Origin of the sequence: [Mycobacterium] fortunisiensis (genome assembly GCF_019050325.1) — a bacterium.
Lineage (GTDB): Bacteria > Actinomycetota > Actinomycetes > Mycobacteriales > Mycobacteriaceae > Mycobacterium > Mycobacterium fortunisiensis.
Window position 1 is genome coordinate 169,793 of the sequence record NZ_VOMB01000016.1, and the last position, 56,773, is coordinate 226,565.

At 67.6% G+C, this 56,773-nt stretch carries 56 protein-coding genes and 2 tRNA genes (2 of these 58 cut by a window edge); 36 read left to right on the plus strand and 22 right to left on the minus strand.

Annotation, left to right across the window (positions count from 1 at the left end; genetic code table 11):
* The 4 genes from FR943_RS11075 to FR943_RS11090 all read right to left on the minus strand — a co-directional run.
* Nucleotides 1–299: the 5' portion of a DUF4247 domain-containing protein gene (locus FR943_RS11075; protein ID WP_217156900.1), read on the minus strand. It extends 133 nt beyond the left edge of the window; the window shows 299 of its 432 coding nt (coding positions 1–299); its start codon is at nt 297–299; the stop codon falls past the left edge of the window.
* Nucleotides 296–799 carry a DUF2617 family protein gene (locus FR943_RS11080; protein WP_217156901.1) on the minus strand — a complete coding sequence of 168 codons (504 nt, stop codon included), beginning with the start codon at nt 797–799 and terminating at the stop codon, nt 296–298. The genes FR943_RS11075 and FR943_RS11080 overlap by 4 nt, the downstream gene beginning before the upstream one ends.
* Before the next feature lie 8 nt (nt 800–807).
* Nucleotides 808–1,428, minus strand: coding sequence for a DUF4178 domain-containing protein (locus FR943_RS11085; protein WP_217156903.1), 621 nt, complete (start codon nt 1,426–1,428; stop codon nt 808–810).
* 78 nt (nt 1,429–1,506) lie between these two features.
* Complete coding sequence (locus tag FR943_RS11090) at nt 1,507–2,172, minus strand: ACT domain-containing protein (protein WP_218045546.1); 666 nt, start codon at nt 2,170–2,172, stop codon at nt 1,507–1,509.
* 85 nt (nt 2,173–2,257) lie between these two features.
* On the opposite strand from FR943_RS11090, the gene gatC reads away from it, so the two are divergent.
* The 4 genes from gatC to gatB all read left to right on the plus strand — a co-directional run bounded on the left by gatC (nt 2,258) and on the right by gatB (nt 6,776).
* Nucleotides 2,258–2,596, plus strand: a complete 339-nt coding sequence (gene gatC, locus FR943_RS11095) for an Asp-tRNA(Asn)/Glu-tRNA(Gln) amidotransferase subunit GatC (RefSeq protein ID WP_217156906.1) — start codon at nt 2,258–2,260, stop codon at nt 2,594–2,596.
* 5 nt (nt 2,597–2,601) lie between these two features.
* Nucleotides 2,602–4,083 (plus strand): Asp-tRNA(Asn)/Glu-tRNA(Gln) amidotransferase subunit GatA, encoded by a 1,482-nt coding sequence (gatA, locus tag FR943_RS11100; RefSeq protein ID WP_217156908.1) that lies wholly within the window; start codon nt 2,602–2,604, stop codon nt 4,081–4,083.
* Between the two features lie 46 nt (nt 4,084–4,129).
* Nucleotides 4,130–5,161, plus strand: a complete 1,032-nt coding sequence (locus tag FR943_RS11105; RefSeq protein WP_217156910.1) for an ATP-dependent 6-phosphofructokinase — start codon at nt 4,130–4,132, stop codon at nt 5,159–5,161.
* Nucleotides 5,162–5,264: 103 nt separating this feature from the next.
* Entirely contained in the window at nt 5,265–6,776 is a 1,512-nt protein-coding gene (gatB, locus tag FR943_RS11110) for an Asp-tRNA(Asn)/Glu-tRNA(Gln) amidotransferase subunit GatB (RefSeq protein ID WP_217156912.1), read from the plus strand.
* A gap of 9 nt (nt 6,777–6,785) precedes the next feature.
* Here the strand turns inward: gatB and FR943_RS11115 are convergent, their stop codons facing one another.
* Nucleotides 6,786–7,415: a TetR/AcrR family transcriptional regulator gene (locus FR943_RS11115; protein WP_217156914.1), complete on the minus strand. Its 630-nt coding sequence runs from the start codon at nt 7,413–7,415 to the stop codon at nt 6,786–6,788.
* 131 nt (nt 7,416–7,546) lie between these two features.
* Nucleotides 7,547–8,668, minus strand: coding sequence for a PQQ-dependent sugar dehydrogenase (locus tag FR943_RS11120; protein WP_217156916.1), 1,122 nt, complete (start codon nt 8,666–8,668; stop codon nt 7,547–7,549).
* 136 nt (nt 8,669–8,804) lie between these two features.
* Here FR943_RS11120 and FR943_RS11125 point away from each other — a divergent pair, with 136 nt between their 5' ends.
* Nucleotides 8,805–9,650 carry a DoxX family protein gene (locus FR943_RS11125; RefSeq protein ID WP_217156918.1) on the plus strand — a complete coding sequence of 282 codons (846 nt, stop codon included), beginning with the start codon at nt 8,805–8,807 and terminating at the stop codon, nt 9,648–9,650.
* Between the two features lie 23 nt (nt 9,651–9,673).
* Here FR943_RS11125 and FR943_RS11130 read toward each other — a convergent pair whose 3' ends face one another.
* The gene (locus FR943_RS11130; protein ID WP_217158150.1) at nt 9,674–10,015 is read right to left on the minus strand and encodes a PH domain-containing protein; all 342 of its coding nucleotides are present in this window, start codon (nt 10,013–10,015) and stop codon (nt 9,674–9,676) included.
* Nucleotides 10,016–10,387: 372 nt separating this feature from the next.
* On the opposite strand from FR943_RS11130, the gene FR943_RS11135 reads away from it, so the two are divergent.
* From FR943_RS11135 to ilvC, 3 genes are read left to right on the plus strand one after another with little or no spacing between them, the layout of a single operon-like run.
* Nucleotides 10,388–12,250 carry an acetolactate synthase large subunit gene (locus tag FR943_RS11135; protein WP_217158152.1) on the plus strand — a complete coding sequence of 621 codons (1,863 nt, stop codon included), beginning with the start codon at nt 10,388–10,390 and terminating at the stop codon, nt 12,248–12,250.
* Complete coding sequence (ilvN, locus tag FR943_RS11140) at nt 12,250–12,765, plus strand: acetolactate synthase small subunit (protein ID WP_217156927.1); 516 nt, start codon at nt 12,250–12,252, stop codon at nt 12,763–12,765. Before FR943_RS11135 ends, ilvN begins: the two co-directional genes overlap by 1 nt.
* A 42-nt stretch (nt 12,766–12,807) precedes the next feature.
* Nucleotides 12,808–13,821 carry a ketol-acid reductoisomerase gene (gene ilvC, locus FR943_RS11145; RefSeq protein WP_036439400.1) on the plus strand — a complete coding sequence of 338 codons (1,014 nt, stop codon included), beginning with the start codon at nt 12,808–12,810 and terminating at the stop codon, nt 13,819–13,821.
* Nucleotides 13,822–13,918: 97 nt separating this feature from the next.
* Here the strand turns inward: ilvC and wrbA are convergent, their stop codons facing one another.
* Together wrbA and FR943_RS11155 are read right to left on the minus strand one after the other, a co-directional pair.
* A complete protein-coding gene (gene wrbA / locus FR943_RS11150) occupies nt 13,919–14,521 on the minus strand; it encodes an NAD(P)H:quinone oxidoreductase (RefSeq protein ID WP_217156929.1) in 603 nt (200 codons plus the stop codon).
* A complete protein-coding gene (locus FR943_RS11155; protein ID WP_217156931.1) occupies nt 14,518–15,948 on the minus strand; it encodes a phytoene desaturase family protein in 1,431 nt (476 codons plus the stop codon). Before FR943_RS11155 ends, wrbA begins: the two co-directional genes overlap by 4 nt.
* Nucleotides 15,949–16,007: 59 nt before the next feature.
* Between FR943_RS11155 and serA the strand changes: the two genes are divergently transcribed.
* The 4 genes from serA to FR943_RS11175 all read left to right on the plus strand — a co-directional run bounded on the left by serA (nt 16,008) and on the right by FR943_RS11175 (nt 20,045).
* A complete protein-coding gene (gene serA, locus FR943_RS11160; protein ID WP_217156933.1) occupies nt 16,008–17,594 on the plus strand; it encodes a phosphoglycerate dehydrogenase in 1,587 nt (528 codons plus the stop codon).
* Complete coding sequence (locus tag FR943_RS11165) at nt 17,591–18,601, plus strand: 3-isopropylmalate dehydrogenase (protein ID WP_217156935.1); 1,011 nt, start codon at nt 17,591–17,593, stop codon at nt 18,599–18,601. The genes serA and FR943_RS11165 overlap by 4 nt, the downstream gene beginning before the upstream one ends.
* Before the next feature lie 99 nt (nt 18,602–18,700).
* Complete coding sequence (locus tag FR943_RS11170) at nt 18,701–19,327, plus strand: dihydrofolate reductase family protein (protein ID WP_217156936.1); 627 nt, start codon at nt 18,701–18,703, stop codon at nt 19,325–19,327.
* A 58-nt stretch (nt 19,328–19,385) separates the two neighbouring features.
* A complete protein-coding gene (locus FR943_RS11175) occupies nt 19,386–20,045 on the plus strand; it encodes a DUF2220 domain-containing protein (RefSeq protein ID WP_217156938.1) in 660 nt (219 codons plus the stop codon).
* On the opposite strand, the gene FR943_RS11180 is transcribed toward FR943_RS11175, so the two are convergent.
* Together FR943_RS11180 and FR943_RS11185 are read right to left on the minus strand one after the other, a co-directional pair.
* Nucleotides 20,042–20,476 (minus strand): type II toxin-antitoxin system VapC family toxin, encoded by a 435-nt coding sequence (locus FR943_RS11180; protein WP_217158154.1) that lies wholly within the window; start codon nt 20,474–20,476, stop codon nt 20,042–20,044. The genes FR943_RS11175 and FR943_RS11180 overlap by 4 nt on opposite strands.
* Nucleotides 20,473–20,712 carry an AbrB/MazE/SpoVT family DNA-binding domain-containing protein gene (locus FR943_RS11185; protein WP_217156939.1) on the minus strand — a complete coding sequence of 80 codons (240 nt, stop codon included), beginning with the start codon at nt 20,710–20,712 and terminating at the stop codon, nt 20,473–20,475. The genes FR943_RS11180 and FR943_RS11185 overlap by 4 nt, the downstream gene beginning before the upstream one ends.
* Nucleotides 20,713–20,947: 235 nt before the next feature.
* Between FR943_RS11185 and FR943_RS26390 the strand changes: the two genes are divergently transcribed.
* The 3 genes from FR943_RS26390 (at nt 20,948) to FR943_RS11200 (ending at nt 23,889) form a co-directional block, all read left to right on the plus strand.
* Nucleotides 20,948–21,082, plus strand: coding sequence for a DUF433 domain-containing protein (locus FR943_RS26390; RefSeq protein ID WP_246584969.1), 135 nt, complete (start codon nt 20,948–20,950; stop codon nt 21,080–21,082).
* Between the two features lie 25 nt (nt 21,083–21,107).
* Nucleotides 21,108–21,326, plus strand: coding sequence for a helix-turn-helix domain-containing protein (locus FR943_RS11195; RefSeq protein ID WP_217156940.1), 219 nt, complete (start codon nt 21,108–21,110; stop codon nt 21,324–21,326).
* 274 nt (nt 21,327–21,600) lie between these two features.
* Complete coding sequence (locus tag FR943_RS11200; RefSeq protein ID WP_217156942.1) at nt 21,601–23,889, plus strand: hypothetical protein; 2,289 nt, start codon at nt 21,601–21,603, stop codon at nt 23,887–23,889.
* 149 nt (nt 23,890–24,038) lie between these two features.
* On the opposite strand, the gene FR943_RS11205 is transcribed toward FR943_RS11200, so the two are convergent.
* Nucleotides 24,039–25,220 (minus strand): MFS transporter, encoded by a 1,182-nt coding sequence (locus FR943_RS11205; RefSeq protein WP_217156944.1) that lies wholly within the window; start codon nt 25,218–25,220, stop codon nt 24,039–24,041.
* An 85-nt stretch (nt 25,221–25,305) separates the two neighbouring features.
* Between FR943_RS11205 and FR943_RS11210 the strand changes: the two genes are divergently transcribed.
* The 5 genes from FR943_RS11210 (at nt 25,306) to FR943_RS11230 (ending at nt 29,129) form a co-directional block, all read left to right on the plus strand.
* Complete coding sequence (locus FR943_RS11210) at nt 25,306–26,484, plus strand: alpha/beta hydrolase family protein (protein ID WP_217156946.1); 1,179 nt, start codon at nt 25,306–25,308, stop codon at nt 26,482–26,484.
* A 37-nt stretch (nt 26,485–26,521) separates the two neighbouring features.
* On the plus strand, nt 26,522–27,322 hold the full coding sequence (locus tag FR943_RS11215) for a fumarylacetoacetate hydrolase family protein (protein ID WP_217156948.1): 801 nt from the start codon (nt 26,522–26,524) through the stop codon (nt 27,320–27,322).
* Nucleotides 27,323–28,783 carry a glutamate--tRNA ligase gene (gene gltX / locus FR943_RS11220; RefSeq protein WP_217156950.1) on the plus strand — a complete coding sequence of 487 codons (1,461 nt, stop codon included), beginning with the start codon at nt 27,323–27,325 and terminating at the stop codon, nt 28,781–28,783.
* Nucleotides 28,784–28,924: 141 nt separating this feature from the next.
* Nucleotides 28,925–28,999 (plus strand) — tRNA-Gln (locus FR943_RS11225).
* Nucleotides 29,000–29,056: 57 nt separating this feature from the next.
* Nucleotides 29,057–29,129 (plus strand) — tRNA-Glu (locus tag FR943_RS11230).
* Nucleotides 29,130–29,381: 252 nt separating this feature from the next.
* Here FR943_RS11230 and FR943_RS11235 read toward each other — a convergent pair.
* Complete coding sequence (locus FR943_RS11235) at nt 29,382–30,083, minus strand: IclR family transcriptional regulator (RefSeq protein ID WP_217156951.1); 702 nt, start codon at nt 30,081–30,083, stop codon at nt 29,382–29,384.
* A 119-nt stretch (nt 30,084–30,202) separates the two neighbouring features.
* Between FR943_RS11235 and leuC the strand changes: the two genes are divergently transcribed.
* The 3 genes from leuC (at nt 30,203) to FR943_RS11250 (ending at nt 33,133) form a co-directional block, all read left to right on the plus strand.
* Nucleotides 30,203–31,657, plus strand: a complete 1,455-nt coding sequence (leuC, locus tag FR943_RS11240; RefSeq protein ID WP_217156953.1) for a 3-isopropylmalate dehydratase large subunit — start codon at nt 30,203–30,205, stop codon at nt 31,655–31,657.
* Nucleotides 31,658–31,670: 13 nt separating this feature from the next.
* On the plus strand, nt 31,671–32,264 hold the full coding sequence (gene leuD / locus FR943_RS11245) for a 3-isopropylmalate dehydratase small subunit (protein WP_217156955.1): 594 nt from the start codon (nt 31,671–31,673) through the stop codon (nt 32,262–32,264).
* Nucleotides 32,265–32,479: 215 nt separating this feature from the next.
* The gene (locus FR943_RS11250; protein WP_217156957.1) at nt 32,480–33,133 is read left to right on the plus strand and encodes an HU family DNA-binding protein; all 654 of its coding nucleotides are present in this window, start codon (nt 32,480–32,482) and stop codon (nt 33,131–33,133) included.
* Nucleotides 33,134–33,195: 62 nt separating this feature from the next.
* On the opposite strand, the gene mutT1 is transcribed toward FR943_RS11250, so the two are convergent.
* The 3 genes from mutT1 to cofC are packed head-to-tail and all read right to left on the minus strand — an operon-like array spanning nt 33,196 to nt 37,093.
* Nucleotides 33,196–34,131, minus strand: coding sequence for an 8-oxo-(d)GTP phosphatase MutT1 (gene mutT1 / locus FR943_RS11255; RefSeq protein WP_217156959.1), 936 nt, complete (start codon nt 34,129–34,131; stop codon nt 33,196–33,198).
* A gap of 41 nt (nt 34,132–34,172) precedes the next feature.
* Entirely contained in the window at nt 34,173–36,377 is a 2,205-nt protein-coding gene (locus FR943_RS11260) for an RNA degradosome polyphosphate kinase (RefSeq protein WP_372448112.1), read from the minus strand.
* Nucleotides 36,378–36,427: 50 nt separating this feature from the next.
* Nucleotides 36,428–37,093 carry a 2-phospho-L-lactate guanylyltransferase gene (gene cofC, locus FR943_RS11265; RefSeq protein ID WP_217156963.1) on the minus strand — a complete coding sequence of 222 codons (666 nt, stop codon included), beginning with the start codon at nt 37,091–37,093 and terminating at the stop codon, nt 36,428–36,430.
* Between the two features lie 81 nt (nt 37,094–37,174).
* On the opposite strand from cofC, the gene FR943_RS11270 reads away from it, so the two are divergent.
* The 3 genes from FR943_RS11270 to FR943_RS11280 all read left to right on the plus strand — a co-directional run bounded on the left by FR943_RS11270 (nt 37,175) and on the right by FR943_RS11280 (nt 40,462).
* Entirely contained in the window at nt 37,175–38,155 is a 981-nt protein-coding gene (locus FR943_RS11270; protein ID WP_217156965.1) for an NAD(P)H-dependent glycerol-3-phosphate dehydrogenase, read from the plus strand.
* A 5-nt stretch (nt 38,156–38,160) separates the two neighbouring features.
* Nucleotides 38,161–39,267 (plus strand): cystathionine gamma-lyase, encoded by a 1,107-nt coding sequence (locus FR943_RS11275; protein WP_217158156.1) that lies wholly within the window; start codon nt 38,161–38,163, stop codon nt 39,265–39,267.
* A 61-nt stretch (nt 39,268–39,328) separates the two neighbouring features.
* Nucleotides 39,329–40,462, plus strand: coding sequence for a D-alanine--D-alanine ligase family protein (locus FR943_RS11280; protein WP_217156967.1), 1,134 nt, complete (start codon nt 39,329–39,331; stop codon nt 40,460–40,462).
* 24 nt (nt 40,463–40,486) lie between these two features.
* Here the strand turns inward: FR943_RS11280 and FR943_RS11285 are convergent, their stop codons facing one another.
* Nucleotides 40,487–41,065 (minus strand): DUF3515 domain-containing protein, encoded by a 579-nt coding sequence (locus FR943_RS11285; protein ID WP_217156968.1) that lies wholly within the window; start codon nt 41,063–41,065, stop codon nt 40,487–40,489.
* 10 nt (nt 41,066–41,075) lie between these two features.
* The gene (locus tag FR943_RS11290) at nt 41,076–41,318 is read right to left on the minus strand and encodes an Lrp/AsnC ligand binding domain-containing protein (RefSeq protein WP_217156971.1); all 243 of its coding nucleotides are present in this window, start codon (nt 41,316–41,318) and stop codon (nt 41,076–41,078) included.
* Nucleotides 41,319–41,435: 117 nt separating this feature from the next.
* Here FR943_RS11290 and FR943_RS11295 point away from each other — a divergent pair, with 117 nt between their 5' ends.
* Nucleotides 41,436–42,416 carry a thiamine-phosphate kinase gene (locus FR943_RS11295; RefSeq protein ID WP_217158158.1) on the plus strand — a complete coding sequence of 327 codons (981 nt, stop codon included), beginning with the start codon at nt 41,436–41,438 and terminating at the stop codon, nt 42,414–42,416.
* A 24-nt stretch (nt 42,417–42,440) separates the two neighbouring features.
* A complete protein-coding gene (locus FR943_RS11300; protein ID WP_217156973.1) occupies nt 42,441–43,151 on the plus strand; it encodes a uracil-DNA glycosylase in 711 nt (236 codons plus the stop codon).
* Nucleotides 43,152–43,156: 5 nt separating this feature from the next.
* Here the strand turns inward: FR943_RS11300 and FR943_RS11305 are convergent, their stop codons facing one another.
* On the minus strand, nt 43,157–43,450 hold the full coding sequence (locus FR943_RS11305) for a hypothetical protein (protein ID WP_217156975.1): 294 nt from the start codon (nt 43,448–43,450) through the stop codon (nt 43,157–43,159).
* 122 nt (nt 43,451–43,572) lie between these two features.
* Nucleotides 43,573–43,767, minus strand: coding sequence for a 50S ribosomal protein L28 (gene rpmB, locus FR943_RS11310; protein ID WP_217156977.1), 195 nt, complete (start codon nt 43,765–43,767; stop codon nt 43,573–43,575).
* Between the two features lie 259 nt (nt 43,768–44,026).
* Between rpmB and FR943_RS11315 the strand changes: the two genes are divergently transcribed.
* Genes FR943_RS11315 through FR943_RS11325 form a run of 3 tightly spaced genes read left to right on the plus strand, consistent with a single transcriptional unit; the run spans nt 44,027 to nt 48,575 of the window.
* The gene (locus tag FR943_RS11315; protein WP_217156979.1) at nt 44,027–45,649 is read left to right on the plus strand and encodes a fatty acid kinase ATP-binding subunit FakA; all 1,623 of its coding nucleotides are present in this window, start codon (nt 44,027–44,029) and stop codon (nt 45,647–45,649) included.
* Nucleotides 45,649–47,871, plus strand: coding sequence for an ATP-dependent DNA helicase RecG (recG, locus tag FR943_RS11320; protein ID WP_217156981.1), 2,223 nt, complete (start codon nt 45,649–45,651; stop codon nt 47,869–47,871). Before FR943_RS11315 ends, recG begins: the two co-directional genes overlap by 1 nt.
* 29 nt (nt 47,872–47,900) lie before the next feature.
* Nucleotides 47,901–48,575, plus strand: a complete 675-nt coding sequence (locus tag FR943_RS11325) for an HNH endonuclease family protein (RefSeq protein WP_218045616.1) — start codon at nt 47,901–47,903, stop codon at nt 48,573–48,575.
* A gap of 16 nt (nt 48,576–48,591) precedes the next feature.
* Here FR943_RS11325 and FR943_RS11330 read toward each other — a convergent pair whose 3' ends face one another.
* Nucleotides 48,592–49,434, minus strand: coding sequence for an aldo/keto reductase (locus FR943_RS11330; protein ID WP_217156985.1), 843 nt, complete (start codon nt 49,432–49,434; stop codon nt 48,592–48,594).
* Nucleotides 49,435–49,440: 6 nt separating this feature from the next.
* On the minus strand, nt 49,441–50,268 hold the full coding sequence (locus FR943_RS11335; RefSeq protein WP_217158160.1) for an aldo/keto reductase: 828 nt from the start codon (nt 50,266–50,268) through the stop codon (nt 49,441–49,443).
* A gap of 13 nt (nt 50,269–50,281) precedes the next feature.
* Between FR943_RS11335 and FR943_RS11340 the strand changes: the two genes are divergently transcribed.
* The 5 genes in view from FR943_RS11340 to rsmD are tightly spaced (at most 34 nt apart) and all read left to right on the plus strand, a layout consistent with a single transcriptional unit that may run on beyond the window.
* Entirely contained in the window at nt 50,282–51,418 is a 1,137-nt protein-coding gene (locus FR943_RS11340; RefSeq protein ID WP_217156988.1) for an alpha/beta hydrolase, read from the plus strand.
* Nucleotides 51,419–51,445: 27 nt separating this feature from the next.
* A complete protein-coding gene (locus FR943_RS11345; RefSeq protein WP_217156989.1) occupies nt 51,446–52,276 on the plus strand; it encodes a DsbA family protein in 831 nt (276 codons plus the stop codon).
* Nucleotides 52,273–52,896: a vitamin K epoxide reductase family protein gene (locus FR943_RS11350; RefSeq protein WP_217156991.1), complete on the plus strand. Its 624-nt coding sequence runs from the start codon at nt 52,273–52,275 to the stop codon at nt 52,894–52,896. The genes FR943_RS11345 and FR943_RS11350 overlap by 4 nt, the downstream gene beginning before the upstream one ends.
* A 34-nt stretch (nt 52,897–52,930) precedes the next feature.
* Nucleotides 52,931–56,350 (plus strand): pyruvate carboxylase, encoded by a 3,420-nt coding sequence (locus FR943_RS11355; protein WP_217156994.1) that lies wholly within the window; start codon nt 52,931–52,933, stop codon nt 56,348–56,350.
* On the plus strand, nt 56,347–56,773 hold the 5' portion of the coding sequence (gene rsmD / locus FR943_RS11360) for a 16S rRNA (guanine(966)-N(2))-methyltransferase RsmD (protein WP_217158163.1). The gene runs 131 nt beyond the window's last position; the window shows 427 of its 558 coding nt (coding positions 1–427); its start codon is at nt 56,347–56,349; its stop codon lies off the right edge, out of view. Before FR943_RS11355 ends, rsmD begins: the two co-directional genes overlap by 4 nt.

Here is a 56,773-nt window from a genome sequence, read left to right on the forward strand (position 1 = left end):
CTGCAGGGCCGGCTGCCGTCGGGGCCGACGGCGACGATGTAGTCGTCGTAGCGCAGGTATTCGGTGCCGCGGTCGGTGGCCCGGGCCTGCGGTCGTTTCTCGGCGGCGAGTTTGGCGGCCACCGCGGTCGGCGACCCATCGCAGCTGTACCGGGTGCCGCTGGCGCCGGTGCTGTACTGCGCATAGTTCTTGCCGACATATGAACGCACATCGGAGAGCAAGGAGATGCCCAGCAGCAGACACGCCACCCCGGCCACCGCGAGTCCGCCCGCCAGGACGAAGAGCTGATTGCGGCTCATGGCAGCCACCTGCTGGTGGTGAAGACGACCGTTCCCCCATGCTGATCGGGGTATAAATGCCAAGTGCGCCAACGCCATCCGCTGGGTAATGGCTGTGCTGTCAGCACTGTTAACGCTGCGTCGTCGCCGGGGAACGTGCCACCTATCCAGCCGGGCTCGAGTGCGCAGGACGTCCGCAGCGCAGTGGCGAGTTCCCGGAAACCGGGTTCATCGAGGGTGGCGATGCGCGAGCGCAGGCGGTAGCCGGCGTGGTCGGCGCGCTCGGGAAGATGAGTGCCACCGACCTGCTCGGTGCACGACACCTCTTCGGAGAACTGTGCGTGCGGATGGTCGACTGTGACCACGTGCGAGGCGCCGAGCACGCCGAGGGTCAACACGCCCCTGTCGGGATGGCGCAGCCGGGAACGGGCCAGCGGCTCGGGCACCGGCGCGTTCAGCGTCAGCCGAAGCGCTGTGCCGGATACGTCGGCAGGGGCCACCGCGAGTTGGTACAGGGGCACAGAGCGGCCTACGGCGTCGCCGGCGGAGCCGGGTAAACGGTAAGTTCACCCGGGCGAACCGCCCGTCCAACCGACAATTCCCACCCCATGGTGGGTGCCCACTGCTCGAAGCTGAGCAATGCGGTTTCGTCGGCGTTGGCGTAGTCGACATAGGCCATGTCTCCGGCCGGAGGAAGGCCGGTGGTGCCCTCGGTGGTGTAAGACGCGTGGCCACGTTCGGCTTCGCGGTACACCACGCCGTCGACGGTGTGGTCGCCGCCCGGTTGCAGCGCCGCATCCCGATGCCGGTGCCACATAACCAGTTCCAGTCGACCTTCATCCTCTTCCACGCTGAACCAGAGGGGCAGGCCGTCATCACCGCCCTCGAGCAGGTGTTCCCACCAGATGAAAGGCCCCTCCCGCAGGGTCACCGATCCGCGCACCACATAGTCGATCCCGCCGTGGCTGACAATCGCGCCGGGACCGAGTTGGCGGGGGCCGAAGCGTGGCATCTCGGCGAACTTGAGCGGATCCTGCCGGGCAGGCGGGGCGGATTCTGTGGACTTCTCCCGGGTGCGCAACGCGACGACGAGCACGATGGCCGCCGCAAAGAACAGCATCACGGCCAGGAATATCAGCCAGGACTCCACGTGCAGCCTTTCAGTGCGGAAGCATTTGTCAACCCGAGAAGACGCTAACAGTCGTGGAGAACACCCAAAGTCGCAGAATCAGCGCAGGATGGTCGCCACGATGCCGGCCAGATAGCCCAACCGGGCGATCTCCGAGGGCCGGAAGTCGGGACCGCCGGGGCGGCCCAGCACCACCGCGGTGCGCGGTTCACCGAGCGGTGCCGCAGCAAGCGCGGAGTCCATGGTGCGCCACACCTCGGGCACCCAGTCGGCATTGCCGTCGAGCGCCGTCGCCGCCTGCAGCGGGAGCCACGGCGCCGATTCGGCCTGCGTCTCGGGCGCACTGGCGCTGCCGGCCAGCCGGTCGAGGCCGGTGTCGGTGGAGCGCACCACCGTGCACCAACCGACCCGCAGCACCCTGGGCGCCTCGTCGGCGAGCACCTGCAACTTGGCCGACCGGTCGGGCGCGGCGGCCACGTGGTCGATGAGTTCGAGTTCGCGGTGTGCTTCCAGCAGGCCGATGTGCGGGCGGATGCTGTCGACGAAGACCCCGGAGAGGTTTTCGGCCGCGGTGATCAGTGAGTCCGGCATCGCTCCGGCGGGCAGTTCGACCACGAGGTCGTCGATCGCGTAGCCCGGCCCGCGTTCGACGACGTCCAGGGACAGGATGTCGGCGTTCACCGAGCCCAAGGCCACCGCCAACGAGCCGAGGCTGCCTGGACGGTCCTCCAGTTGGACCCGCAACAGATAGGAAGGCACGCGCATCACTGTGGCACAAGGGGCAACGGCGGGCACGTCGGTGACCCGCCGGGCGGAGCCCGGTTCGGTGCCTTGACTAGGCTGCTTTGTCGTGTCGCAGATCTCCCGAGACGAGGTTGCCCATCTGGCGCGTTTGGCGCGTCTGGCGCTGACCGACAGCGAACTGGACGGTTTCGTCGGCCAGCTGGATGCCATCCTCGGCCACGTCAGCCAGATTCAGTCCGTCGACGTCACTGGTGTCGAGGCCACCGACAATCCCCTCGTTCGGCGGGCAGGAGCGGAGCGACCCGGGGAAACAGCCGGGATCGTCAACGTGAGCCGGCCGGACATCGTCGCGCCCAGCCTGACCCAGGATGAGGCGCTGGCCGCGGCGCCGCGCGCCGAGGACGGACGCTTCGCCGTGCCGCGGATTCTCGGAGAGGGTGAGTGACCGATATGAGTGAGCTGATCCGGCGCGATGCGGCGACCCTGGGCGCCCAGATCGCAGCCAAGGAAGTCTCATCGACCGAGGTGACCCAGGCCCACCTGGACCAGATCGCCGCCACTGACGACCGCTTCAACGCGTTCCTGCACGTGGCCGCTGACTCCGCGCTGGCCGATGCGGCGCGGATCGATGCCGCAGTGGCCGCCGGGGAGCGGCTGCCCTCGCCGTTGGCCGGGGTACCCCTGGCGCTCAAGGACGTGTTCACCACCGTCGACATGCCGACCACCGCCGGATCCAAGATCCTCGAGGGCTGGCAGGCGCCGTACGACGCGACGGTGACGCTGCGGTTGCGGGCCGCGGGCATCCCGATCCTGGGCAAGACGAACATGGACGAGTTCGCCATGGGTTCGTCGACCGAAAATTCGGCCTACGGCCCGACCCGCAACCCGTGGAACACCGAGCGGGTGCCCGGCGGATCCGGCGGCGGCAGCGCCGCCGCACTGGCTGCCTACCAGGCCCCGCTGGCCATCGGGACCGACACCGGCGGCTCGATCCGGCAGCCGGCCGCGCTGACCGCCACGGTCGGGGTCAAGCCGACCTACGGCACGGTGTCGCGCTACGGACTGATCGCCTGCGCCTCCTCGCTGGACCAGGGCGGACCGTGCGGGCGCACGGTGCTCGACACCGCGATGCTGCACCAGGTCATCGCCGGCCACGACCCGCGCGACGCGACGTCGATCGACGCTGCGGTACCCGATGTTGTCGCCGCGGCCCGCACCGGTGCGGCCGGTGACCTCAAGGGTGTCCGGGTCGGTGTGGTCAAGCAGCTGCGCGGTGAGGGCTACCAACCCGGCGTACTGGAATCGTTCAACGCCGCGGTGGCCCAGTTGCAGAGCCTCGGCGCAGAGGTCAGCGAGGTCGACTGCCCGCACTTCGACCATGCGATGGCCGCCTATTACCTGATCCTGCCGTCGGAGGTGTCCAGCAACCTGGCCCGCTTCGACGCGATGCGGTTCGGCCTGCGGGTCGGCGACGACGGTACGCACAGCGCCGAGGAAGTGATGGCCCTGACCCGCGCCGCGGGCTTCGGGCCGGAGGTCAAGCGCCGCATCATGATCGGGACCTACGCGTTGTCGGCGGGCTACTACGACGCCTACTACAACCAGGCCCAGAAGGTGCGCACGCTGATCGGCCGCGATCTGGACCGGGCGTACGAGAGTGTCGACGTGCTGGTGTCCCCGGCGACCCCGACCACAGCGTTCCGGCTGGGGGAGAAGGTCGACGACCCGCTGGCGATGTACCTGTTCGACCTGTGCACGCTGCCGCTGAACCTGGCCGGGCACTGCGGCATGTCGGTGCCCTCGGGATTGTCGCCCGACGACGGCCTGCCGGTCGGTCTGCAGATCATGGCGCCGGCCCTGGCCGACGATCGGCTCTACCGGGTCGGTGCCGCCTACGAGGCGGCCCGCGGTCCCTTGCCCAGCGCGCTGTGACCGGTTAAGTCGGGCGCGGCCGTGACAGGGCGGGCAAGATGAAGATATGCGCATCGGAGTTCTCACCGGCGGCGGTGACTGTCCTGGCCTGAACGCGGTGATCCGGGCGGTGGTGCGTACCTGCGATCAGCGGTACGGCTCATCGGTGGTCGGATTCCTCGACGGTTGGCGCGGCCTGCTGGAAGACCGCCGGATCCAATTGGCCAACGACGACCGCAACGACCGTTTGCTGGCCAAGGGTGGCACCGTGTTGGGTACCGCGCGGGTCAACCCGGACAAGCTGCGTGCGGGCCTGGACCAGATCAAACAGACGTTGGAGGACAACGGGATCGACGTGCTGATCCCGATCGGCGGCGAGGGCACGTTGACGGCCGCGCACTGGCTGTCCGAGGAGAACGTGCCGGTGGTCGGGGTGCCCAAGACCATCGACAACGACATCGACTGCACCGACGTCACTTTCGGCCACGACACTGCCCTTCAGGTGGCCACCGAGGCGATCGACCGACTGCACAGCACGGCCGAGTCGCATCAACGGGTGATGCTGGTCGAGGTGATGGGCCGGCACGCCGGGTGGATCGCGCTGAACGCGGGGCTGGCCTCGGGTGCGCACATGACGCTGATCCCCGAGCAACCCTTCGACGTCGAAGAGGTGTGCCGCCTGGTCAAAAAGCGGTTCCAGCACGGGTCGTCCCACTTCATCTGCGTGGTGGCCGAAGGGGCCAAGCCGGCCGAGGGCACCATGCAACTGCGTCAGGGCGGCATGGACGAGTTCGGCCACGAGAGATTCACCGGGGTGGCGCAGCAATTGGCGCTCGAGGTGGAGAAGCGGATCAAGAAAGATGTCCGCGTCACCGTGCTCGGGCACGTCCAGCGCGGCGGCACCCCGACGGCGTACGACCGGGTGCTGGCCACCCGGTTCGGGGTGAACGCGGCCGACGCCGCGCATGCCGGGGAGTTCGGGATGATGGTGTCGCTGCAGGGCCAGAACATCGGGCGGGTGCCACTGGCCGATGCGACGCGCCGGCTCAAACTGGTGCCGCAATCCCGCTATGACGACGCCGCCGAGTTCTTCGGCTGAGTTCTTCCCACCAGCAGACACTTAGGTACCCCTCCGCCAGCGAATATGGGTACATACGCGTCTGTTCGCGGGGGGAAGATGGGGCCCAACTAGGATCGTTGTCATGTCTGTCGCCACCGCTGAACTCGTCGACTACGACGACGTCATCGCCACCTACGAGCCCGTGATGGGCATGGAGGTACACGTCGAGCTGTCCACGGCCACCAAGATGTTCTGCGGCTGCGCCAACCGGTTCGGTGCCGAGCCCAACACCCTGGTGTGCCCGGTCTGCCTGGGGCTGCCCGGCTCGCTGCCGGTGCTCAACGAGTCGGCCGTCGAATCAGCGATCCGGATCGGCTTGGCACTCAACTGCGACATCGCCCCATGGGGCCGGTTCGCCCGGAAGAACTACTTCTATCCCGACCAGCCGAAGAACTACCAGATCTCCCAGTACGACGAGCCGATCGCGATCAACGGCTACCTCGACGTCCCCCTCGACGATGGCACCACCTTCCGGGTCGAGATCGAACGTGCCCACATGGAGGAGGACACCGGCAAGCTCACCCATCTGGGCAGCGACACCGGGCGCATCGCGGGCGCGACGACCTCACTGGCCGACTACAACCGGGCCGGTGTTCCGCTGATCGAGATCGTCACAAAGCCCATCGAGGGAACCGGTGCCCGCGCACCCGAAATCGCTCGCGCCTACGTCACCGCGCTGCGAGACCTCTTGCGCGGCTTGGATGTGTCGGATGTGCGGATGGACCAGGGGTCGATGCGGTGTGACTCGAACCTGTCCCTCAAGGCCGTCGGGGCGACCGAGTTCGGCACCCGCACCGAAACCAAGAACGTGAACTCGCTCAAGAGTGTCGAGGTTGCCGTCCGGTACGAAATGCGCCGTCAGGCAGCTGTTCTCAACTCCGGCGGCACGGTGACCCAGGAGACCCGCCACTTCCACGAGGACGGCTACACCTCGCCGGGCCGCAGCAAGGAGACCGCGCAGGACTACCGTTACTTTCCCGAGCCCGACCTGGAGCCCGTCGCGCCCAGCGCCGAGCTGGTGGAGCGGCTGCGCCAGACCATTCCCGAGCTGCCGTGGCTGGCGCGCAAGCGGATTCAGCAGGACTGGGGCATCTCCGACGAGGTGATGCGCGATCTGGTCAACGCCGGTGCGGTCGAGCTGGTGGCGGCCACCGTCTCGCACGGCGCCTCCAGCGAAGCTGCCCGCGCCTGGTGGGGCAACTTCCTGGTGCAGAAGGCCAATGAAGATGGGGTGGCGGTGTCCGACTTGCCCATCACCCCGGCTCAGGTGGCCGCGGTGGTCGTACTCGTCGACGAGGGCAAGCTGTCCAACAAGCTGGCCCGCCAGGTCGTCGAGGGCGTGCTGGCCGGCGAGGGCGAGCCCGAGCAGGTGATGATCGACCGCGGGCTGGCCCTGGTACGCGACGACTCGGTGATCCAGGCCGCCGTCGACGAGGCGCTCGCCGCCAACCCCGGCATCGTCGAAAAGATCCGTGGCGGCAAGGTTCAGGCCGCGGGCGCCATCGTGGGCGCGGTGATGAAGGCCACCAAGGGCTCGGCCGACGCGGCCCGGGTCCGCGAATTGGTGCTGGCCGCCTGCGGCCAGGACGGGTGATCGCGCCGACTAGGTGACGGCGCCGTCGAACACGGTCATCGCCGCGGCGGCATACTGTTCCAGCCGCTCGCGGGGGTAGCTCTCCGGGTCATGCACGGCCAGCCTGCCCAGCATCTCCGCGAACGACAGCAACGTGTGGCCGAGGAGCTCGGGGTCCAGCCCGGCCAGCCGCGGATCCACCTCGATGCCGACCTCCGCCATTTGCTTGGCTTGCGTGAGGATCTCGTTGCGCGCGTTGCGGACCGCGGCGCGATAGTCCCGCGGCGCGCTGTCGGGCACCGTCAGAATGAGCCGCCAGCGCGTCGGGTTCTCCAACACGCAGTACAGAAAAGCGGTGACGGTCGTGGTGTAGGCGTTGGTCGGCCCGGCGGCCGACAGGTCTGTGGGCAGGGCGGTCAGCACCTGGGTCAGGCCCCGTCGATGTTCCCGGATGAGCAGGGCGGTGACGAGCTCGGTCCGGGTCCGGAACGCGGTGTAGAGAACGGGTTTGCCGACCCCGGCGGCCTCGGCGACGGCCTCCATCCGCAATTCGTGCAACGGGCAGTCGTTCAGCACGGTCAATGCTGCATCCAGCAATTGCTCGCGCCGTTCTTCACGCGGTAGCCGCGGAGCATATCTGCGGCGCTGGCGGTCAGGCACCCGGGTAATGGTACGTCATCGCCACCGCGCACTGGCAGCCACCGTCGCCCTTTTGTATTTATCTAGACCGGTCGACTGGGGCGGCCGAATCGGTGACCCGATCGGTCAGGCGGATCGAAATACCTTGTGGCTCAGGTCTTGTCGGCGTTGCTGCGCGGGAAGCCGCCACCCTGCGGGAACAGCGGGAAAACGACGTCGTCGAAGTTTTCGGCATCTCCGGCAGTTCGATTCACGGTGGCACCCCACACGTTGCCGTCCGGCGAGAGCTGCAGGGCCCAGGCATGACCGCGGACGTTTTCCCGGACCACTTCCGGGTCGCCGGTCACCGCGCCGGTGTCGGGCGCCAATCGCACCGCAACCGTCTTCTTCGTGTTGACCAGGTTGACCAACACGGTGCCCTCCAGCGCCGCACAGCCGGCGACACCCGGACGGTCGGGCCACGTCCACACCGTCGAGACCTTCGAATCCTTCGTGATGCGCTGCAGGCGATCGGCGGTGGGCGCCCGGTCGGTGACGTAGAGCGAGCCGTCCGCCGAATCGACACACATGCCACCGGCGGCACCCAGACCGCTCAGCGCGGTGGTGATCGGGGCCTGGTTGACCGTGGTCGGCTGCTCGATACGCAGCACCTTGCCCGCCAGTGAGGCCGGATCGGCGGCCGCCCCCGGATCACCGGCGTCGCCGGTCTGCACCAGCAGGGTGGTCTTGCTGGTGAATATCAAGGACCCGGTGTTACCCGTCGCCCCCTTGGGGATGCCGGTCAGGATCGGCTTGGGCACGTCCCCCTCGGCGATCCGGATCACCCGGTTGTCCGACGGGGTGCTGACGTAGGCGTACATCAACCCGTCCTGGCCGTAGGTCGGTGACAACACGATGTCCATCAGCCCGCCATCGCCGGACGAGTCGACCGGGATCGTCAGCTTGATCTTGGGTTCGGCCTTCACCGACACCTCTTTGACCGCGCCGGTCAACCGTTCGGCGACCAGGGCCGACTGGCTGTCGGGAAGCATGATCAACCCGCTGGTGCTGTCCAGGCAGCCCTGCATCACACCCTGCGCCTTGCATTCCTTGGGGAACGGCTTGGCCGGCAGCGGAGGCGGTGGTGGAGGCGTGGTCGTCGGACCCGGCGCCATCTTGGGCTCGGTGGTGAATGGCTCGGACTGGGCCGCGTCGAATCGGGCGCAGCCCGAGCCGACCAGCATCGCGGCACACAGAACGGCGGCCACCCCCATTATCCGCCGGCGCGATTTCATGCCCGCCAGATTACGGATTGCCCGGCGGTGCGCGCCACGTCGGGACCTTACGTGCAGCCGAGACCGGACCGATACCAGGTAGAAGCGCCGGGGTAAATACCCGGATCGGACCGACCTTGCACTTACCCTGGCAGCTGTGACCAGTCACCCACAGGACCCACAAGCCTGGCAACGACCGGGTTACTCGGACGATTCCGCCAGGCCGGCCGGGGCAAGCCTGGTCGATCCCGAAGACGACCTACCGTCGGAGACCTACGGCGGTGACTTCGAAACCACCGCCATACCGCGCTACGACTCGGCCAAACCCGGCGACCAGGCGGCATTCAGCCTGGTCTCCGATCCCGAGCCGCTGCCGTATGCACAAGCCGGCGGGCCGGCCCCGCTGGGTCCGTTCTCGGCCGAGCCCGCCCAGATCGACCGTGACGAGTTCGTCGACGACCGCGTCAAAGCGGCCGGCCGCCGCGGCACCCAGGACCTGGGGCTGCTGATCCTGCGGGTGGCCCTCGGCGGGTTGATGATCATCCACGGCTTGCAAAAGGCGTTCGGCTGGTGGGGCGGACCCGGACTCGACGGATTCAACACGTCGCTGGGGGAGATGGGCTACCAGAACACCGACATCCTGACCTACGCGGCCACCGGCGGACAGATCGCCGCCGGGGTCCTGCTGGTTCTCGGGTTGTTCACGCCCATCGCCGCGGCCGGTGCACTGGCCTACCTGATCAACGGCGTGCTCGCGGCGGCGATGGCCGCCCACGAACAGGCCCGGCTCTCGGAGCTGATCACCGACGGCACCGAATACCGGCTGATCGTCGTCGTGGCCGCGGCCGCGATCATCTTGACCGGACCGGGCCGCTACGGCTTCGACGCCGGCCGGGGCTGGGCGCGGCGCCCGTTTGTCGGATCATTCGTGGCCCTGCTGCTCGGCGTGGGCGGCGGCATCGCGATCTGGGTGCTGCTCAACGGCGGCAACCCGCTCGGCTGAGACGGCCGGCCCTCTCAGCCGTCTCAGGCGTACGGATTCGGCACCCGCCCGCCACTCACCTCGGTGAGCAGCGGCAGTGTTGCGAACGTCACGGCGGGCAGTCTCAGTTCGGTTCCGTCGTTGAGATCGGCGATCGCCCATGACGACCGGTCGAAGCGCAGCCCCTTGATATCGCTCCACGGCAGCGTCCGGCTGCCGCGCAGCGAGCGGGCCGTCACCCCGTCGGCGTCGGCGGTGGTCCGGTACCAGAAAATGGCCACCGACAACGCGATCGGGATCACCAGCAGCACCGTGAACCAGGCCGGGTTGCTCAACACCAGGGTCAACAGGCCGAGCGCGAGGAAGCCGACCGCCAGGTGCGCCATAGGGGAAATCCGGATCACGACGGGGTCGGTTGCTGATCGAGGGCTCACCGGTTCATCCTCGCATCATCCCGGGGGCGGGCAGGTCCGGCGGCACATGGGCGGCTCGCCGGCACTGCACATGGTCGGGGTCCGTGCCGCAATTTGACCTTTAACCTGTACGGCAGCTACCGTCAGGTGCTATGCAGACCCCCGGATTGCTCGTAGTAATTGGTTGGCGCGTTGATGCCGCGCTGGCCCCCTGCCGGGCATAGCCAACCGCATCGACGCGCCACCCTCGTACAGCTGCCTGCTGACGGGGGTTTTTTGTTTGCCACAAGCATGCCGGAACCAATGAAAACCGAGATTCCCGAAGAGGACCGTGAAGAGGACATCGTGAGCGCACCGACAACGCGACCGCCAGCCCGGTCGACAAGCGCGCCTGCCAATGGCGCAGCCAAGGCCAAATCAGATTCGGCTCAGTCCAAACGGGTTGCGCCCCAGCAACTCACCGGCGCGCAAGCCGTCGTCCGGTCGCTGGAGGAGCTCGGTGTCGACGTCGTCTTCGGCATCCCCGGCGGCGCGGTGCTGCCGGTCTACGATCCGCTGTTCGACTCCCAGAAACTGCGCCACGTGCTGGTCCGCCACGAGCAGGGTGCCGGCCACGCCGCCAGCGGTTACGCGCATGCCACCGGCAAGGTCGGCGTGATGATGGCCACCTCCGGGCCCGGCGCGACGAACCTGATCACCCCGCTGGCCGACGCCCAGATGGACTCCATCCCCGTGGTGGCCATCACCGGCCAGGTGGGCCGCGGCCTGATCGGCACCGACGCCTTCCAGGAAGCCGATATCACCGGCATGACCATGCCGATCACCAAGCACAACTTCCTGGTGCGCAACGGCGACGACATCGCCCAGGTGATGGCCGAGGCGTTCCACATCGCCCGCTCGGGTCGCCCGGGCGCGGTGCTGGTCGACATCCCCAAGGACATCCTGCAGGGGCAGTGCACCTTCTCCTGGCCGCCACAGCTGGACCTGCCCGGCTACAAGCCGAACGCCAAGCCGCACAGCCGTCAGGTGCGCGAGGCCGCCAAGCTGATCGCCGCGGCCCGCAAGCCGGTGCTCTACGTCGGCGGCGGCATCATCCGCGGTGAGGCCAGCGCCGAACTGGCCGAACTGGCCGAGCTGACCGGCATCCCCGTCGTCACCACCCTGATGGCCCGCGGTGCCTTCCCCGACAGCCACGAGCAGAACCTGGGCATGCCCGGTATGCATGGCACCGTGGCGGCGGTGGGGGCACTGCAGAAGAGCGACCTGCTGATCGCGCTGGGCACCCGGTTCGACGACCGCGTGACGGGCCAGCTCGATTCGTTCGCGCCGGACGCCAAGGTGATCCACGCCGACATCGACCCCGCCGAGATCGGCAAGAACCGCCACGCCGACGTGCCGATCGTGGGCGACGTCAAGGCCGTCATCACCGATCTCGTCGAGGTGCTGCGCCGCGACAACACCACCAGGGACTCGCTGGACCTGACCGTCTGGTGGGAGTACCTGTCCGGGCTCAAGGCCACCTATCCGCTGAGCTACGGCCCGCAGAGCGACGGCAGCCTGAGCCCCGAATACGTCATCGAGAAGCTGGGACAGATCGCCGGACCCGAGGCGGTGTACGTGGCCGGAGTCGGTCAGCACCAGATGTGGGCCGCGCAGTTCGTCAAATACGAGAACCCCAAGACCTGGCTGAACTCCGGTGGCCTGGGCACCATGGGTTTCGCCGTCCCGGCGGCCATGGGCGCCAAGTTCGCCCGTCCCGAGGCCGAGGTGTGGGCGATCGACGGTGACGGCTGCTTCCAGATGACCAATCAGGAACTGGCCACCTGCGCCATCGAAGGTGCGCCGATCAAGGTGGCGTTGATCAACAACGGCAACCTGGGCATGGTCCGGCAGTGGCAGACCCTGTTCTACGAACAGCGCTACAGCCAGACCGACCTGGCGACGCACTCGCGCCGGATTCCGGACTTCGTCAAGCTGGCCGAGGCGCTGGGATGCGTCGGGCTGCGCTGCGAGCGGGCCGAGGACGTCGAAGACGTCATCAACCAGGCCCGCGCCATCAACGACCGGCCGGTGGTCATCGACTTCATCGTCGGAGCCGACGCGCAGGTGTGGCCCATGGTCGCTGCCGGCACCAGCAACGACGAGATCATGGCGGCCCGGGACATCCGGCCACTGTTCGACGAGAACGACGACGAGGGGCATGCCTGATGAGCAGCAACTCCACCCCCACCCATACCCTGTCGGTGTTGGTCGAGGACAAACCCGGTGTTCTGGCCCGGGTGGCCTCGCTGTTCTCCCGCCGCGGCTACAACATCCAGTCCCTGGCCGTGGGCGCCACCGAGCAGAAGCACATGTCGCGCATGACGATCGTGGTCAGTGTCGAGGAATCGCCACTGGAACAGATCACCAAGCAGCTCAACAAGCTGATCAACGTGATCAAGATCGTCGAGCAGGAGGACGACAACTCGGTCTCCCGTGAGCTCGCGCTGATCAAGGTGCGGGCCGACGCGAGTAATCGCGGCCAGGTCATCGAAGCGGTGAATCTGTTCCGCGCCAAGGTCGTCGACGTCTCCACCGAGTCGTTGACGGTCGAGGCCACCGGTACGTCGGAAAAGTTGGAGGCCCTGCTGCGGGTCCTGGAGCCGTACGGTATCCGCGAGATCGCGCAGTCCGGCATGGTGTCGGTGTCCCGCGGTCCGCGTGGCATCAGTGCCGTCAAGTAGCGTTAATCGGCTGTAGAGCTAGAAAGAGAAGGAAAATTTCGCATGGCAGTTGAGATGTTTTACGACGCCGACGCGGACCTGTCGATCATCCAGGGTCGCAAGGTCGCCGTCATCGGTTACGGCAGCCAGGGGCACGCGCACTCGCTGTCGCTGCGTGACTCGGGCGTGCAGGTCAAGGTCGGCCTCAAAGAGGGTTCGAAGTCCCGCGTCAAGGTCGAGGAGCAGGGCCTTGAGGTCGACACCCCGGCCGAGGTGGCCAAGTGGGCCGACGTCATCATGGTGCTCGCGCCCGACACCGCGCAGGCCGAGATCTTCAAGAACGACATCGAGCCCAACCTCGAAGACGGCAACGCGCTGTTCTTCGGCCACGGCCTCAACATCCACTTCGGTCTGATCAAGGCGCCGGCCAACGTCACCGTCGGCATGGTCGCCCCCAAGGGCCCCGGCCATCTGGTGCGTCGCCAGTTCGTCGACGGCAAGGGCGTGCCCTGTTTGATCGCCGTCGACCAGGATCCCAAGGGTGAGGGGCAGGCCCTGGCGCTGTCGTATGCCGCCGCCATCGGTGGTGCCCGCGCCGGTGTCATCAAGACCACCTTCAAGGAAGAGACCGAGACCGACCTGTTCGGCGAGCAGGCCGTGCTGTGCGGTGGCACCGAGGAACTGGTCAAGGCCGGCTTCGAGGTCATGGTCGAGGCGGGCTACGCGCCGGAGATGGCCTACTTCGAGGTGCTGCACGAGCTCAAGCTCATCGTCGATCTGATGTATGAGGGCGGCATCGCCCGGATGAACTACTCGGTGTCCGACACCGCGGAGTTCGGTGGTTACCTGTCGGGCCCGCGCGTCATCGACGCTGACACCAAGAAGCGCATGAAGGACATCCTGACCGACATCCAGGACGGCACATTCGTCAAGCGACTGGTCGCCAACGTCGAGGGCGGCAACAAGGAGCTCGAGGCGCTGCGCAAGGCCAACGCCGAGCACCCGATCGAGGTCACCGGCAAGAAGCTGCGCGACCTGATGAGCTGGGTCGACCGGCCGATCACCGAAACGGCCTAGCTTTTCGCTTTTCTCGCCGAAACCGCATTCCAGCAGGCGTCTACTCGCACTTTTTCTGCTGGAATGCGGTTTCGGGCGTTTTGGTTAGGCGCTCCGTTCAGACCAGGCGCTGCGCCACGCTGACAACCCGGCGGGCCAGGTGATCCAGCGCATTGTTGGTGGCGTCGTCGAACTCGGTGATGTTTTCCCGGTTGGCGATCAGCCCCACACCGTAGGGGTTGCCGTCGTCGAACTTCACCGGATCGGTATAGCCCGGCGGCACGATGATGCCGCCGAAGTGCATCAGGGTCACGTACAGGTTCAGCAGCGTGGACTCCTGGCCGCCGTGCGTGGTCTGGGTCGAGGTGAACGCCGCATAGACTTTGTCGGCGAGCTTGCCCTGCGACCACAGCCCACCCAGCGAATCGATGAACGTACGGAATTGCGCGCTGGGAGAACCGAATCGGGTGGGGGAGCCGAAGATCACCGCGTCGGCCCACACGATGTCCTCGCCGGTGGCGGCCGGAAGATCCTTGGTGGCCTCGTAATTCGCCGTCCACGCCGGGTTGTGCGCGAACGATTCCGGGTCCTGGGTTTCGGTGATGTGGCGCAACCGCACCTCGGCGCCCGCCGATTCCGCAGCGGCGGTGACGCGCTGGGCCATCGTGGTGCCGTGGCCGGTGGCCGAGTAGTAGATGACAGCGACCTTGGGCTGAGTCATGGCCCCAGCTTAGGCAGATCCCGCAGTCCGAATTCACGTTTCAGCACGGTGCGCGCCGCATAGAAACCGGCCATGCCATGCACGCCGCCACCGGGCGGCGCGGCCGACGAACACAGGTAGGCCTTGGGAATCGGCGTGGTCCAGGGGTTGAGCCGCGGTGTGGGGCCCAGCAGCGCGCTGGCCATGTTGTTGCCCCCCACCCCGATATCGCCGCCCACCAGGTTGGCGTTGTGGGCGTCCAGTCGTGCCGCCGGCACGCTGCGCACGGCGACCACCACATCGCGGAAGCCCGGCGCGAATCGTTCGAAGATGTCGGTCACGGTGTCGGCCAGGTCCAGCGTGGAGTTGTTGGGCACGTGGACATAGGTCCACAGCGGACGACGTCCGGCGGTGTCGATGCGCGACGGGTCGGCGATGTGGGGCAGTGCCGCCAGCACCATGGGCCACTCGGCGTGGCGGCCCGCGGCAACCTCGGACTCGGCCAGCGCCATCTGTGCCCGGCTGCCGCCGAGATGCAGCGTCGGGGCCTGCGCCAGACGCGGGTCGCGCCACGGGATCTCGTCGCTGAGCACGAAATCGACCTTGGCCACGCCGGGGCCATAGCGGTAACGGCTCAACGCCCGGGCATACCGCGGCGGCAGCGTCTTACCGTAGATGGACAGCAGCGCGGTGGGCGCGGTGTCATAGATCACGACGCCGCCCGGCGGTTCGGTGACCTCCTGCCCGAGAACCAGTTCACCGCCGAGGGCGAGCAGATCGGCGATCAGGGCATCGGTGATGGCCTGCGAGCCACCGATCGGAATCGGCCAGCCCACGGCGTGTCCCAACGTCGCCAACATCAGCCCGGCGCCGCTGGATACCAGCGAGGGCATCGTGGAAATCGTGTGTGCGGCAACACCGCTGAACAGGGCTCTGGCATCCTCGCCGCGCAGCGACCGCCATAACGGCGTGCCTTGCGCCAGCAGGCGCGGGCCCAGTTTCGCCGCAGCGGGTAGCGACGGGGGAACCGACCGCTTGTCGCCGAGGATCAGCCCGACCACTCCGGCGCAGTCGTCGGCCAACGGACCCAGCAGCCGTCGCCAGGAATCTCCGAATTCCAGTTCGGCGCAGGTGCGGTCGATGTCGCGGTAACCGACCGCCGCCGGCCGGTGCGACAACGGGTTGGCATAGGAGACCTCGGGGACGGCCAACTGCACGCCGCGCGCGGTCAGGTCGTAGGCGGCGAAGAACGGTGAGGCCAGCGCCAGCGGATGCACCGCCGAACAGATGTCGTGGCTGACCCCGGGAAATTCGGGGTCGGGAAGGGTGCGGGCGCCGCCACCCGCGGTCGGCTGGGCTTCGATCACGCGCACCGACAGTCCGGCCCGGGCGCAGATGACCGCGGCAGTCAGGCCGTTGGGGCCACTGCCGACGATTGTGACGTCCACGCCACCAGTACACCGCACGCGGTGCGGGCGTGGTAGGGGCCACACATTAGGCTGGTCGCGTGAGTCTTCCCGTTGTTTTGATTGCCGACAAGCTCGCGGAATCGACCGTCGCCGCGCTCGGTGACCAGGTAGAGGTCAGGTGGGTCGACGGTCCGGACCGCGAGAAGCTGCTCGCTGCCGTGCCGGAGGCCGACGCGCTGCTGGTGCGTTCCGCCACCACCGTGGACGCCGAGGTACTGGCCGCCGCGCCCAAGCTCAAGATCGTCGCCCGCGCCGGCGTCGGCCTGGACAATGTCGATGTCGACGCCGCCACCGCCCGTGGCGTGCTGGTGGTCAACGCCCCGACCTCCAACATCCACAGTGCCGCCGAGCACGCGTTGGCGTTGCTGCTGTCGGCGGCCCGCCAGATTCCGGCCGCCGACTCCACGCTGCGTGAGCACACCTGGAAGCGGTCGTCGTTCTCCGGCGTCGAGATCTTCGACAAGACCGTCGGTGTCGTCGGCCTGGGTCGCATCGGCCAGCTGGTGGCCCAGCGGCTGGCGGCGTTCGGCGCCCACATCGTGGCGTACGACCCGTACGTGTCGTCCGCACGCGCCGCTCAGCTCGGCATCGAACTGCTGCCGCTGGACGAGCTGCTCGGCCGCGCCGACTTCATCTCGGTGCACCTGCCCAAGACCAAGGAAACCGCCGGCCTGCTCGGCAAGGAGAACTTGGCCAAGACCAAGCCGGGCGTCGTGATCGTCAATGCCGCGCGTGGTGGCCTGATCGACGAGCGGGCCCTGGCCGATGCCATCACCAGCGGCCACGTGCGTGCCGCCGGACTGGACGTGTTCGCCACCGAACCGTGCACCGACAGCCCGCTGTTCGAGCTGCCCCAGGTCGTCGTCACCCCGCACCTGGGTGCCTCGACCGCCGAGGCCCAGGACCGGGCCGGCACCGATGTGGCCGCCAGTGTGAAACTGGCGCTGGCCGGTGAGTTCGTGCCCGACGCCGTCAACGTGGGCGGCGGAGCCGTCGGCGAAGAGGTGGCCCCCTGGCTGGACCTGGTTCGCAAACTGGGTCTGCTGGTCGGTGCGCTCTCCGATGCGCCGCCGGTGTCGCTGACCGTGCAGGCGCGCGGCGAACTGGCGTCCGAGGACGTCGAGATCCTCAAGCTCTCGGCGCTGCGCGGGTTGTTCTCCGCGGTGGTCGATGAGCAGGTGACCTTCGTCAACGCCCCGACGCTGGCCGCTGATCGCGGCGTGGCCGCCGAGATCAGCACCGCCACCGAGAGTCCCAACCATCGCAGTGTGGTCGACGTGCGTGCGGTGCACGCGGACGGCTCGTCGGTCAATGTCGCCGGAACGCTGTCCGGGCCGCAGCTGGTCGAGAAGATCGTCCAGATCAACGGCCGCAACTTCGACCTGCGCGCTGAGGGATACAACCTCATCGTCCACTACAGCGATCAGCCGGGCGCGCTCGGCAAGATCGGCACGCTGCTGGGCGGCGCGAACGTCAACATCCTGGCCGCGCAGTTGAGCCAGGACGTCGACGGCGACAGCGCCACCGTGATGCTGCGGCTGGACACCGATGTTCCCGACGACGTGCGCACCGCGATCGCCGACGCGGTCGGCGCCAGCACGCTGGAAGTGGTCGACCTGTCATGAAACTCGCCGTAATCGCCGGTGACGGCATCGGTCCCGAGGTCATCGCCGAGGCGTGCAAGGTACTCGACGCGGTGCTGCCCGGGGTGGACCGCACCGAATACGACCTGGGCGCACGGCGCTACCACGCGACGGGGGAGACCCTGCCCGAGGGATTCGTCGAGGAACTCAAGGGCTATGACGCAATCCTGTTGGGCGCCATCGGCGATCCGTCGGTCCCGAGTGGTGTGCTCGAGCGCGGCCTGCTGCTCAACATGCGGTTCGCGTTGGACCACCACGTGAACCTGCGGCCGTCGAAGTTGTTCGCCGGGGTTTCCAGCCCGCTGGCCGGCAATCCGGAGATCGACTTCGTGGTGGTGCGCGAGGGTACCGAGGGGCCCTACACCGGCACCGGCGGCGCGATCCGCGTCGGCACCCCGCACGAGGTTGCCACCGAGGTATCGACCAACACCCGGTTCGGGGTGGAGCGCGTGGTGCGTTATGCGTTCGAGAAAGCCCGCGCGCGGCGCAAGCACCTCACCCTGGTGCACAAGAACAACGTGCTGGCGTTCGCCGGCTCGCTGTGGAAGCGCACCGTCGACGAGATCGGTACCGAATACCCGGACGTCGAAACGGCCTACCAGCACATCGATGCCGCGACCATCCACATGGTCACCGATCCGGGCCGGTTCGACGTGATCGTCACCGACAACCTGTTCGGCGACATCATCACCGACCTGGCGGCCGCGGTCTCCGGCGGTATCGGCCTGGCCGCCTCCGGCAATATCGATGCGACGGGCACCAACCCGTCGATGTTCGAGCCGGTGCACGGCAGTGCACCTGACATCGCCGGGCAGGGGATCGCCGATCCCACCGCCGCGGTGATGAGCGTGGCACTGCTGCTGACCCACCTCGGCGAGACCGACGCTGCGGCGCGGGTCGACAAGGCGGTCGGCGAGCACCTGGCCACCCGCGGTGACGCGAAGCTGTCCACCTCGCAGGTGGGCGAGCGGATCCTGTCGCTGCTCTAACTGTGCGTTGGCGCTGCGGTGAGGGCTTGCGTTCCTCGCACTTTCGCGCCCTCACCGCAGTCTCGATGAGTTTTGTGGTGTCCACGGGTCGGTATGGGCATGGGACTCATCGACATCGAACTGTTCACCACCCTGGACTTCGTCGGGCAAGCACCCGGTGGCCCCGACGAAGACCCTGACGGGTTCGCGTTCGGGGGCTGGCAGGCGCCCCTGATCGACGAGGTGGCCGGCGCACAGATCGGCGCTTCGTACGAAGGCACTGACGCGCTGCTGTTGGGCCGGCGGACCTACGACATTTTCGCCGGATTCTGGCCGCACCAGGAGGACGGCGAGGACGCGGAGTTCGCCGCGACGTTCAACCGCATCCCGAAGTATGTGGCGTCGCGTGGTAAGCCGGATCTGTCCTGGGCGGGGTCAGTGCAGTTGGGGCCGGATCTGGTCGACGCCGTGCGTGCGGTGCGTGACCGGCACGAGAAGATCAAGGTTGTCGGAAGCCTCGACTTCGTGCAAACCCTGTTGCGGGAGAAGCTCTTTGACCGACTTCACCTCTGGGTGCACCCGATTGTGCTCGGCTCGGGGAAGAAGGTGTTCGACGGTGGCGCGGTGCCGACGAACCTCACGCTGCTCGGGCCTGCGCAGACGAGCCCGAACGGCATCGTGTGCCTGCGGTACGGGCTTGCCGAGGGGACTCCGGCGACGGGAGATATGAGCGCCCCGGATCAGTAGGGCAGACCCGGCGCGCCGTGCCCCTTCATCTCGGCCCTCTGTTGGCCATCCAGCTTCGATGTTTGATGGCCGCCTTGCGGGCCTGTTTGGCCAGTGCCCGGTCGGGCAGGTGTCGTCCCAATGCGTCGAGTACCGGCGCGGTCTCGGGTGCGGGATGACGCCAGAAGGACTCCAGCATGTGGTCGGGGTCGTGGCCGTGCAGGAACTGTTCACACAAGAGGTCGGGCTCGTCGATAACCTGAGACAAGATATCGACCATTACTGCAGGGGTGATGAAGCCACCGACCCCACCCTTGGCCTTGCTGCGTCCCAGGTGCTGGTTGTCGAAAATTTGCAGACTCTAGAGGCGCTGCCTGACGTGCCAGGCACGATTGCCGTGTTCGGTTGGGGCGACAATTCAATCGCGGTGGCCAGATTCCCCTGGGTGCAAAATGCACGGAGCGTCATCTACTGGGGCGATCTGGATCCGGAGGGTTTCGACATCCTGGCCCGGTTCCGTGCTGAATGTCCTTGTGAGAGTTTGCTGATGGATCACGACAGCGTGGAGCGTTGGCGTGATTTCGCGGTGCCACACGCTGCGGATGGGTCAGTAGATGTGGCGCGGCTTACCGAGCACGAACGCGCAGCACTGGACGTGCTGCGTCGTGATGGTCTACGCCTCGAGCAGGAACGCATTCCGATGGGCGCCGCGGTGGAGCTGTTGATGTTGGCTGATTAGGGGGAAGGGCTGTCAGCCAGCACTTCCGTATTCGCCCCGAGAGCATCGTAAGTTGCTTTGGCTCGCGCATCGCGGGTGGCCAGGACAGCACCATGCTCGCGAGCGGCCAATGCGACCAGGCCGTCATAGGTTGCGCCACCGGCGATGTTTCTGCGGGCGAATTCACGATGCGCACTACGTGCTGCGCGTGCACTGAGCTGAAGTGAATCCGGGAAGTTCTCATCGATCAACGCCACGGCGTCAGCAGGGTCGACGCGAGCGTCGCCGGGCAGGCGGGTCAGGACGGAATAGGTTTCAGTCAGTGCATGGCCGCTGAGCCCGAGGCGTCGGCCCTTCGCCCACTGCGAGACCGTGACATGCTGCGGGTGCGAGGTCACCAGTAACGGCACCGCGACGCTGGTGTCGATGGCGGTGACCGGCGACGACGTCAGCGTCGTCCCGAATCGATGAGCGCGAACATCATTTCATCGGTGACAACGGTGTCCGTCTTGGCGACCAGGCGTCCGTCCTCATTCCGCTCGAGGCGCGCAGTGCGTCCTCCCGGCACGATCTGTAGTCCACGGCCATACGGTGATATGTCGACGGTCGAACCAGGCGTGAGCCCCAATGCGTCGCGCAGTGACTTGGGTAAGACAATCCGGCCGCCCGAGTCGATGACAGCTTCCATGGGAATAGGCTACCAATGAAATCCCATTTCTGGGTTCGTGCTGGTCCGGGCTGTTCCAGCTGGTAAACGGCTGTCGCGCAGGGGGCCTTGATTGCCTGTGGCCGCCGCTGACTCAGGGTCCACGAGCGCGCTATCATCGAGCCATGGCCCAGCTCGGGCGTGTCGCTAGTGACCCGGCCATGGTCAGCTGACTGTTTGCGGTTTGCGGTACCCGGTGTCGAGGATCCTCGAATTGATGGCGTCCGGGATGAGCAACGATGAGATCTTGGCCGACTATCCGGATCTGGAGGCGGATGATCTGGCGGCGGCGCTGGAGTTCGGGGCGCTGGCGGCTGGACGGCGGCGCGTTCTGCCGTTTGACGCGGCGTGAGGTTCCTTATTGATGCTCGCCTCGGTTGAGGCGGTTACTGGACTTGCGCGAGGCGCGCGGGCTGACTCAGGAGTACGTCGCCGAAGCCTCGGGGATGAGCCGCAACCACTATCAACTGTTGGAGAACGGGCTCAGCAACCGCAAGACCAAGCGGCCGGCGAATCCGCGGCTGTCGACCCTGGTGGCGTTGAGCGACGTACTGGGCGTCTCGCTGCCAGAACTGATCGAGGCAATCTTCGCCTGAAGGCATATCTCGGTGTCACTGGTACCTGCGACTGCCGGCAGCGTCCCGAACGCCACTAGGACGCATTCCTATGTGTAGCTATGAGCGGGCTGTGCATTTCTGAGAACCGCGGCGGGGGTGCTGGTGGCCGGGAATCGCACTGAGTAGTGTTTAGTTCTACTTATTAGTTGTGGCGGCTGTGGGTGCATGGCCACCGCCCGATAGGCATACAAACCTTCCGAGTTCTCGCGGTCGAAGCGGAACTACGGCAGCGGACACAGTTCAGGAGGTCGACGTGACGACGCTCAGTCCGCCACCCGTCGACGAGTTTCAGGGATACGAGCCACCGACCGAACCCGTTCCGCAGCGCCGCAAGCGCCTGTCGCGTGGACGCAAGGCGGTCATCGCCGGTGGACTCGCGGTTCTACTGGTGGCCGGTCTGGCTGTCGCCTCGTACCAGGCGCCGCCAGGTGGCACGTTGTGGGGCATCGGAAAGGCGGTGTTCCCCGGCCACGCGCAGGACGTCGCGCTGACCGCGGTCGTCACCCACCTCAAGCGGGCGCAGGACATCCTGGACAGTGGACAGCAGCCCACCCCCGCCCAGCTGACCGATGCCCGCAGCGCGCTCAACGACGCCAAGCGGGGCTTGGACTACGTCTCGCCGTCGCCTGAGCGGACCAGCATGCAGAACCTCTATCTGCAACTCACACAACAACTTCTGCAGTACACGCCGGGCTCGGTGCAGCAGCTACCGGATCTTCCGGCGCCGCCGGCCGAATTGCCCGACGCGGCCGCGTTGAGTGCGACCGCACCTACCTGGGGATACGTCGACCAGCAATCTGCTGACTATCTGCCACCACCGGACGGGGTTCCCTACAACCCTGCACCCGACTGGCCGCAGCCCGTTGAACCGCCCTTGACGGCGAACATGCAGTACCTCGGTTACTACGATCCGTCCTGGGGAGCGCTGTACGGCTACAACTCCTACGACTGGTACAACTACGGTCTCGCCGGCTACAACCAGTACGGCTACGACTTCCTGGGATATGACCGGTGGGGCTACGACCGCTGGGGTTATGACCGGTGGGGGTATGACCGCTGGGGGTACAACTGGTCCGGCTACACCTGGGCGGGCTACGACCGCCACGGCTGGGATCGCGACGGACGCAACGAATGGGGCCAACGCCGCGGATTCCCGCGTGACCCGCGTAATCACGACTGGTACCACCGGCATCATCCGTACCGGCAGCATTACGAGTGGAGGTTCCACAACAGCGACCCGGTGTACCGCCGCGCGCAGTGGGACCGGGCTCATGGCTTCAACCCCCATCGGTATCAGGACTGGAACAAGCACCGGGATTGGCACAATCCACGCAAGCGCGACTGGACACCGCGGCCGCATGTGGCGGATATCGCCAGGCCGCACGTCGCGCCGCCGGTGGTGAACTTGAATACCTCACTGGCCGAGTTCATTTCCAACGACAGGGCGACGGCAGCCGCCCGGCCGTTGATGCAGAATCTTGCGGCCAAGTCGCCGCGCGACTTCGCCAGGGACCTCACCGCGCGGCCCGGATCCGACGGGCGGCCGGAGCTGTTGACGCCGGGCAAACGCTTGATCGTGGGTGACCTCACCACGAGGACTGGTCAGGACGGGCCGCGCGCCCTGTCCCCGTCGCATCCGGACCGGCGCGCGGGCCTGCCCGGCGAGCACGATCAACCGTCCCTCAAACCACCGGCGTTGACGGCCCCTGCGCCGAAAGCACCGCCGTCGAAGGTGTCACCGGATTTCGTCGTGCCCAAACTTGCGCCGGCGCCGGAATACAAGCCGCCGACGGTTTCCGAACCGCAGGGAAAGCCTGGGCGGGCCAACCGCGGACCGGCCGGGGACCCGGATCATTCGGCGGGACCGGATGCGATACCGCCGCGGGCTGATCTACCGCGCCCTGACGTGACGGCGCCGGGGGAGCGCAACGCGGGTCCGGATCGGCCCGTCGAGGTGCCGCGTGAGGCGCAACCTCGTGGACCGGCGCCGGATGGGAAACGTCCGGAACGTCCATCGGCGCCGGATCGACAGGAGCCGCAACAGCGGACCGAGCCCAAACACTCGGCGCCGGACGCTCCGGACCGTCCAGCGGCGCCGAATTGGCAAGGGCCGCAACAGCGGACCGAACCTGAACACTCGGCACCCGAACCGCCGGCGCAGTCCGCCCCGGAGCCCCAGGTGCCCGCTTGGCAGCCGCCGGCCCGGCAGGAAGCGCCGAAGCAGGAGCCCCCGCGGCAAGCACCTCAAGCTCCGGCCTGGCAGCCGCCGGCCCGGCAGGAGGCTCCGAAGCAGGAGGCGCCGCGGCAGGCGCCTGAGGCTCCGGCCTGGCAGCCGCCGGCTCGGCAGGAGGCTCCGAGGCAAGAGCCCCCGCGGCAGGCGCCTCAGGCTCCGGCCTGGCAACCACCCGCTCGGCAAGAATCGCCGGCGCATGGCGGGGGCGGCCCCGGACACGGCGGTGGCGGAGGGCACGGTGGCGATCGTGGAGGACATGGTGGCGGTGGCGGAGGGCATGGCGGGGCACCGCCGTGGCTACCCCGCTGACGGCAGCGTGGTAGATCTGTCGCCGCCCGTGGCTGAGCAGTTGACTAGCACGCTCGTCGTGGCGATCGACGCTGCGTCCAGGGCGTAGAAGTGCGAGTGGCTCAGGCCCTCAGCGCAGAATCAATCTCCGGAGCAGGGCCAGAAGCCGCTCAGGGGGTCGGATCGGCCGGCACCAAGGGTGCCGCCAACAACGGCAACAACGCACACACCGCGAACGCCGCCGGATAGCCCGCCACCCCGATCAGGGCGCCGAACAGCGGCGCCGAGCTGGCGGTGGCCAGGTGTTGGCTGGTGTTCTGGGTGCCCAGCGCGCGTCCGCTCCAGAACGGGCCGGCGATCTCTGCGATCGCGGTGAACGCCAAACCGTTGTCGGACACCGTGATCACCGAGGCGATCACGATCAGCGCCACACTGATCGGGGAACCCAGCCAGTCGGTGAGCGCCAGCAGCCCCATCGTCGCCGCGGCCGCCAGCGCGATGGCCCGGATGGGCCGCAGCCGCTGTCCGACCACATCCGACCACCTGCCGGCGGCGACACGCCCTGCCGCGCCCAGCAATTGGGCCACCGTGACCAGCGTGCCGGCTGAGGCCGCAGACCAACCCCGATCGCTCATCAACCACACCAGGGTGAACGTCCACACCATGCCCTGCGGCACCACCAGCAGCACCGACACGGCGTGGATGCGCCACAACACATTCGAGCCCCGGTATGGATTGGCGAGGTGCTCGGCGGGCGCTTCATGGCGGGCCGGCCGTGGCGGATCCAGCACGCCCACAGCGCAGATCACCGCCGAGAGCACGCATGCCGCGGCCGGAAACAGCAACGCGGTTGTCACACCATGGGACTCGGCCAGGCGTGGAATTACCAACGCGCCCAATCCAACTCCCAAAGGCGTTGCCGTCTGGCGGATTCCCATGGCCAGCCCGCGTTGTTCGGGAGGGAACCATCCGACCACCACGCGTCCGCTCGCGGAATTGCTACTGGCCGCTGCCATTCCACCCAATAGGAGGAACACCCCGACCAGCACCAGGGAGTGCGACGCGGCGGCACCGAACGCCGCGGCGGCGGTCAGTGCCGACCCGACGGTCAGCACGATCCGTTCGCCCACCCGGTCGACGACGTAGCCCCAGGCGATCAGGGTGAGCACCAGCCCGAAACTGGGCATCGACGACAGCAGTCCGGCCTGGGCGAGGTCCAGGCCCCGTTCAGTGTGCAGGGTGGGGATGAGGAACGCCGCGCCGTTGATGAAGACGTTCGCACAGGTGGTTGCGGTGAGCGCGATCGCCAGCATCGACCAACGACGGAACGTGCCGATCGACGAAACGGGCATGCGGCCATGGTGTCACGGATATCTCATAATATTGAACTCATATTCCAAAATATGAGATACCCGGGCGTGTATATACCCTGGGGCGGTGAAGTCATGGCTGGTGGCAACCATTTTGGCGATCTCGGCACTGACGGTGGCGCCGACCGCATCGGCGGCCACCCCGGACTGGTCGGGCCTGGACGCCCGGCACTATGTGGCGCCGATCCCCGCGCCCGGAACCCTGCTCGAGGTCGTCGCACTGAATCCGCAGCTCTCGGTCCAGGGCGCGGCCAGCGCGTATCGCATCCTCTACGCGACTGTCGACCAACACTATTCACCGGCGCTCAGCACGGCGGCGGTGTTCGTCCCGCGCGGCCAGGCGCCTGACGGCGGCTGGCCCACCATCGCCTGGGCGCACGGCACCGTCGGCCTCGGTGATGACTGCACGCCCTCGGCGCAGCCACGAAGCGACCGGGATGACGAATACCTGTCCCACTGGCTCGACCAGGGCTACGCCGTCGTCGGCTCCGACTATGCCGGGCTGGGCACGCCAGGGCTGATGAGCTATCTCAACGGGGTGGCCACCGCGCACAGCGTCGTCGACTCGGTGATCGCCATGCACCACATGGACCTGCCGCTGTCGCCGAAATGGGCCATCGTCGGCCAATCCCAGGGCGGCGGGGCGGCGGTCAACAGCGCACGGTGGGCCACCGAGTTCAGCCGGGGTACCGGGCTGGACTACCGCGGCGTGGTCGCCACCGGCACACCGTTCAACGTCGAGCGCATCGTCGAGCGGGCCGGGCCGTACATGGCACTGCCGCCCAACCTGGGGCCCGCGGCCAGCAGCTACACCGGCTACATCCTGGCCGGGGTCCGTGAGGCGCGGCCCGATCTCGACATCGACAGCGTGCTCACCCCGGCCGGGCTGGACGCGGTCAACGAGGCCGAGACGCTGTGCAAGCCGCAACTCGACGCACACCTCGCCGGCATGACGCCGACCGGATACTTCCGCGCCCCGCTGGACACTCTGCCCGGCGTCGACGCGGCGCTCGACGCCTATCTGAGCACGCCGACCAGCGGCTACGACCGGCCGATCTTCCTGGGCGTGGGACTGCTCGATCGCGATGTCCCGCCGAACATGACCCAGCAGCTCGCCGATCAGCTGCGCGCCAACGGTCAGGACGTCACCCTCAAGGTCTATCCCGACGAAGATCACTCCGGCACCGTGCTGGCGTCGGTGCCGGACTCCACCCCGTTCCTCGCCGCGGCGTTCGGCGGGAGCTGACGGCAATCGTCTGCGGTGCCGTCATTACGCTTGACGAATGCGCTTAGGTCGAATTGCCAGCCCCGACGGTGTCGCGTTTGTCAGTGTCGAAGGCGACGGTGCAGACACCGTCTGCAAAGAGATCGCCGAACATCCTTTCGGCAATCCCAACTTCACCGGGCGGAGCTGGCCGCTGGCCGACGTCCGGTTGCTGGCACCCATTCTGGCGAGCAAGGTTGTGTGCATGGGCAAGAACTACGCGGCCCACGCCGAGGAGATGGGTGGGGTGGCGCCGGAAGATCCGGTGATCTTCCTCAAGCCCAATACCGCGATCATCGGGCCCAACGTGCCGATCCAGCTGCCTGCCGACGCCAATCCCGTGCACCACGAGGGGGAGTTGGCGATCGTCATCGGCCGGCCGTGCAAAGACGTGCCCGCCGCGCGTGCCGCCGAGAACATCCTGGGTTACACCATCGCCAACGACGTGTCCGCGCGCGACCAGCAGGCCAAAGACGGTCAGTGGATGCGCGCCAAGGGGCATGACACGTTCTGCCCGGTCGGCCCGTGGATCGTCACCGACCTGGATCCCTCCGATTTGGAGATCCGCACGGAGGTGACCAGTGGAATTGCCGGCACCGCCGGCGGCGAGATCCGCCAGCGCAGCCGAACCTCCCTGATGATCCATGACATCGGTGCCATCGTCGAGTGGGTCTCGGCGGTGATGACGTTGTTGCCGGGCGATCTGATCCTGACCGGAACCCCCGAGGGCGTCGGGCCGATCGAAGACGGTGACACGGTGAGCGTCACCGTCGAAGGCATCGGCACCCTCACCAACCCCGTTGTGCGCAAAGGAAAGTAAATGACGAACGCCCCAGTTCGGGTCCGATTCTGCCCCTCGCCGACCGGCACCCCGCACGTCGGGTTGGTCCGTACCGCACTGTTCAACTGGGCCTATGCCCGGCACACCGGCGGCACTTTCGTGTTCCGGATCGAGGACACCGACGCCGCGCGTGACAGCCACGAGAGCTACGCCGCGATCCTCGACGCGCTGCGTTGGTTGGGTCTGGATTGGGACGAGGGCCCAGAGGTCGGCGGCCCCTACGAGCCGTACCGGCAGTCGCAGCGCAGCGAGATCTACCGTGACGTGATCGCCCGGTTGCTCGAGGCCGGCGAGGTCTACGAGGCCTATTCGACACCCGACGAGGTCGAGGCCCGCCATATCGCAGCCGGCCGCAACCCAAAACTGGGTTACGACAACTACGACCGCGACCTCACTGACGAGCAGCGCCAGGCATTTGCCGCCGAAGGCCGCAAGCCGGTGCTGCGGCTGCGGATGCCCGACGAGGATCTGAGCTGGACCGATCTGGTGCGTGGGCCGGTGAGCTTCCCGGCCGGCTCGGTGCCGGATTTCGCCGTCACCCGGGCCAACGGAGATCCGCTGTACACGCTGGTCAATCCGGTCGACGACGCGCTGATGAAGATCACCCACGTGCTTCGCGGCGAGGACATCATGCCCTCGACGCCTCGGCAGATCGCGTTGTACCGCGCCCTGATGCGGATCGGTGTGGCGGAGCGGGTTCCGGAATTCGCCCATTTGCCAAGCGTTCTCGGCGAGGGCAACAAGAAGCTGTCCAAGCGCGATCCGCAGTCGAATCTGTTCCTGCACCGCGACCGCGGCTTCCTGCCGGAGGGCCTGCTGAACTACCTGGCGCTGCTGGGCTGGGGCATCGCCGACGATCACGATGTCTTCAGCCTCGACGAGATGGTGGCCGCCTTCGATGTGACCAACGTCAACTCCAACCCCGCGCGGTTCGACCAGAAGAAGGCCGATGCGATCAACGCCGAGCACATCCGGCTTCTGACGCCAGCGGATTTCACCGCCCGGTTGCGCGCGTACCTCGACGCCCACGGCCATGACACCGGCTTGGGCGACGACGCTTTCGCCGAGGCCGCCGCCCTGGTGCAGACCCGCATCGTCGTATTGGGTGATGCGTGGGGTCTGCTGAAATTCTTCGACGACGGCTCCTACGAGATCGACGAGAAGTCCGCGGCCAAGGAGCTCAAGCCCGAGGCTGCAGCGGTCCTGGACGCCGCACTCGGCGCGCTGGAGGGCATCGGGGAGTGGAACACCGCCAACATCGAGGCCGCGCTCAAGGCGGCGCTGCTGGACAGTCTGGAGCTCAAGCCTCGTAAGGCCTTCGGGCCGATCCGCGTCGCTGTCACCGGTGCCACCATCAGCCCGCCGCTGTTCGAGTCGATGGAGCTTTTGGGCGCCGATCGCAGCCTGGCGCGGTTGCGTGCCGCCCGGGCCACGCTGTGAATACCCGGACGGACGGGGCTTGGTAAAGCAGACCGAAAATCTTTGGTAGTCTGCTCGTCGGCCCGGAAAGCAAAGCAGGGGAGCCCCCGGCGGAGCTGATCGGATCGAAATTGCCCGTGACCTGCGGTAATGGGCGATCAGTGGGGTATGGTGTAATTGGCAACACAGCGGTTTCTGGTACCGCCATTCTAGGTTCGAGTCCTGGTACCCCAGCCAACTACTGGATTAGGTCAGCGAGATCGCCTGAGCTATGCTGACCATCCGGAAGTCCTAGCCCCCGTCGTCTAGCGGCCTAGGACGCCGCCCTCTCACGGCGGTAGCGTGGGTTCGAATCCCATCGGGGGTACAGAAGTAAAAGCGCCCAGTTCATACGAACTGGGCGCTTTTGCGTTGTGGGGTCCTTGAGGCGTCGGCTCGGTCGTCACGCCGCCGGTTTGTCACGCTGGAGTGGCTCTGGGTGTCGAACGTCACTCTGGCGTGACGCTCGCGGCGAGGACGCTCGCCCAGTGACGCTCGCGGAAAAGGCGCTCACCAAAGAACCCCCCTCACCAAAGAAACCCGCACCGACGAGACACCCGGCCATCTGCTGAGATTCGTCTCACAGTCGACGGGTGAGTGCCTCGGCGGCGGCGAGCAGATCGGCGGCCCACCGCGCGCCGGGGCGCCGGCCCATCCGGTCGATCGGCCCGGACACCGACACCGCGGCGATCACCGCCCCTCGTCCGTCACGCACCGGCGCAGAGACGCTGGCCACGCCGGGTTCCCGTTCGGCGGCGCTCTGGGCCCAACCGCGCTTTCGGACCTCGGCCAGGGTGCGATCGGTGAATTTCGCCAGCGGCAGTACCGCCTGCTGGGTGGCCGGGTCGGCGTAGGCCAGCAGCACTTTGGCTCCTGAGCCGGCCGTCATCGGAAGGTGGGTCCCCACCGGAACGGTGTCGCGCAGCCCGGCCGGCGGCTCCAGCGCCACCACGCACACCCGGGACTGCCCTTCGCGGCGGTACAGCTGCACGCTCTCGCCGGTGATTTCGCGCAGCCGAGGCAGCACGGCGGCGCCGGCCGCCAGCAGCGGATCGTTGACGTGAGAGGCCAATTCGGTCAGTGCCGGGCCCAGGCGCCAGCGGCCGTCGCCGTCACGGGCCAGGAGCCGGTGCGTCTCCAGGCCTGCGGCCAGCCGGTGTGCGGTGGCGCGGGGAAGCCCGGTCCGTTCGCAGAGTTCGGCCAGCCCACAAGGTGACTCGGCCACGGTGTGCAGCACACCCACGGCTTTGTCGAGGACGCCGATGCCGCTATCATTTCTCACAGAGAGATACTAACGTCTCGCATTCTGAGATGACAGATGAGATGGCGACAGTACCTCCCAGCCCTGGCGGACCCTTGATGCAGCCCCGCATTCGCCGTGAATCGAATTGAGAACTAGCGATGGACCAACCGACACAGACATCCGTGAAGCCGCGCACCCTGGCCGAAAAGGTTTGGGACGACCATGTCGTGGCGCGTGGTGAGGGAGAGGGCGCAGCTCGCGAGCCCGACCTGATCTACATCGACCTCCATCTCGTCCACGAGGTCACCAGCCCGCAGGCGTTCGACGGTCTGCGGCTCGCCGGCCGCCCGGTGCGGAGACCGGACCTGACGATCGCCACCGAAGATCACAACGTGCCCACGATCGACATCGACAAGCCGATCGCCGACCCGGTGTCGCGCACCCAGGTCGAGACGTTGCGCCGCAACTGCGCGGAATTCGGTATCCGACTGCACCCGATGGGCGACGCCGAGCAGGGCATCGTGCACATCATCGGACCGCAGCTGGGGCTGACGCAGCCGGGCATGACGGTGGTGTGTGGCGACAGCCATACCTCGACCCATGGTGCGTTCGGCGCCATCGCGATGGGTATCGGCACCTCCGAGGTCGAGCACGTGATGGCCACCCAGACGCTGCCGCTCAAGCCGTTCAAGACCATGGCGGTCAACGTCGACGGCGTACTGCCGCCCGGAGTGAGCGCCAAGGACATCATCTTGGCCGTCATCGCCAAGATCGGCACCGGCGGCGGGCAGGGCCACGTCATCGAATACCGGGGCAGCGCCATCGAGGCGTTGTCCATGGAGGGCCGGATGACGATCTGCAACATGAGCATCGAGGCCGGGGCGCGGGCCGGCATGGTGGCCCCGGACGAGACGACGTTCGAGTTCCTCAAGGGCCGCCCGAATGCCCCCACGGGTGCCGACTGGGACGCCGCTGTCGCCGCGTGGCGGCAGTTGCGTACCGACGAGGGTGCTGAATTCGACACCGAGGTCTACCTGGACGCCGCTTCGTTGAGCCCGTTCGTCACCTGGGGAACCAACCCGGGGCAGGGGGTTCCGCTGTCCGCATCGGTTCCCGATCCCGAATTGATGGGCGACGACGGCGACCGGCAGTCGGCGGAGAAGGCTTTGGCCTACATGGATCTTCGACCCGGGATGGCCATGCGTGACATCACGGTGGACACGGTGTTCGTCGGCTCCTGCACCAACGGGCGCATCGAGGACCTGCGGGTGGTCGCCGACGTGCTGCGGGACCGCAAGGTGGCCGACGGGGTGCGGATGCTGGTGGTGCCCGGTTCGATGCGGGTCCGGGCTCAGGCCGAATCGGAAGGCCTCGACCAGATATTCACCGCCGCGGGCGCCGAATGGCGGCAGGCCGGCTGCTCGATGTGTCTGGGCATGAACCCTGACCAACTGTCGCCCGGGCAGCGCTGCGCGTCGACGTCGAACCGGAATTTCGAAGGCCGGCAGGGCAAGGGTGGCCGTACCCACCTGGTCTCACCGGCCGTCGCCGCGGCCACCGCCGTGCGCGGAAAACTGGCGTCCCCTGCCGATCTGCCCGCCTCGACCCACTAAGAGGAGCCCCAGAATGGAAGCATTCAGCACTCACACCGGCATCGGCGTCCCGCTGCGGCGGTCCAATGTCGACACCGACCAGATCATTCCCGCGGTCTATTTGAAGCGGGTCACCCGAACGGGTTTCGAAGACGGACTGTTCGCCGCATGGCGGACTGATCCGTCGTTCATTCTCAATCTCCCCCCATTCGACAAAGGTTCCGTGTTGGTGGCCGGACCCGATTTCGGCACCGGATCCTCACGCGAACATGCCGTCTGGGCGCTCATGGACTATGGCTTCCGGGTGGTTATCTCGTCCCGTTTCGCCGATATTTTCCGCGGCAACGCCGGCAAGGCCGGGCTATTGGCCGCCGAAGTGGCTCAAGACGATGTCGAGCTCTTGTGGAAGCTCATCGAGCAGAATCCGGGGCTGGAAATCACTGTGAATCTTCAAGATCGAAATATCGTGGCGGGAACGGTCGTGGTGCCGTTCAGGATTGACGATTACACGGCCTGGCGGCTGCTCGAGGGACTCGACGATATAGGCCTTACGCTGCGGAAACTCGATCAAATCGAGGATTACGAGACGCATCGACCGGCCTGGAAGCCGCGCACTCTGCCGGCCTGATTTCAGGGGTGGAAAGGGCGCCTCGGCGCCCGAATTCGCCGCCTGCCTAACCGGTTCTGGACCCTCCCGGCAGGAGTCCAAGTGGGGCAAGCGGATTGCCGGATTGTTCGCTAGCTACGCCTGAAATTGCGCGTGGCTCTTGGAAATCAGTGGTCACAGGGTTTACCGTGTCCTCTAGTCGGTCCAAGGAGGACCACTGGTTTCGGAGGTTTTGGATGAACAAAGCGGAGCTCATCGACGTACTCACAACCAAACTGGGCACCGATCGTCGGCAGGCTACCGCCGCGGTGGAGAACGTTGTCGACACCATCGTCCGTGCGGTGCACAAAGGCGAAAGCGTCACGATCACCGGATTCGGTGTTTTCGAGCAGCGTCGCCGCGCTGCCCGTGTGGCGCGGAACCCGCGCACCGGCGAGACGGTGAAGGTCAAGCCCACCTCGGTGCCGGCATTCCGTCCCGGCGCGCAGTTCAAGGCGGTTGTTTCTGGGGCGCAGCGTCTCCCGGCCGACGGTCCAGCCGTCAAGCGCGGGGTGACAGCGGGCCCGGCGAAGCGCACTGCTGCCAAGAAGACCGCAGCCAAGAAGGCTCCGGCCAAGAAGGCCGCGACCAAGGCGCCCGCCAAGAAGGCCGCAGTCAAGAAGGCTCCGGCCAAGAAGGCGGCAGTCAAGAAGGCTCCGGCCAAGAAGGCCGCAGTCAAGAAGGCTCCGGCCAAGAAGGCCGCGACCAAGGCGCCCGCCAAGAAGGCCGCTGTCAAGAAGGCTCCGGCCAAGAAGGCTGCGACCAAGGCGCCCGCCAAGAAGGCCGCGACCAAGGCACCTGCCAAGAAGGCCGCGGCGAAGAAGGCCCCGGCCAAGAAGGGCCGCAAGTAATTCCGGTAAAGGCACGTCGTGAGCCGAAGGTCAGCTCACGACGTGCCTTTCTGCGTGTCTACTCAGCTGCCGTTGGGTAGCGGACTGCCCAGGTGATCGGCGGCGATCAGGCGGTCGTCCACCATCGACAGCACCCACATGCTGCCCTTGCGGTTGCCGGTGGTCTGCGGGCGCACATGCGCGCGTGCGCACCACCAGGAGATGAGGTCGGGAATCACCTTGCCCTGCGTGCAGATCGCCGGCGTTCCCGCCCGCGCCGCGAGTTCGAGGATGCGGTTGCGCCCGGCCTTGTGATCGGAGCTGTACGCCTCCTCGGTCAGCGTCGGCTCGTTGTGGATGTCGACCCCGAGTTCCTGGGCCAGCGGCTCCAGGGTCTGATGACAGCGCAGTCGATCGGCCGCGTAAAGCGTTGTGGCACCGAATGCCACTAATTGGCCGACCAGAGCCTCGGCTTGTGCCCGGCCTTTTTTGTCCAACGGCCGCTTGCGATCGTCACCCTTGAACCGCGACCGCCGTCCGGCCGCACCGTGCCGGACGATCAGCACGGTTTTCGTATTTGGCGGGTGTTTTACGAAGCGTTGCAACATTTTTCGGTCTTGCGGGTATTGCAGTTGATCGGCCGCCGCGGTCACCGGAAGCCAGATGAGCTTGTCCACCTCGTCATTGGGCGTGAAATCGCCACCGGTGGCGCGGGCCGCCCAGTACCAGACACGTTTGGTGCCCGCCGGGATGTCGTAGGAGATCGAGCCGAGCCGCCGACCGAGCTGTGCGGTGTACCCGGTCTCTTCGTGGACTTCGCGTACCGCGGCCACCGGATCGGTTTCGTCGAACTCGACTTTCCCCTTGGGCAGCGACCAATCGTCGTAGCGTGGACGGTGGATGACGGCCACCTCGGTCGCCATGGTGCCCGAGGCGTCGTCACTGGCCCGCCACAACACCGCACCCGCCGCGGGCACGACAGCGGAACCGGTTTTCGCCGATCTCGTGTTGTTGGACACCTAGACTCCTGTAGGTCAGCTACCGGCCCGGGTCCGGTCGGTCAGGGATGTCGATGACGTTCCATCAGCGACACCTGGTGGTCGCGAACTGTCTGTCCCTCCTGGGGCAGCGCCGTCCAATGACCATCGTGGCGCAATTCCCAGCACCGGGTGGCCGGATCCATCGCGGACTCGAACACGTCGCCCAGTTGCGCGGTCAAACGTGGATCCTTGACCTGAGCCATCACCTCGACACGGCGGTCGAGATTACGATGCATCATGTCGGCGCTGCCGATCCAGAACTCGTTGATGGCGCGGAAGTGAATAATCCGCGAGTGCTCCAGGAACCGCCCAAGGATCGAGCGCACGGTGATGTTGTCGGAATACCCGGGCACACCGGGGCGCAGCGCACAGATTCCGCGTACCACGATCTCCACCGGGACACCGGCCTGTGACGCTCGGTACACCGCGTCGATGACCTGTTCGTCGACCAACGCGTTCATCTTCATCCGGATGCCCGCGTCGGCGCCGTCCCGGTGAGCGGCGATCTCGCGGTCGATGCGCTCGATGATGCCTTTGCGCACGCCGCGCGGGGCGACCAGCAGGTTGCGGTAGGCGTCCTTGCGTGAGTAGCCGGTCAGCGAGTTGAACAGGTCGGTCAGGTCGGCCCCGATGTCGGGATCGGCGGTGAGCAACCCGACATCTTCATACAGCCGCGCGGTTTTCGGGTTGTAGTTGCCGGTGCCGATGTGGCAGTAGCGCCGGATCGTCGACCCTTCGCGGCGCACCACCAGACAGGTCTTGCAGTGGGTCTTGAGCCCGATCAGGCCGTAGACCACGTGGACACCGGCCTGTTCCAGCTCCCTGGCCCATTTGATGTTGGCCTGTTCGTCGAAGCGGGCCTTGATCTCGACGAGCGCCACCACCTGCTTGCCCGCCTCGGCCGCATCGATCAGGGCGTTGATGATGGGCGAGTCACCGGAGGTGCGGTACAGCGTCTGCTTGATCGCGAGCACGTTGGGATCGGCGGCGGCCTGCTCGATGAACCGCTGCACGGTCGTGGAGAACGAGTCGTAGGGATGGTGTACCAACACATCCCCGTCACGCAGCGTCGAGAAAATGCTCTTGGGCGTCTCGCGCTCACCGAAAGCCGGTGGGGTGGCGGGCACGAACGGCCGGTCCTTGAGCGCGGGCATGTCCACGGCGTAGATCTGCCACAGCGCGGACAGATCCAGCAGACCGGGCACCTCGATCACGTCGCCGGGGGCCACATCCAGTTCCCGCAACAGCAATTCGAGCATGCTCTCGGTCATGTCGTCGGACACTTCCAACCGCACGGGCGAGCCGAACCGCCGACGGGCCAGTTCCCGCTCGAGTGCCTGCAACAGGTCTTCGTCGCGGTCCTCTTCGACCTCGAAGTCGGCATTGCGGGTGATCCGGAACGCGTGGTGCTCGACGATCTCCAAGCCGGGGAACAACACCGGAAGGAACGTCGCGATCAGTTCCTCCATCGGAAGGAACCGCACCACCGTCGACCCATCGGCGGGCGGGCTGAGTTCCACGAAGCGGCCGACGTTGTCGGGCACCTTGATCCGGGCGAAGTGCTGTCCACCGTCCTCGGGTTGGCGGACGGTGATGGCCAGGTTCAGGCTCAGCCCGCTCACGAAGGGGAACGGGTGCGCCGGGTCCACCGCCAGCGGGGTGAGGACCGGGAACACCTGCTCGTGGAAGTAGGTGGACAGCTTGGCGCGTTCGGTCTCGTCGAGTTCGGCCCAGTTGACGATGACGATGCCCTCTTCGGCCAGCGCCGGGCGGATCGAGTGCAGGAACACCTTGGCATGGCGGTTGGCGATCTGCTGGGTGCGCTCGTTGATCCGGCGCAACTGCTCGCGTGGGGACAGTCCATCGGCGGAACGCACCGACAGCCCCATCTCGTCGCGGCGTTTGAGCCCGGCCACCCGCACCATGTAGAACTCGTCGAGATTGGACGCGAAGATCGCCAGGAACTTCAGGCGTTCGAGCAGCGGCATCGACGGGTCGGCGGCTACCGCCAGGACGCGGGCATTGAAGTCCAGCCAGCTCAGCTCGCGGTTGAGGTAGCGGTCGTCGGGCAGGGCGTTGTCCACCGCCGGTGCGGTCGCCGCCGGCGGCACTTCGGGTGTCGGTGACTCGCCGGAGGGCCCCGATGCGGCTGCGGCGGTGTCCGGTTGGGAGTCCGACCGGGTCCCAGGCTCGGCTTCGGTAGCTTCGCTCATTTGTCCGATCATTCCCTATCTGCCGGGTTCGCGGCTACTCACTGACAACTCCGCGCCGGCACTCACCGGCCACGTGTGCCCAGTGCCCGGGCGGTGGCGGTGCCGACGCCGAGGCGCCGGGCCACCTGCAGGTCGTCGGGTGTGTCGATGTCACAGCGCAGACCGGGCCAGGCGCCGGTGAGCTCGATCGCGCCGGAGTGACGATGGCGCGCAGCTGAATCGGCCCCGAAGTGGGGGGCCAGCGCGGTGCCGAAGGCGAACAGCGCCGACGTGCCGGTGCCGTGTCGATCGCCGACGAAGCTGCGCTGGTGGGCCCGGGCCGAGACCAGTGCCTCGGCCAGCTCCCGAGGTTGCAGGGCGGGTAGATCACCTTGGAGCACAACGATATTCGGTGCATGGGTGCGAAGCTGCGCCTCGGCGGTGCGCAGCGCGTTGTTGAGTGGGTCGCGGTGACCGGTCGGCGTCGGATCCACCAGTACCGCCGCACCCAGTGCACGCGCGGCCTCGGCCGCCGCATCGTCGGGGGTGACGACGGTGACGGGGGCGACGGTGGACGCCGCGGTGAGGGTGTCGACGAGCATGGCCAACACCACGGCCTCCCGGGTGGCTGCCGAGAAGATCGGGGCCAGCCGGGTCTTGGCGGCCGACAGCCGTTTGACCGCGATCACCAGTGCGACGTCGGTGGCCTGCGTTGCTGCGGCGGCGGTGTCACTTCGGGAGCCGCTCATGGGTTCATCCTGCCAGCCGCGCTGTGGCGGCGCGGCGCGCAGCCGCCGGGATAGGGTGAACGGGTGGTAGAGGCTGCGGTTATGGGTGCAGGTGCGTGGGGGACCGCGCTGGCCAAGGTGCTGGCGGACGCGGGCAATCCGGTGACGATGTGGGCGCGACGCCCCGAGGTTGCCGACGAGATCAACACCGCTCACCGCAACAGTCGCTACCTCGGTGATGTCGTGTTGCCGGCCTCGATCCGGGCCACCACCGATGCGTCCGAGGCGCTGTCCGGGGCCTGCACTGTGCTGCTGGGTGTTCCGGCGCAACAGCTTCGGGCGAACCTGGAGGGCTGGAAGCACCTGATCGGTGACGACGTGACGCTGGTGAGCCTGGCCAAGGGCATCGAACTCGGCTCGCTCATGCGGATGAGTCAGGTCATCGTCCAGGTGACCGGCGTCGACCCGTCCCGCGTCGCGGTGGTGACCGGGCCGAACCTGGCCAGCGAGATCGCCGACGAGCAGCCGGCGGCCACCGTCGTCGCGTGCAGCGATTCCGGCCGCGCGGTCGCGCTGCAGCGCGCGCTGGCCACCGGATACTTCCGCCCGTACACGAATGCCGACGTCATCGGCGCCGAGGTCGGTGGGGCCTGTAAGAACGTCATCGCGCTGGCCTGCGGCATGGCGGTGGGCGTGGGGCTGGGGGAGAACACCGTGGCCGCCATCATCACCCGCGGACTGGCCGAGATCATGCGGCTGGGTATCGCGTTGGGCGCCACCCCCGCCACATTGGCCGGGCTGGCCGGGGTCGGGGACCTGGTCGCCACGTGTACCTCCGGGCATTCGCGCAACCGCACATTCGGCCAGCGGCTGGGCGAGGGCGGCACGATGGAATCGGCGTTGATCGCGGCGGGCGGACATGTGGCCGAGGGAGTGGCCTCCTGTGAGTCGGTGCTGGCCCTGGCCTCCAGTTATGGCGTGGAGATGCCGTTGACCGACGCTGTTCACCGGGTGTGTCACAAGGGATTGTCGGTTCACGAGGCAGTGGCATTGTTGTTGGGGCGGAGCACCAAACCGGAGTGAGCGATATGGGCGGCGTGTACGGAGATTCCACCCGGAGCGTCAAAGCCGTTGGCCTGGAATCGGTTCCGGGGCATCCGGTGGCGCCCGTGCCAGTGCCGGCCTCCGCGTTTCACCTCTCGCCGGACGAATCCGAGCCGTTGGACAGTTACGGTCGCAGCTCCAACCCGACGTGGCGGCAGCTGGAGAAGGCGCTGGCCGAACTCGAGGGGGCGGCCGCCGCGCTCACGTTCGGTTCGGGCATGGCGGCGATCACCTCGGTGCTGCGGGTGCTGGCCAGGCCCGGCGCCACCCTTGTCGTCCCGGCCGACGGCTACTATCAGGTCCGTCGCTATGCGGCGGAATATCTTGCCCCACAGGGGATCACGGTCGTCGAGGCGGATGTGGCCGGCATGTGTGCGGCGGCCGCCGGAGCCGACGTGGTGCTGGCCGAGACCCCGGCCAACCCCGGACTCGACGTGGTAGACCTGCACCGGCTCGCGATGACCTGCCGCGCCGAGAGTGCCACGCTCGTCGTCGACAACACCACCGCGACACCGCTGGGTCAGCAACCGCTGTCCCTCGGAGCCGATCTCGTGGTGGCCAGCGCCACCAAGGCACTGTCGGGACACAGCGATCTGGTGGCCGGCTACGTCGCAGGCAGCCAACCCGAGCTGATGGCCGCGGTGGAGCGTGACCGGCTGCTGGCCGGGCCGATCCTGGGCGCGTTCGAGGCCTGGCTGGTGCTGCGCAGCCTGGGCAGCGCCGGACTGCGGTTCGAACGGCAGTGCCAGAACGCGGCGGCGCTGGCGGTGATGCTGCGCAACCATCCCGCGGTGCGCTCGGTGCGTTATCCGGGGCTGCCCGACGATCCGTCCTATGAGCTGGCGGTCGGCCAGATGAAGCGATTCGGCGGACTGGTGTCGATCGAGCTGGCCGACGCCGCGGCCGTGCACGCCCTGGTGCAGCGCAGCGCGCTGCTGATCGCCTCCACCAGCTTCGGTGGCATTCACACCTCGGTGGACCGGCGGGCCCGCTGGGGTGACCCGGTACCGGACGGATTCGCTCGCATCTCGGCCGGCATCGAGGACACCGACGACCTGCTGGCCGACGTCGGACAGGCCCTTGAGGGGTGAAATACCAGGTCAGGATGCACCGAACGGCAGTAGCGGACCGGGACGGTAGCCTCTCTAGGTTGTGACTGCCCGCAATCAGACCGGATCCCGTACCCGCGTCGCCGTCGTCTACGGCGGGCGTAGCTCTGAGCACGCGATCTCCTGCGTCTCGGCGGGGAGCATCTTGCGCAACCTCGACCCGGAGCGGTTCGAGGTCATTGCCGTCGGGATCACGCCCGGCGGGTCGTGGATGTTGACCGACGGCCGGCCCGAGACCCTCGCGATCACCGACGGTCAGTTGCCCGAGGTCACCGAGACCTCCGGAACCGAGCTGGCGCTGGCCGCCGCCCCCAACCGCAGTGGCCAACTGCTCGCCCTGAGTAACGGCCCCGGCGAGCTGTTGGCCGCCGTCGATGTGGTGTTCCCGGTACTGCACGGGCCCTACGGCGAGGACGGCACCATCCAGGGGCTCCTGGAGCTGGCCGGGGTTCCGTATGTCGGCTCGGGTGTGCTGTCCAGCGCCGCCGGGATGGACAAGGAGTTCACCAAGAAGCTGTTGGTGGCCGAGGGGCTGCCCATCGGTGATTTCGTGGTGTTGCGGCCCGGGCGCGACGGATCTGCCGCCACGCTGAGTCTCGACGACCGGGAGCGCCTCGGCCTTCCGGTGTTCGTCAAACCCGCCCGCGGCGGTTCCTCGATCGGTGTCAGCCGGGTGGCCGAGTGGGATGAACTGCCCGCGGCGATCGAACTCGCGCGACGCCATGACCCGAAGGTCATCATCGAGGCCGCGGTGCCGGGCCGGGAACTGGAATGCGGTGTGCTCGAGTTCGCCGACGGCCGGGTCGAGGCCAGCACCGTGGGCGAGATCCGGGTGGCCGGAGTCCGCGGGCGCGAGGACGGCTTCTACGACTTCGCCACCAAGTACCTCGTCGATGCGGCCGAGTTGGATGTGCCCGCCAAGGTCGACGACGACATCGCCGACGAGGTGCGCCGGCTGGCGGTGCGTGCCTTCACGGCGATCGACTGCCAGGGGCTGGCCCGCGTCGACTTCTTCCTCACCGACGACGGCCCGGTGATCAACGAGATCAACACCATGCCGGGATTCACCACCATCTCGATGTTCCCGCGGATGTGGGCGGCCAGCGGTGTGGACTACCCGACGCTGCTGACCGCGATGGTCGATACCGCGCTGGCCCGCGGTACCGGCCTGCGCTGACGCGCGTCCGGCGCACGCCAGGGTTCAGCGCGCCGGGGCCGGAACGGGCTCCTGGGCGGGCATGGTGCGGGCGATCTGCCCGGAGATCTGCTGAATGGGTGTCGGTCCCGAGCCCGCCGGCAGGGTGAGCGCCACGTAGACCGGGCGATCCACCGCGTACCAGGTGCTACGACCCTGATCTTCGGCGTAGGCCGCCGGGCTGCCCGCACCGGAATCGCCCACCCGGAACCACTGGATCTCATCGACCACCTGCAATGGGGTGCCCACCACAAAATCTGTGGGCCGTTCCAGTCCGCAGCGCAGGACCACCGGTTCGGCGTCCGGTTCGGCCCGCCAGGCCGCGGTCCCCGGCGGCGTCGGGTCGACCGTCGGGGCACGCCGGAAATCGCCGAGCTGCTGGGGCAGCGCGTTGAGCAGGTCGTGGCAGTGGGCGCTGTCGGCCTGCGGCGCGGGGATCGACGGGATGGCGACGGGTCGCTGCTGCGGGGAACGCTGGCGTGACGCCGCGATACCGAGGACGGTGATCAGCACCGAAACCGCAACGACGATTGCCGCGATCAGCAGCGCGCGGGGCGGTCCATCGGAGGCGGGCGACTCGGTCACACCACCAACTCTATGGCCGGTCGGGGTCGGCGATGGGGCAGGTCAGGGTTCGAGTGATCCCGGCGACCTGTTGCACTGCCGGGATCACGTCCGATTGCAGCCCGGCCGGCGTGTCGGCGCTGATGCGCAGGACCACGTCGTAGGGGCCGGTCACGTACTCCGCGGACACCACGCCGGGCAGCGCGGCGAGTTGCTTGGCGACGACTTCGGCGCGGCCCACCTCGGTCTGGATCAGCACATAAGCCTCCACCACCGGCTGTCTCCTCCGTCTCGCTGCATAAACTGCTGGCCGCAGGCACCAAACGTACCGCAGGTCCGGTCCGGGCTCAGGACGCGGCAGCGACCGGCAGGAGGCGATGTGACCAGGGACATGACCGGCGAGGATTCCGGTGCGGACACCGGCGACACCTTGGCGACGGCCGGGGAATTCGTCGTCATCGACCGGTTGGTGGCCGGGCGCAGGCAGGCTGGTGCCGTCACGTTGGGCCCCGGCGACGACGCGGCGGTGGTGACCGCAGGTGACGGGCGCACCGTGGTGTCCACCGACATGCTGGTGCAGGACCGCCACTTCCGGCTGGACTGGTCCGCGCCGCGCGACGTCGGGCGCAAGGCGATCGCCCAGAACGCCGCCGACATCGAGGCGATGGGCGGCCGGGCCACGGCCTTCGTGGTGGCGTTCGGCGCCCCCGCGGACACCTCGGTCGCGGCCGCGACCGAGCTCACCGACGGGCTGTGGGCCGAGGCGGCACTGCTGGACGCCAGCATCGCCGGCGGTGATCTGGTGCGCGCCCCGCTGTGGGTGCTCTCGGTCACCGTGCTCGGGGATCTCGGCGGCCGGGCTCCGGTGCGGCGCAGTGGGGCCCGGCCCGGCGACACGGTGGCGGTCACGGGTGAACTGGGGCGGTCGGCCGCCGGCCACGCACTGTACGAGCACGGGGTCGACGGGCCGGCCGGATTCGCCGAACTGCGCCGCCGGCACCTGACCCCGCAGCCGCCGTATGGGCAGGGTGTGGTGGCCGCCGATGCCGGGGCCACCGCGATGACGGACGTGTCCGACGGCCTGCTGGCCGACCTGGGCCACATCGCGACGGCGTCGGGAGCCGGCATCGATCTGGACGGCAGCAGTTTCGACGGTGATCGGCGAGCGGTCGCCGAAGCCGCCGCCGCGGTGGGCGGCGACCCGTGGGATTGGGTGCTCGGCGGCGGGGAGGACCACGCCCTGGTGGCGACGTTCCCCGGTGCGCCACCGCCCGGGTGGCGGGCCGTCGGCCGGGTGGTCGATGGCCCGGTCGCGGTGCTTGTCGACGGCGCGCCGTGGGCGGGAAACCCGGGATGGCAATCGTTTGACTGACGGTTCGCGCTAGGTTGGCTTCTCGTGACGACGGATGCGAGGAGTAGTTCCACCGGGGCCCGCCCGCTCAACGAACTCATCGAGGAGGGTTGGGCCCGTGCGCTGGAGCCGGTCGTACCGCACGTCGCCGGAATGGGAGAGTTCCTCCGCGACGAGCTGGCCGCCGGCCGACGTTATCTGCCGGCCGGACCGAATGTCCTGCGCGCCTTCACGTTTCCGTTCGATCAGGTGCGGGTACTGATCGTCGGTCAGGATCCGTACCCGACACCCGGGCACGCCGTGGGCCTCAGCTTCTCGGTGGGCGCCGACGTGCGTCCGCTGCCGCGCAGCTTGTCGAACATCTTCACGGAGTACTCGCAGGATTTGGGCTACCCACCGCCGGCCAACGGCGACCTGACCCCCTGGGCGCAGCGTGGGGTGCTGCTGCTGAACCGTGTGCTCACGGTGTCCCCGGGCACGCCGGCTTCCCACCGCGGAAAGGGGTGGGAGGCGGTGACCGAGTGCGCGATCCGTGCGCTGGTCGCACGTCGGCAGCCGATGGTGGCGGTGCTGTGGGGGCGCGACGCGTCGACGCTCAAACCGCTACTCGCCGAGGGGGACTGCGCGACGATCGAATCGCCACACCCGTCTCCGCTGTCGGCGTCCCGCGGGTTCTTCGGGTCACGCCCGTTCAGTCGTGCCAACGAGCTGCTGCAAGAGAAGGGCGCCGAGCCGATCGACTGGCGGTTGCCCTGAGTCGATCAGGGGCCGGGGACGGCCGGCGGCGCGGGGATCGGCGGTGGGGAGGGAATGCCCGGCGACGGGATCTCGATGGTGACGTCCCCGCCGTCGTCAGGGCCGGAGGTCGGTACCTCCGCCGGCGGTGATTCCGGGGCGGGCGACACCGGCGTCTCGACGCCAGGAGTTTCGATGACGGTGGTCTCGGTGTGGGTGACCGACGTCTCCGAGGTCGCGGGCAGCTCGGTCGTGGTGGTGTCGCTGTCCGAATCGTTGCCTGCGCATGCGGCCAGCACTGAGCCGGCCGCAACAGCCACAGCAAACACGTAGAGCGGTGAGTGTGATGCACGACATAGGATCATGACGGCAGGACATACCCTGCCCACCACTGGAGTAAACAACGGAACCGCGCCCGGACCGGACGCGAATGCGCGCGACGTCAGCCGCGCGAGACCTTGCCGGCCTTGATGCAGGAGGTGCAGGCGTTCACGCGCTGCTTGTTGCCACCCGGACGCGACACGGTGCGCACCGACTGGATGTTCGGGTTCCAGCGCCGGCTGGTCCGCCGATGCGAGTGCGACACCGACTTACCGAAGCCCGGGGCCTTTCCGCAGATATCGCACACGGCAGCCATATCAACAACTCCTCGAAATCAGTCCTTGGGGGGTTGGGCCCGCTCGCCGCAGAACGACGGGGCTCGACCCGACAACCTGATCAGGATACCGGGAGCCCAGGGGATCGCCAAAACGGGCTGTGAACACGGCTTCAGGTTGTCCACAGCCAACGGTGCTCTGATCGGATTTGTCCCCGGCACTGGATAGGCTGGCGCCCACGCGGCGAGCGCGCCGCGCGGTGGGAATTCTGTCGGGATGTGATGGGGATTGGGAGGTCCGATGTCGACTCGACGGCTGGATGCCCATGCGTTGCGGGTCTGGGCTCACACTGCCGTCGACGATCTGATCGTCCACACCGACGAGATCAACCGGCTCAACGTCTTCCCGGTGGCCGATGCCGATACCGGGACGAACATGCTGTTCACGATGCGTTCGGCGTGGGCGCATGTCGACGCGGAGCCGGCCGGCAGCGACATCACCGCAGTGGCGGGCGCGCTGGCGGCGGGGGCGTTGCACGGCGCCCGCGGCAATTCGGGGGTGATCCTGTCGCAGATCCTGCTCGGTCTGGCCGAGGTGATCACCGCGGCGGCGGCGCAGCGTGACGGCGATCTGTCGGCGGTCGACGGGGTGTTGTTCGGTGCGGCGCTGCGTCACGCCGGCGCGTTGGTGGTCACCTCGATGGGCGAGCCGGTGGCGGGCACGATCGTGTCGGTGCTGCAGGCGGCGGCCGAGGGTGCCGAGCACTGCGCGGCCGAAGGCGGCGACGTCGCCGATGCCGCGGCCGCCGCCGGCGATGCCGCGGCCGTCGCGCTCGACCGCACCCCCGAGCAACTCGACGTGTTGGCCAGGGCCGGCGTGGTCGATTCCGGCGGTCGTGGGCTGCTCGTGCTGCTCGACGCGATGACCGTCACCCTGACCGGGCACGCGCCGCGTCGGCCGGCGTACACCCCGGCCGCACCGCAACCCACGCTGGACGCTCCCGCGCCGCCGCAGTTCGAGGTCATGTATCTGTTGAGCGGCTGCGGTGCCGCCGCGGTCGAGGGGTTGCGGGCCACGCTGGATCAGATGGGTGAATCGGTGGCCATCGCCACCTCGGGCGGCGATCAGTACTCGGTACATGTCCATGTGGACGACGCCGGCGCGGCGGTGGAGGCCGGTCTTGCGGTCGGGACCCTGACCCGCATTCAGATCACCGCGCTGACGGGTGCGGTGGGCGCCCGGCCGGCCGGCGGGTGGGCCCGCGAGCGGGCGGTGCTGGCCGTCGTGGACGGGGACGGCGCGGCCGCACTGTTCGCCGGCGAGGGAGCCCACGTGCTGCGGCCCGACGATGGTGAGCCGATCAGCGCCCAGCAGTTGCTGCGTGCCCTGATCGACGTGGGGGCGGCCCAGGTCATGGTGCTGCCCAACGGATACGTGGCCGCCGAGGAACTCGTGGCCGGTTGCACGGCCGCGATCGGCTGGGGCATCGACGTGGTGCCGGTGCCGGCCGGTTCGATGGTGCAGGGTTTGGCCGCGCTGGCCGTGCACGACGCGGGCAGGCAGGCCGTCGACGACGGGTACACCATGGCGCAGGCCGCCGCAGGCGCCCGCCACGGTGCGGTGCGGATCGCCACCGAGGAGGCGTTGACCTGGGCTGGCGCGTGTAAGCCTGGCGACGGGTTGGGTATCAGCGGTGATGAGGTGCTGATCGTCGGGCCCGACGTGACTGCGGCTGCTGCCGGTCTGATCGACCTGATGATGGTGGCCGGCGGGGAGCTCATCACCGTGCTGACCGGCCAGGACGTCGACGACACGGTCGGGGAGGCGCTGCGGGCGCACGTACACCGCGCGCATCTGGGCGCCGAGCTGGTCACCTACCGCACCGGCCACCGCGGCGACGCTCTGCTGATCGGGGTGGAGTAGTGGCCACGCTGGGTGATCGGCTGGACTTCGTCCTCGGCAAGAAGGGCGCCGACAAGCTCTTCGACAATTTCGGCCTGCGCACCGTCAACGACCTGCTGCGGCACTATCCGCGCAAGTACAGCGAGGGGATGTCGGTTCGCGGTGAGGACGACGCCCTCGATCTCACCGAGGGCGAGCACGTCACGTTCGTCGACGTGGTGACCGACACCAAGGACGGGTTGATGCGCAGTCAACCCGGCAAGCGTGCCCGCAAATGGCTGCGCGTCACCCTGGGAGAACACCGGCCGAAGGTGACCGCCACGTTCTTCAACGCCGGCTGGATGATCGACCAGCTGCCCACCGGTACTCGGATCATGTTGTCGGGCGAGGTCGGATTCTTCAAGGGCGCAATGCAATTGACGCATCCGGCCTATCTGGTGCTGGATTCCCCGACCGGCAAGACTCCTGGTAGCAAAGCGATGAAGGCCATCGCCACCAGCTCAGGAGCGACCGGCGACGAATTACTGTCGGCGTTCGAGCGGGATTTCTTCCCGATCTATCCGGCCAGCGCCAAGGTGCAGAGCTGGGACATCTACGCCTGCGTGCGTCAGGTGCTGGACGTGCTCGACCCGGTCGCCGATCCACTTCCGGAATCCTTTGTGCGGGAGCGGGATCTGATGAGCGAGGACGAGGCGTTACGGGCCATCCATCTGGCCGAGAACTCGGTCGACCGGGTCCGGGCCATCGAGCGGCTGACCTACGACGAGGCGATCGGCCTGCAATGGGGTCTGGTGGCACGGCGCTACGGCGAGCTCAGCGAATCCGGGCCCGTTGCACCGCGCAGCACCGACGGTCTTGCCGCCGCGATGGCGACCCGCCTGCCGTTCGAGCTCACGCAGGGCCAGGCCGAGGTGCTCGAAGTGATCTCGGATGAACTGGCCTCGACGCGGCCCATGAACCGGATGCTGCAGGGTGAGGTCGGCTCCGGTAAGACGATCGTCTCGGTGCTGGCCATGCTGCAGATGGTCGACGCCGGCTACCAGTGTGCCCTGCTGGCGCCGACCGAAGTGCTTGCCGCCCAACATGCCCGGTCGGTCCGAGACGTGCTGGGGCCGCTGGCCATGGCCGGGCAGCTCGGTGGGGCCGAGTACGGTACCCGGGTTGCACTGCTGACGGGTTCGATGACGCTGCAGCAGAAGCGTGAGGTTCGCGGCGAGGTGGCTTCCGGCGCGGCCGGCATCGTGATCGGCACCCACGCGCTGCTGCAGGACGCGGTGGAATTCCACAACCTCGGGATGGTCGTGGTCGACGAGCAACACCGATTCGGCGTGGAGCAGCGGGATACCCTGCGCGCCAAGGCACGTGACGGGGTGACCCCCCACCTGTTGGTGATGACCGCGACGCCGATTCCGCGCACGGTGGCACTGACCGTCTACGGTGACCTGGAAACCTCGACGTTGCGTGAGCTTCCGCGCGGTCGTCAGCCCATCACCACCAACACCATCTTCGTCACGCAGAAGCCGACGTGGCTGGACCGGGCCTGGGCCCGGATCCGGGAGGAAGTCGGCGCCGGTCGTCAGGCCTACGTGGTGGCCTCGCGCATCGACGAATCTGACAAGGTCAGCGGCGAAGGCGGCCCACCGCCGATCACGGTCCACGAGTTGTTCGACCGGCTCGGCGCGGGGCCGTTGGCGGGGTTGCGGCTCGGCCTCATGCACGGCCGGCTGTCCGGTGACGAGAAGGACCTGGTGATGGCCGCGTTCCGCGCGGGGGAGATCGATGTTCTGGTGTGCACCACGGTGATCGAGGTCGGTGTCGACGTCCCCAATGCCACCGTCATGGTGGTGATGGATTCCGATCGTTTCGGTGTCAGCCAGCTCCATCAGCTGCGCGGCCGGATCGGTCGCGGTCAGCATCCCAGCCTGTGTCTGCTCGCCACCCGGCTCCCGGAGACCTCGAAGGCGGGCGAACGGATCAAGGCTGTCGCCGCCACACTCGACGGGTTCGCCCTGGCCGATCTCGACCTGCGGGAGCGTCGTGAGGGGGATGTGCTGGGGCTCAACCAGTCCGGGCGCACGATCAATCTGCGGTTCCTGTCACTGGCCGATCATCTGGGCGTGATCACCGATGCCCGTGAGTTCTGCGAATCGCTGTATGAGAAGCGGCCTGACGATCCCGGCATGGCGCTGTTGGCAGCCCAATTCGTCGACACCGACCGCGTCGAATACCTGGACAAGGCGTGAGAGGGCGACGGCTGTGGTGGTTGGCCGCGATGGTCGGCCTCACGGTGCTGGTGGCCGTTCAGGTGGTCTCGTCGACGCAGCGTCAGGCGGGTTTCGCCGCGCAGGCGCAGGTTCCGACGATCGCGCCGGGGGCGGACGTCTTGGCCGGGGTGGCGCTGATCCCGGAACGGGTGCGCGGCAACGATTATCGGCGGGCTGCGTTCGGTGAGGCCTGGGACGACGACAACGCCGCCCCCGGCGGGCACAACGGCTGCGACACCCGCAACGACATCCTCGCTCGGGATCTGACCGACAAGACGTTCGTGGCGATCAAACGCTGCCCGTCCGCGGTGGCCACCGGCACACTGCACGATCCCTACACGAACGCGGTGGTGTCGTTCGTGCGGGGTAATCAGACCGGCGCCGCGGTGCAGATCGATCACCTCGTGCCGTTGGCGCTGGCCTGGGATCTCGGGGCGCGCGGGTGGCCGGAGGCGCTGCGTCTGCGGTTCGCCAACGACCCGGCCAATCTGCTGGCCGTCGCCGGTAAACCCAACCAGGACAAGGGCGATCAGGAGCCGGCCCACTGGATGCCGCCCAATCGGGCGTTCTGGTGCCAGTACGCGGTGCAGTTCGCCGAGGTGTTGCGCGGCTACGCGCTACCGATCGATGCCGCGTCGGCGGGGGTGCTGCGCGAGGCCGCGGGCAGCTGCCCCACGGCCTGACTTTCCTCGCCGAGCATTACCCCGTGAAAGTCGCCGGGTCGGGCCGGAACCGGGTGCCATTGTCGAGACTGTCGAGCGCCGCGATCTCGTCGCCGGTCAGCTCGAAGCCGAACACGTCGAGATTGGATGCGATGCGCTCGGGCTTGGTGGAGCGGGAGATCACCACGTTGCCCAGCTGGATGCTCCATCGGATCAGCACCTGCGCCGGGGTCTTGCCGTGCGCGTCGGCGATGGCGGTGACCGCCGGGTTGTCGAGCAGGTTGCCGACGCCGAGCGGGCTGTAGGCCTCGGTGACGACGTTGTGTTCGGCATTGGCTGCGCGCCAGGCGCTCTGATTGAGCAGCGGGTGCAGCTCGATCTGGTTGACCGCGGGGGTGACGAACGTCAGGCCGACGATGGTCGACAGGTTCTCGGGGCTGAAATTGGCCACCCCGGTGGACAGCGCCAGCCCCTCCTGCTTGAGCGCCATCAACCCGCCCCAACTGTCGACGTACTTGCCGGTGTCGACGCCGGGCCAGTGGATCAGGTACAGGTCCACGTAATCGAGGCCGAGCCGCTCCAGGCTGGCGCGCCCGGCATCCTGGGATGACTTGAACCCCAGGTCGGGGAGGGCCAGCTTGGTGGTGACCGAAATCTCCTCGCGCGGGATGCCCGACGCCGCGATGGCCCGGCCGACGCCGGCCTCGTTGCCGTAGGCGGCCGCTGTGTCGATCAGCCGGTGACCGGCTGCCAGCGCGGCGGACACCGTCTGCTCGGCCTCGGAATCCGAGAGCCCGCCGACACCGAGTCCGACGACGGGCATCGTACGGCCGTCGTTGAGCGTGACGGTGGGGATCGCGGCCGCGGCCGAGGAGGTCATGTCTGCCTATCCTGTGAAGTTGAAGGTTCGCGGATCTGGTCCCAGGCGGGTGCCCGTGTCGAGCGATGCGATCGCCGTCATGTCCGCTTCGGTCAGATCGAAATCGAACACGTCGAAATTGCTCACAATCCGCTCTGGGTTCACCGACTTGGGGATGACGATATTACCCAGGTGGATATGCCACCTAATCAGTACCTGGGCGGGAGTTTTGCCGTGCTGTTCGGCGATGCCGCCGATCACCGGGTCGGCGAGCAACGAGCCCTGGCCCAGCGGGCTCCACGCCTCGGTCGCGATCCCCAGCCGGGCGTGCACCTCGCGCAGCTCGTGCTGCGGGAACAGCGGGTGCAGCTCGATCTGGTTGACGGCGGGCACGATGCCGGTGGAGTCGATGAGCACGTCGAGGTGCTCGGGTTCGAAATTGCTGACCCCGATGGAGCGGACGCGGCCCTGATCGCGCAGATGCGCGAAGGCTTTGAACGTGTCGACGTAGGCGTTGTTGGCGGGCACCGGCCAGTGGATGAGATACAGGTCGAGGTAGTCCACCCCGAGCCGGTCCAGGCTGGCGTCGAACGCGGCGAGCGTCGAGTCGTAGCCCTGGTCGCTGTTCCACAGTTTGGTCACCAGGAAGACGTCCTGGCGTGCCACCCCGGAATTGGCCAGTCCGCGGCCGGTTTCGGTCTCGTTGCGGTAGGCGGCGGCAGTGTCGATGTGACGGTAGCCGGCCTGCAGGGCCGCGGTGACCGCGCGTTCGGTGTCCTCGGCAGGGGTCTGCCAAACTCCCAACCCGACCTGTGGGATCGAATTACCGTCGTTGAGCGTGACACGAGGATTCACTGAGGGAGCAGCCATGACTGAAAGTCTGCCAGGCGGGCAGGCGATACGCGGCAGGGACGGCATGACCCGCGACGCGGTCCGAGCGCTGCTGCTCGCGCGGGCCACCAAGTTCACCCTCGCGGCGATTCCGCGGATCTCCGACCGCCGCAAGCGTCTGCTGCTGGGTGGGCGTTCGGTAACCGTCGACGGCAACACCCTCGACACCACACTGCAGTTCACCCTGGCCGCCGAACATGCCGCCGGCGTCGGCGGGCTCGTCGCCGACCACAGCCCGGAAGGCGGTGTCGCGGTGTCGCGGGCCGCGCTGCGGGCCACGGCGGGCATGATGCGACCGCGGATCGACGCCGATGTGTCCAGCATTTCCATTCCCGGGCCGGCCGGGCCGATCCCGGCGCGCCGGTATGTTCCCGACGGCAGCGGCTCCGCGCCGACCCCGGCGCTGCTGCTGTACTTCCACGGCGGCGGATTCGTGCTGGGGGACCTGGACACCCACGACAGCCTGTGCCGGCTGATCTGCCGGGACGGCGGAATCCAGGTGGTCTCGGTGGACTACCGGTTGGCTCCCGAGCACAAGGCGCCGGCGGCGGTCGACGACGCCTATGCCGCCTATCAATGGGCACTCGACCATGCCGCCGGCCTGGGCGCCACGCGGGTGCTGGTCGGCGGCGACAGTGCCGGTGGCAACCTGGCCGCGGTGGTGACCCAGCAGGCCCGCGACTCCGAATTACCGCTGCCTGCGCTGCAGTTGCTGCTCTACCCGGTCACCGACTGGTCGAGCGACACGCGATCCAAGACGTTGTTCGCCGACGGCTACTTCCTGACCAAGCGCGACATGGACTGGTTCGCCGGTCACTACCTCGACGGTGCCGAGGTGGTCGCCGCCGATCCGCTGGTATCGCCCCTGCTGAGCGAGGATCTGTCCGGCCTGCCGCCGGCTTTGGTCGTCACGGCCGGGTTTGACCCGTTGCGTGACGAGGGCAACCGCTACGCGCGGGCGCTGCGCGACGCCGGAGTGGTGGTGGACTTGCGTGAAGAGCGGTCGCTGATCCACGCATTTGCCAATTTCTTCCCGCTCGGCGGCGGCAGTGCCACCGCGACGAGTGCGATGATCTCGGCCCTGCGCGCACATCTCAGCCACGCCGAAAGCTGACTCGTCGCCGCCGGTACGCTGGTCGACGTGGCCAAACCGAAGAAGACCGCGAAGTACGACCTCAAGGCGGCGGACCGCAAGCGCAATCTGTTCGTCCAGATCGGGCTGACAGCCGTGGTGGTGCTGTTCGCGGTCGGCCTGGTGCTCTACATCGTGATGACCGGTGAGAAGCGTCCGGCCGCCGGCGAGGCCAGGGCCATCCACGTGGCCGCGCCCAATGTGATCACCAAAGACGGCACGTCGGAGTCCAAGGTGACGCTGGGCATCTTCGAGGACTTCCTCTGTCCGGCGTGCGGCCAGTTCGAGAACGCGTTCGGCCCGACCATCAACAAGCTGATCGACAGCGGCGCGGTGGCCGCCGATTACCACATGGTGGCGATCCTGGACAAGGCCGGCAACGGCTATTCGTCGCGGGCGGGCGGGGCCGCGTACTGCGTGGCAGACGAATCCGTGGAGGCATTCCGCCGGTTCCACTCCGCGCTCTTCACCCCTGGAATTCAGCCGGAGGAGGGTGGCGGTGTCTATCCGGACAACGCCCGGATCATCGAGTTGGCCCGTCAGGCCGGCGCTGCCGGGGGCGTGCCCGACTGCATCACCAAGGGTCGTTACGTGGAGATGGTGCAAGGGATGGCCGCTGCGGCCGGCGTGCACGGGACACCGAGCGTGAAGATCAACGGCGAGGATTACCAGTGGAGCACGCCTGACGCGCTGGTCGCGAAGGTCAAAGAGATCGTCGGCGACCTCCCCGAGCTGAAGAGCGCGGCTCCCGCCCCGGCTGCTCCCGCTCCGGCCGCTCCTGCCGCACCCGCCCCGGCCCCTGCCGCGCCGGCTCCCGCCCCGGCGCCGGCCAGGCCATGACCGAAACGTCCGCCGAACTCGACGAACCGGGAACCGATGCGTCCCCGGGTGTCGGTGTGGGCCGGGCCAGTGCGCTCTGGATTTTGATTGCCGGGGTGCTCGGTCTGGCGGCGGCGATGGCGCTGACCATCGAGAAGATCGAGCTGTTGATCGATCCCTCGTACGTGCCGACCTGCAGCATCAACCCGGTGATCTCGTGTGGATCGGTGATGTCCACTCCGCAGGCGGCGGTCTTCGGATTTCCCAACTCGCTGATCGGGGTCGTCGCCTTCACGCTGACCCTGGTCACCGGCGTGCTGGCGGTCGCCGGTGTGCGGTTGCCCCGCTGGTACTGGATCGGCTTCGCCGTGGGCACCCTGGCCGGTGCGGTCATGGTGCACTGGCTGATCTTCGAGAGCCTGTACCGCATCGGTGCGCTGTGCCCGTACTGCATGGTGGTGTGGTCGGTGACGATCCCGCTGCTGGTGGTGGTGGGTTCGATCGCGTTGCGGCCGCTGCACGCCAACGCGGTGGCCGCAACGATCTACCAGTGGCGCTGGTCGATCGTGGCGCTCTGGTTCACCTCACTTGTGCTGTTGATCCTGGTGCGTTTCTGGGAATACTGGTCAACGCTGCTGTAACACTTCAGAAATAACTTGGCGGTTAGGTCTACGCGTGATTTCCAAACTGTTAGTCGCCAATCGTGGCGAGATCGCGATCCGTGCGTTCCGTGCTGCCTACGAGATGGGCATCGCGACCGTGGCGGTGTACCCGTACGAGGATCGCAATTCGCTGCACCGCCTCAAGGCGGATGAGTCGTACCAGATCGGTGAGATCGGGCATCCGGTACGGGCGTACCTGTCGGTGGACGAGATCATCAGGGTCGCCCAGCATTCCGGTGCGGATGCGGTGTATCCGGGTTACGGGTTCCTGTCGGAGAATCCGGAACTGGCGGCTGCCTGCGCGGTGGCCGGAATCACCTTTGTCGGGCCGTCGGCTGAAGTCCTGGAACTGACCGGCAACAAGGCGCGGGCCATCGATGCGGCGCGGGCGGCCGGATTGCCGGTGCTGGCGTCCTCGGCGCCGTCGTCGTCGGTGGATGAATTGCTCGCCGCGGCACGGGATATGGAATTCCCGCTGTTCGTCAAGGCGGTATCCGGTGGTGGCGGGCGCGGGATGCGCCGGGTCACCGACGCCGAGGCGTTGGCCGAGGCCGTGGAAGCGGCGTCGCGTGAGGCGGAGTCGGCGTTCGGCGATCCGGCGGTGTACCTGGAGCAGGCGGTGATCAATCCGCGCCACATCGAGGTGCAGATCCTGGCCGACACCCAAGGGCACGTGATGCACCTGTTCGAGCGGGACTGCAGCGTGCAACGGCGGCACCAGAAGGTGATCGAGCTGGCGCCGGCCCCAAACCTGGATCCGGCTCTGCGCGAACGCATTTGCGCCGATGCGGTGGCGCTCGCCCGCCAGATCGGCTACAGCTGCGCGGGCACCATCGAGTTCCTGCTCGACGAGCGCGGTCACCACGTTTTCATCGAGTGCAACCCACGGATTCAGGTGGAGCACACGGTGACCGAGGAGATCACCGATGTCGATCTGGTCGGTTCGCAGTTGCGCATCGCCGCGGGCGAGACGCTGGCCGATCTGGGCCTGAGCCAGGACACCCTGGTCATTCGCGGGGCTGCCATGCAGTGCCGGATCACCACCGAGGACCCGGCCAACGGTTTCCGGCCGGACACCGGCCGGATCACCGCGTACCGCTCGCCCGGTGGCGCCGGCATCCGGCTGGACGGCGGTTCGAATCTGGGCGCGGAAATTTCGGCGCACTTCGACTCCATGCTGGTCAAGCTGACGTGTCGGGGGCGGGATTTCTCCACCGCGGTGGCCCGGGCCCGGCGTGCCCTTGCCGAGTTCCGGATCCGCGGGGTCTCGACGAACATCCCGTTCTTGCAGGCGGTGATCGATGATCCGGATTTCCGGGCCGGGCGGGTCACCACCTCGTTCATCGATGATCGTCCGCAGCTGCTCACCGCGCACACGCCGGCCGATCGTGGCACCAGGATTCTGAACTACCTGGCCGACGTCACGGTGAACAAGCCCAACGGTGAGCGGCCGACGGGGGTGTACCCGCAAGACAAGCTGCCGGCCCTGGACCTGTCTTCGGTGCCGCAGGCCGGCTCCAAGCAGCGTTTGGTGGAGTTGGGCCCGGAGGGGTTCGCGCGGTGGATGCGTGACAGCAAGGCCGTCGGGGTCACCGATACCACGTTCCGCGACGCTCATCAGTCGTTGCTGGCCACCCGGTTGCGCTCCACCGGTCTGCTCAAGGTCGCGCCGTATGTGTCTCGGATGATGCCGCAGCTGCTGTCCATCGAATGTTGGGGTGGGGCAACGTACGACGTAGCACTGCGCTTCCTGAAAGAGGACCCATGGGAGCGGCTGGCCGCGCTGCGTGAAGCAGTGCCCAACATCTGTCTGCAGATGTTGTTGCGGGGTCGCAACACCGTGGGCTACACCCCGTATCCGGAGTTGGTGACGTCGGCGTTCGTGGAGGAAGCGGCGGCGACTGGCATTGACATCTTCCGGATCTTCGATGCGCTCAACAATGTCGAGTCGATGCGCCCGGCCATCGACGCGGTGCGTGAGACGGGCACCACGATCGCCGAGGTGGCGATGTCCTACACCGGGGATCTGTCCGACCCCAGGGAGAATCTGTACACGCTCGACTACTACCTCAAGCTGGCCGAGCAGATCGTCGAGGCCGGTGCCCATGTGCTCGCGATCAAGGACATGGCCGGTCTGCTGCGGCCACATTCGGCGCACCAACTGGTCAGTGCCCTGCGGTCGCGTTTCGATCTGCCGGTGCATATGCACACCCATGACACCCCGGGTGGACAGTTGGCGACGTACCTGGCGGCCTGGCAGGCCGGGGCGTCGGCGGTCGACGGTGCGGCGGCACCGTTGGCGGGCACGACGAGTCAGCCGGCGTTGTCCTCGATCGTGGCCGCGGCAGCGCACACCGAGTACGACACCGGGTTGTCGTTGGATGCGGTGTGCGATCTTGAGCCGTACTGGGAGGCGCTGCGCAAGGTTTATGCCCCGTTCGAATCGGGGTTGCCGTCTCCCACCGGCCGGGTCTACACCCACGAGATTCCCGGTGGGCAGCTGAGCAATCTGCGTCAGCAGGCGATCGCGCTGGGACTCGGGGACCGGTTCGAGGAGATCGAGGCGAATTACGCTGCCGCCGACCGCATCCTGGGCCGGTTGGTGAAGGTGACCCCGTCGAGCAAGGTGGTGGGGGACCTGGCGCTGGCGTTGGTGGGTGCGGGTGTCAGTGCCGAGGAGTTCGCTTCCGATCCGGCGCGCTACGACATCCCCGACAGCGTGATCGGTTTCCTGCGTGGCGAACTCGGCGATCCGCCGGGCGGCTGGCCGGAACCGTTGCGCACCAAGGCGCTTGAGGGTCGCGGGCCGGCCAAGCCGATCCAGGACCTCTCCGTCGAGGACGAGGCACTGTTGTCGGCACCGGGGCCCAAGCGGCAGGCAGCGCTGAACCGGCTGTTGTTCCCCGGCCCCACCAAAGAATTCGAGGCGCACCGCGAAACCTACGGTGACACGTCCGGTCTGAGCGCCAACCAGTTCTTCTATGGGCTGCGCTACGGCGAGGAGCACCGTGTCGAGTTGGAACGCGGCGTGCAGTTGCTGATCGGGTTGGAAGCCATCTCCGATGCCGACGAGCGTGGCATGCGCACCGTGATGTGCATCCTCAACGGTCAGTTGCGGCCGATCACCGTGCGTGACCGCAGCATCGCCAGTGAGGTTCCGGCGGCCGAGAAGGCCGACCGCAACAATCCCGATCATGTGGCGGCACCGTTCGCCGGGGTGGTCACCGTCGGCGTCGTCGCCGGGGACACTGTGGAGGCCGGAGCCACGATCGCCACCATCGAGGCGATGAAGATGGAGGCTGCCATCACCGCACCCAGGGCCGGCATCGTGGAGCGGGTCGCGGTGGCTCCCACCGCGCAGGTCGAAGGCGGTGACCTGCTGGTCGTGGTCGGTTCGGAGCGCAGGAGCGACGCGACCGGGGAATCGATCTGACCCGCATCATCGCCGGGGAACTGGGCGGGCGGCGCCTTCGGGTGCCCTCGGGTCAAGGGACACGGCCGACCTCTGACCGGGTTCGCGAAGCGTTGTTCAACGCGCTGACCGCCCGGTTGGATTTCGCCGGCATGTCGGTCCTGGACCTGTACGCCGGTTCGGGAGCGCTTGGCCTGGAGGCACTTTCGCGCGGCGCGGCCTCGGCGACGTTTGTCGAGGCCGATCACCGCGCGGCCGCGGTCATCGCCGACAACATCGCCGCCCTGGGGGTCCGGGCCGCCACGGTGCGCCGCGGCAGCGTCGAGACGGTGCTGGCGGCGGGAACCGCCCGGCCATTCGATCTGGTGCTCGCCGACCCGCCCTATGACCTCGACGCCGCTGCCGTCGACGCGATGGTCGCGGTGTTGGCCGCGGCCGGCTGGG

Bases quoted from the DNA above. Each gene is read 5' to 3' on its own strand.
- leuC (WP_217156953.1), top strand. From the start codon at position 30,203: ATGGACCAACCGACACAGACATCCGTGAAGCCGCGCACCCTGGCCGAA.
- wrbA (WP_217156929.1), bottom strand. From the start codon at position 14,521: ATGACTCAGCCCAAGGTCGCTGTCATCTACTACTCGGCCACCGGCCAC.
- FR943_RS11090 (WP_218045546.1), bottom strand. From the start codon at position 2,172: ATGCGCGTGCCTTCCTATCTGTTGCGGGTCCAACTGGAGGACCGTCCA.
- cofC (WP_217156963.1), bottom strand. From the start codon at position 37,093: ATGAGCGGCTCCCGAAGTGACACCGCCGCCGCAGCAACGCAGGCCACC.
- FR943_RS11270 (WP_217156965.1), top strand. From the start codon at position 37,175: ATGGGTGCAGGTGCGTGGGGGACCGCGCTGGCCAAGGTGCTGGCGGAC.
- FR943_RS11340 (WP_217156988.1), top strand. From the start codon at position 50,282: ATGACTGAAAGTCTGCCAGGCGGGCAGGCGATACGCGGCAGGGACGGC.
- FR943_RS11120 (WP_217156916.1), bottom strand. From the start codon at position 8,668: ATGAAATCGCGCCGGCGGATAATGGGGGTGGCCGCCGTTCTGTGTGCC.
- FR943_RS11295 (WP_217158158.1), top strand. From the start codon at position 41,436: ATGACCGGCGAGGATTCCGGTGCGGACACCGGCGACACCTTGGCGACG.
- FR943_RS11185 (WP_217156939.1), bottom strand. From the start codon at position 20,712: ATGGAAGCTGTCATCGACTCGGGCGGCCGGATTGTCTTACCCAAGTCA.
- FR943_RS11105 (WP_217156910.1), top strand. From the start codon at position 4,130: ATGCGCATCGGAGTTCTCACCGGCGGCGGTGACTGTCCTGGCCTGAAC.
- FR943_RS11215 (WP_217156948.1), top strand. From the start codon at position 26,522: ATGCGCTTAGGTCGAATTGCCAGCCCCGACGGTGTCGCGTTTGTCAGT.
- gltX (WP_217156950.1), top strand. From the start codon at position 27,323: ATGACGAACGCCCCAGTTCGGGTCCGATTCTGCCCCTCGCCGACCGGC.
- leuD (WP_217156955.1), top strand. From the start codon at position 31,671: ATGGAAGCATTCAGCACTCACACCGGCATCGGCGTCCCGCTGCGGCGG.
- FR943_RS11275 (WP_217158156.1), top strand. From the start codon at position 38,161: ATGGGCGGCGTGTACGGAGATTCCACCCGGAGCGTCAAAGCCGTTGGC.
- ilvC (WP_036439400.1), top strand. From the start codon at position 12,808: ATGGCAGTTGAGATGTTTTACGACGCCGACGCGGACCTGTCGATCATC.
- FR943_RS11165 (WP_217156935.1), top strand. From the start codon at position 17,591: ATGAAACTCGCCGTAATCGCCGGTGACGGCATCGGTCCCGAGGTCATC.
- FR943_RS11130 (WP_217158150.1), bottom strand. From the start codon at position 10,015: ATGGCGCACCTGGCGGTCGGCTTCCTCGCGCTCGGCCTGTTGACCCTG.
- FR943_RS11250 (WP_217156957.1), top strand. From the start codon at position 32,480: ATGAACAAAGCGGAGCTCATCGACGTACTCACAACCAAACTGGGCACC.
- FR943_RS11315 (WP_217156979.1), top strand. From the start codon at position 44,027: ATGTCGACTCGACGGCTGGATGCCCATGCGTTGCGGGTCTGGGCTCAC.
- FR943_RS11175 (WP_217156938.1), top strand. From the start codon at position 19,386: ATGTTTGATGGCCGCCTTGCGGGCCTGTTTGGCCAGTGCCCGGTCGGG.
- rpmB (WP_217156977.1), bottom strand. From the start codon at position 43,767: ATGGCTGCCGTGTGCGATATCTGCGGAAAGGCCCCGGGCTTCGGTAAG.
- FR943_RS11205 (WP_217156944.1), bottom strand. From the start codon at position 25,220: ATGCCCGTTTCGTCGATCGGCACGTTCCGTCGTTGGTCGATGCTGGCG.
- FR943_RS11170 (WP_217156936.1), top strand. From the start codon at position 18,701: ATGGGACTCATCGACATCGAACTGTTCACCACCCTGGACTTCGTCGGG.
- gatB (WP_217156912.1), top strand. From the start codon at position 5,265: ATGTCTGTCGCCACCGCTGAACTCGTCGACTACGACGACGTCATCGCC.
- FR943_RS11325 (WP_218045616.1), top strand. From the start codon at position 47,901: ATGGTCGGCCTCACGGTGCTGGTGGCCGTTCAGGTGGTCTCGTCGACG.
- gatA (WP_217156908.1), top strand. From the start codon at position 2,602: ATGAGTGAGCTGATCCGGCGCGATGCGGCGACCCTGGGCGCCCAGATC.
- FR943_RS11260 (WP_372448112.1), bottom strand. From the start codon at position 36,377: ATGATCGGACAAATGAGCGAAGCTACCGAAGCCGAGCCTGGGACCCGG.
- FR943_RS26390 (WP_246584969.1), top strand. From the start codon at position 20,948: ATGGCGTCCGGGATGAGCAACGATGAGATCTTGGCCGACTATCCGGAT.
- ilvN (WP_217156927.1), top strand. From the start codon at position 12,250: ATGAGCAGCAACTCCACCCCCACCCATACCCTGTCGGTGTTGGTCGAG.
- FR943_RS11330 (WP_217156985.1), bottom strand. From the start codon at position 49,434: ATGACCTCCTCGGCCGCGGCCGCGATCCCCACCGTCACGCTCAACGAC.
- FR943_RS11350 (WP_217156991.1), top strand. From the start codon at position 52,273: ATGACCGAAACGTCCGCCGAACTCGACGAACCGGGAACCGATGCGTCC.